Origin of the sequence: Methylonatrum kenyense, from assembly GCF_023195885.1 — a bacterium.
GTDB classification, from domain to species: Bacteria; Pseudomonadota; Gammaproteobacteria; order Nitrococcales; family Aquisalimonadaceae; genus Methylonatrum; species Methylonatrum kenyense.
Genome location: NZ_JALPKO010000001.1, coordinates 396274 through 452566, shown reverse-complemented (window position 1 = coordinate 452566; position 56293 = coordinate 396274). Strand labels below are relative to the sequence as shown.

Sequence of the window (56293 nt, the reverse complement as noted above, 5' to 3'; positions counted from 1 at the left end):
GTGCGCTTCCTCGAAGATGCCGACTCGGATGCCGCCAAGCTGCGCGCGGCGCTTCATCAGCGACTTGTCGCGCATCAGCATGGACTGACCCAGCAGGCGCGGATTGTCCATCAGCACCGAGTTGATCGCTCCGGCCCATTCCACCGTTTCCTCGAACAGCGGGATCGCGACGTCGACGCCCATCTCCTGCAGCGTCTGCGCGATCTCCATGGAACGATCGTTCAACCGTTCGTAGTCCCACGGAATGTAGGGAATGTCGTATTTCTTGCAGTAGTCCTCGGCCCAGTCGGGCGCGACCACGACATAGCGCCGGTCGAACGTTTCCGCCGCTTCGATGGCATTGAGGCTCCAGCCGAGCAGGGCGACATACCCCTTGGATGGGTTTTTCTCCATGTGCCAGCCTCCTGTTGCGGAATGTTTCGCGGTCCATCGACCGCCAGAACCCCGTTCACTATACAGAACAGGCGTCGATGTCTCAGGCGTGGACGCTGCCTGCCGGCCTCGGGCGAAAGATTCGGAGCGCGGTTCCTTAGTTGACACTGGCTCGCCGCCGTCGCTAGATTCCATCCTCCCCCGCGACTGTTCTGTCGGCGACTGCCCGTCGCCCGCGGGCGCTCCAGGGACGGCGGCAGGCGGTATTCGATGCGCCCGCGGCATGGCTCCGCAAATCGCGGACGCCAGTCGTGGTTCTTGCCCGACAGTTCCCTGCCCGTCGTTCGAAAACCGTTCCGATAGTGAGGGTGGAAAAAGAATGAAGATGCGAGGAGTAATGGCTGCAGCCGCGGCCGCGATTTTCTTTGTCGGTGCCGTTGATGCACATGGTCCGACGCGCCAGCGCGCGGATTCCAGCGTCGAGATCAACGCCTCGGTGGAAAAGGTGTGGGCTGCCGTGGGTGACTTCGGCAACATGGACTGGCACCCGCGGGTTAGCGAGACACAAATCGAGGGCGCCGGCACCGACGAAGCGGTGCGCACCCTGGTGCTGGAGAGCGGTGACGCCATCGTCCAGGAAATCCGCCGTTACGACGAAGAGCGGATGACCTATGCCTACCGTGCCACCGAGTTCGATGTCGATGTTCTGCCGGTGAGCAACTACACCGGAACGATCACCGTCACCGAGAACGGCGATGGCACCTCCACGGTGGAATGGCGCGCTGCGTTTACCCGTGCCGAACAGCAGAATGATCCTCCCGAGCACCTGAACGAGGAGGCCGCCCACGCGGCGATCAACGCGCTCTACGAGGAGGGCCTGTCAGGCCTGAAGGAGCTGGTCGAGGGCGGCAGCTGAGCCGACACCGACCGAAATGCAAAACGGCGCCCCGGGCGCCGTTTTTTGTTTCCGGATTGCAACCTTGGGCGAGATCATGCTGTCCGACCAGGGCGGATGGCAGGACATCGGACCGATGGCAGCGCGCATCGGACGCGGCCATCAGGGCGTCGTATCCCTCGGGATGACCGGAACCGGTCTCGGGCGCTGGAATCAGCGTTTCGCTGAAAGGAACACTCACACCATGAATCAGCCCGAGCAACGCACGGCCACCCTGCGCAGCCTGCCGGCACCCGCCATGTGTCTCAGCCGGGCAGAGATCTGGCTGCTACAGCGGTTTGGTGACCATCTCGGCGCGCATCGCAAGGTGCCACGGTTGATTCCCCTGTTGTTGGTGTTGAGTCCCGTGGTGTGGTTCGTGGCCCCGGAACGGTGGGGTGTGGTGCTGACGCCCTGGGTTGGTGCCATCGCATTGTTGCTCGCCGGCCTGTATCTGGGCCGGGTCGTGATCGCCACCGGACGTGCTTGCCTGGAGCATGCGGCCCGCGATGAAACTCTGGATGCAGCGCGTGTGCGCGAGTTGCGCAAGGGGCTGCTCGGTGCCCTGAGTGTTATTCTCTGCACCCTGGTTCTCGGGGTGGTGTTTTTGCTGGCGGCCAAACGGGTGCTTGTCGGTGGCAACGCCGAAGTCGCCGCGCTGCTGTGGGCGCTGTGCCTCGGTGGCTTGTTCCTGTCACTGTTCGTCGGTGAATTGGTGATGCGTCTGATTGACGTGATCTCCGATGACATGGGGCCGTGACCGGCGGTCCGGCGTTGGGGGGTTCGAATCATGCTGCCTCGTTCTGTCTTGCTGCTCTGGCTTCTTGCCCTTGGCGGGCTGGTCCCTTTACCGCTGCTTGCCGATGAGCGTCCGGACGAGGAGGCCGAGGCGATATTCGCTGGCGGCTGCTTCTGGTGCATGGAACCGCCCTTCGATGCGGTGGAGGGCGTGCTGTCCACCACCTCCGGCTACAGCGGTGGTGACACGGAAAGCCCGAGCTACGAAGAGGTGACCGGCGGCGATACCGGGCACTACGAGGTGGTTCGGGTCACCTACGACCCATCACAGGTCAGCTACCAGCGACTGCTGGACGTGTACTGGCGCAATATCGATCCGCTGGATGATGGTGGTCAGTTCTGTGACCGCGGAGATTCCTACCGGGCGGCGATATTCGTCGCCGATGCGAACGAAAGGCGGTTGGCCGAGGCCAGCCGCGAGCGGATTGCCGAGCGTTTCAAGGATCCGGTGGTCACTGAAATCCTGGAGGCGGCCCCGTTCTACCCGGCGGAGGACTATCACCAGAACTATTACCGCGAGAACCCCGTACGTTATCGCTTCTATCGTGCCACCTGCGGTCGCGACGGCCGCCTGCGCGAACTCTGGGGGGACGAGGCGGGCGGTTGAAGGGCGCGGCATCACGCCGCGTCCGCGTTACCGCATGCTCACCTGGTTCAATCGCCGATCGCAGTGCCGTCCAGCCTGGGGTCAGCACCGCCGCGCCAGCCCTCATTGGTTCGTTCAATGCCGTGGATGCCGCTACGCATCGGCACGACACGGACATCATGGCCGAGGGCCCGCAGGGTCTGGGCCACGTCCTCCAGCGGCGTGCCCTGTTCCAGTTCCAGCCCGCGGCCCCGGTAGACCATGTTCGGCAACGAGATGGCCTCCTGCACCGAGAGCTCCCAGTCCAGGACGCCGATCAGGGCCTTGACCACGTAACCGATGATGCGGCTGCCGCCGCGGGAACCGATGATCAGGCGGATCCGGTCATCCTCGTCCAGCACGATGAAGGGTGACATGGAACTGCGCGGCCGCTTTCCCGGGGCGACTGCATTGGCGACCTCGACGCCGTTCTGCACCGCCTGGAAGGTGAAGTCGGTGAGCTGATTGTTGAGCAGAAAGCCGCCCACCATGATGCGGCTGCCGAACGGCGCCTCGATGGAACTGGTCATCGACACGACATTGCCCTTGCTGTCCACCACCGCGAAATGCGAGGTGTCTTCCGCGGTCTCCTCGTCCAACGGATCGGGCACGTCCGGCAGTTCCGGACGCACGCCGGGCAGACCCGGGAGGGGGCGTTCCTTGGCCTTGGCGGGGTCAATCAATTCGGCGCGCTGCCGCAGATAGTCCGGATCAACCAGTGCGGCGGTTGGCACGTCCACGAAATCGGGGTCGCCGACGTAACGAAAGCGGTCGGCGAAAGCCAGGCGGCTGGCCTCGATGATCAGGTGGATCGCGTCACTGGATTCCGGTCCCATAGACGGCAGATCGAAATGTTCCAGCATGCCCAGGATCTGCAGTACGGCGATTCCGCCGGAGGAGGGCGGGGGCGGGCCGCAAAGCCGCCAGCCCCGGTATTCGGCACAGACGGCGTCACGCACCAGCGCCTGGTACTCGGCCAGGTCGTCCGTCGTCAGGTCACCGCGACCTGGCCAGCGCGCCCCGGCAGCCGCCACGATTTCCTCGGCCAGCGGGCCGCGGTAGAAGGCATCCGGCCCGTCATCGGCGATCCGTTGCAGTGTGTCGGCCAGCTCGGCGTTACGCAGTTGCGGCGGGTCCTGGCGCAGCTGACCGCGGAAATAGCGCCGGGTGTCCGCGTACAGGCGCAGGGTCACGTCCCGTTGCGCCTGTTCCTGCAACCGTAACGGCATTTCGATGCCGTCGCGCGCCAGCGCGATGGTGGGCTCGAACAATTCGGCCCAGGGCAGTTCACCATGATCCTGGTGCGCTGCGTGCAGCAGGGCCACGGTGCCCGGCACGCCAACCGCCTTGCCCGAGGGGATCACCGCCCACAGGGGTTGCCGGCGGCCAAGTACCGTGAAGCGGTCCGCGGTGGCCGCAGCGGGTGCCGTCTCGCGGCCGTCGTAGACACCCAGGACCTCGCCATCGCCGGAGCGGTAGAGCATGAAGGCCCCGCCGCCGATGCCGCTTTCCGGTGGCTCGACGAAAGTCAGGGCGATCTGCATTGCGATCGCCGCGTCCACGGCATTGCCGCCCTGGCGCAGGATGTCCCTGCCGATCCGGCTGGCGTGGGGGTTGGCCGACACCACCATGTGGTCAGCGGCGAGCTGTTCATCGGGAGTCTGGTTCGGCGAGGGTGGCCAGGGTTCGATATCGGCGGAGCGGCAGGCGGTCAGGAGCAGGCAGCAAAGAAAGCCGGCAAGGACTCGTGAAGGCAAGAGCGGACCTCGTTCAACGATTTTCCGGGCGGGTCGCGGAACGGCGACAGTTGTGCCCGGGATCAGGGAAACGCTAATTTAGCTCGACGCATGTTGAGGTGTTTCCTGCACCTTGCTTGTAGACTAACACCGCAGTTGGGGGAAGCCGTTCGGTGTGATCGCTGCCGAAGGTCGGGATGCCACCGTGCGGGCCGAGTTCACGGACATTACAAGAATCTGGAGAAGAAACATGCAGACAATGCTTCGTCGTACACGTTTTCTGGCCTATCCCTTCGTGCTTCTGTTTCTGATGATGGGGGTCTTCACGCAGACTGCCGCGGCCGGCATTGTCGGCACCGACACGGTGATCAGCGAGTCTGCAACGGCCGAAAAGCGTGCCCAGGTGATGTCACTGCTGGAACGGGACGATGTCCAGGAACGGCTGGTGGAATACGGCGTATCGCCCGAGGAAGCGAAAGAGCGGGTGGCCAGCATGACCAATGAAGAGCTGGCGCAGATGGCAGAGCGAATTGACGAAATGCCGGCCGGTGCGAGTGCGCTGGTGCTGGCGCTGGTGCTGGTCATCCTGATCATCATCCTGGTTCGCTGATGCGACGTGGCCATGCCGGGATTGTGATCGCGCTCTGCGCCAGCACTCTGCTTGCCGGTTGCGCCGGCACCGGGCCGGCGGAGGGCTTGCATCAGCCCGAGGGGCGCTGGGAGATTATCAGTCACCGCCTGGCGCCGGTCTCCGCAATGAGTGATGCGGAGGCCGAGTCCTGGCATGGCCGTTCGCTGGAGTTTCGTGGTGGCTCGGCGCAGCTACCCGAGAAACGCTGCGATCAGCCCATCTACGAGCATCGGCTGGTCGAGCCGGAATCGTATTTCGGTGAAGCGGATGATGTGCGTGCCGAGGTGGTTTCGGATCTGCGCCGGGGTGATGGGCTGCTGCAGATCACCGAGTTGGTCTGTGAAGGCCGTAGTGCCGGCGCCGCCGGCGGCACCCTGCTCTGGCTCGGCGAGGATCGCGCGCTCATGCCCTGGGATGGCGTGCTGTTCGAAATCCGGCGTCAATAGTATCGGCACGAGGCAATGATGCGGCCGGTGTATCGTCACAAGCAGCGCATCCACGTGCTGCTGCTTCTCGCAGTCGTGCTGCTCGCGGCCTGTGCCCGCACACCACTTCAGATCGACGAGCTCGAAACCGAGCAGTTGGGTGAGCCCAGGGCGGTCGAACTGACCGAAGTCCCGTTCTTTCCGCAGGAAGCCTATCAATGCGGACCGGCGGCAATGGCCACGCTGATGAACCATCGGGGTCTGGACATTGCGCCGGAGGACCTGACCCCCCAGATGTATCTACCCGGCCGGCGTGGCAGTCTGCAGATCGAACTGCTGACATCCGCGCGCCGTCAGGGGTTTCTTGCCTACGTCCACGAACCGGAGCTAACCGACCTGCTGGCGCAGGTTCGGGTCGGCCACCCGGTGCTGATCCTGCAGAATCTGGCGCTGGAACGGGTTCCGGTCTGGCATTACGCGGTGGTGGTCGGTTTTGACCTGGATGCCGGCGAGGTTTTGCTGCGTTCCGGTACCACCAAGCGCGAGCGCATGTCCCTGCGCCGGTTCGAACGGACCTGGCAGCGTGGTGATTACTGGGCGATCACCCTGCACCAACCCGGCGATGTCCCCGAGCGTCCGGATGAAACCCGTTATCTGCGTGCCGTGGCAGCGCTTGAGCAGGTCGAGCGCTGGCCTGACGCCGAGGCGGGTTATCGGGCCGCGATCCAGTACTGGCCGGACAGCGCGACCGCCTGGTTCGGTCTGGGCAACACGCTCTACCAGCAGGACGGTTTCGCCGATGCCGAGGACTACTATCGACAGGCCCTTCGCCGCGACGCGCTGCAGCCGGCCATCCACCACAATCTTGCCTGGGCACTGATTCGTCAGGATCGCCCCGACGAGGCCCGGCCGCACGCAGAGGAGGCGGCACGGCTGGCTGATGAGGGGCAGAGCCATTACCGCACCGCTCTGGACGCCTTGCCCTGACGCCAGGCCCACTGGCCCGCGTCCCGATTGATGCCGGATTTCGACCCTGATCAGGCGCACCTGCGAGTCTTTTGCATTCAACCGTTTGACCGCAAGATGGGGGGCAAGCCGGCAACAAGCTCAAGGATTTGTTAGGCTTGGCCGCTTTATTTTCACTGCAAATTTCTGTCTGACACGAAATAGCCGCTTGCTCCGGTAGCGTTTGCCAGGGCCGGCAAGGATCCTGATACGGAAAGGAGAACGCTTCGTGCTTGCTACACGTCTCAGCCGATTCATCCTCTCGATCTTCCTGCTGCTCGGTCTGCTGGCGTTGGGCGCTCCGGCGGCCACGGCCGAGTCCACCGGGCAGGGCAGCGATTACGCCGTGCTGGCGGATATCCTTGAGGACGATGAGCGCCGCAATCGCCTGATTACCGAGTTGCGGCTGTTGTCCGAGCCTCCCGAAATGCTGGATGAGGAGGCCGCACCCAGCGGACAGGACGAGGACACCGTGTCCTTGCCGCGCCGGATCGCAATGGTGACCCAGGGCTTCGCCGAGCAGGTGGTGGACCAGTTCAACCAGGCCCTGGTCGCGTTGCGCAGCAGTGACGTCTCGATGGACGGGGTCAGCCTCGCCGCGATGAGCTGGGCAGCACTGAATCTCGGTGGCGTGATCCTGATTACCGTGGGCGCGTTCCTCGCCCTGCGGCGCCTTGCCAAGCCGCTGTTCGACAAGGCCAGCCTGTGGGCGGCCGCTGCGGAAGGCAGTGCGGGTCTGCTGCGTCGTGCGGCAGCCATCGTCTACTCGGCGGTGCTGGACATCCTGGTGGTGGTGCTGGCCTGGGTGGCCGGTTACGTCGTTGCGCTGTTCGTGTTCGGCGAGACAGGTGCGATGGACTCGCAGCAGACCCTGTTCCTGAACGCCTTCCTGCTAATCGAGGTGTTCAAGGCGCTGATTCGCGTGATCTTTGCCTCGCGAAACGACACCCTGCGGCTGTTGCCGATGACGGCGGAGAACGCCGCCTACTGGAACGTATGGCTGGCGCGTCTGGCGGGCTTCATCGGCTACGGCCTGATGCTCGTGGTGCCGATCATCAATTTCAACGTTTCACCGGTGGTTGGCCAGGGCGTCAGTCTGCTGATCATGCTGCTGGCGTTCATCTATGCGGTGAGTGTGATCAGCCAGAACCGGCAGGATGTGCGGGACCGGCTCGAGGGCATGGCCGCGGAGGCGGAGTTCTCGGTGACCCGGGTGCTGACCGGCATGCTGGCCAGGTCCTGGCATCTGATTGCGATCGCCTATTTCCTGAGTCTGTTCGTGGTGACCGTGGTCAATCCGGAAGCCGCGCTGCCGTTCATGGCCAAGGCCACCATCCAGACCCTGGTGGCGGTGGGCGTCGGTTTTGCGCTGGAATTGCTGCTGACCAGTCTGGTTGCACGGCCGATGAGGATTCCGGCCGAAACGCATCTGAAGTTCCCGATGCTCGAGGCCCGTCTCAACAGCTACATCCCGAAGGCGGTGAAGGCCGTGCAGGTGCTGGTGCTGGTGACTGTCTTCGCGGTGGTGCTGGATGCCTGGGGTATCTTCAACCTGGCAACCTGGCTGGTGTCCGATGCCGGCCTCACGGCCATCGCCCGCATCATTACAGTCGGCCTCGTGATCGCGGTGGCGACCCTGATCTGGATTGGCGTCGCCAGTTGGATTGAGCACCGGCTCAATCCGGAGACTGGCGGCGGCGAACCGACCTCGCGCGAAAAAACGCTGCTGACCATCTTCCGCAATGCCATCGCGATCGTGATCATCACCATGGCGGTGATGATTTCGCTGGCCGAGCTGGGCATCAACATCGGCCCGTTGATCGCTGGTGCCGGTGTGCTCGGCCTGGCCATTGGCTTCGGTGCGCAGAAGCTGGTGCAGGACATCATCACCGGGGTCTTCATCCAGTTGGAGAATGCGATTAACGCGGGTGACGTGGTGACTGCCGGTGGCATTACCGGTACCGCCGAGAAACTCTCGGTGCGCTCGGTGGGCATCCGTGACCTGTCCGGCACGATGCACATCGTGCCGTTTTCCGCGGTGGACACGGTGTCCAACTACATGCGCGATTTTGGCTACCACGTTGGCGAGTACGGTGTTGCCTATCGCGAGGACACCGACACTGTCATCCAGCACCTGCGGGAGGCCTTCGACGAGCTGGTGGCGAACGAAGAGCACGCCGAGAAGGTCATCGGCGAACTCGAGGTGCACGGCGTGACCGCCTTGGCGGACAGCTCGGTCAATGTGCGTGTCCGGATCAAGACCACGCCGGGTACCCAGTGGGGTATCGGACGGGAGTACAACCGGTTGGTGAAACGCCACTTCGATGCGGCGAACATCGAGATTCCGTTCCCGCACACCACCATCTACTTCGGTCAGGATAAGGACGGATCGGCGCCGCCGTTGCTGCACCGTAAGCTGGATAACGGCAAATCCGGTCAGGATGGCGACTCGGCGAGCGGCGACGCATCGGCTCAGTCGGCCAAGGCCAACCCGAAGTACAAGGGCGATTTCGACGACGCCGACGATTGACCCCGATCCGGAGGGCGGCCCGGCGTCAGCGGTGACGGCTTTGCCGAAGCCCCGGCCGGTTTTGGCCCCTGGCTGTGTTGCGCCACCGGGCCGGTAGCGCCAAGCTACCGAACCGGCACCGCGCCTTGCCAGATGACCAAAACCGGGCCGGGCGGCAGTCGCGGGAATAAATCAGTGTTTTCCTAGGGCTTGCCCTGCGGAGAATGTCGACGGATGATTGGGTTCGTGGTGCTGACGTCATTCCCGCGAGGAACGGCGCGTGCCGGGGCTCCTGGCCAATTCGGGACTCCGGTAGCGTGCGACGACGGCAGCTTTCTCGAGTGGCGAGCAGGCGAAAGGAATCATGCCCTACCGCGTTTTCTATTCGTTTCATGATCGGCAGCAGTTTGTTTCTTCCGACAAACCCGTTTCCATGGAGGTGGCGGATATCCGCCAGGATCTCCTCGCCGCCCTGGAAGGGGATGGTGACTTCCTCGGCCTGATCGACGAGCACGGCAACGTGCTTCAGTTCATCTACGATGAGCTGGGTGATCGATTCTGGGTGGAGATCCCGCATAGCAGCGAGCGCGCCTCGCATGGTCGCTGGCTACCCTACGAGGAATGTACGCTGCTGCTGGCGGAGTTGCCGGAACGATTTCGGCCGGAGGCGTTCGACGGCTTCGAGCATCGGCCCTGGCGAACCGGCCGGGTCCCGGGTCACCGCTAGGGAAACACGGATTTTTTCCCGCGTCTGCGTTCGCGTAGGGTGCATTAAGCGCAGCGAATGCACGCGGTGTGATCCGTCACGATCGTGGCAACGGGCTCCAGGTCACCGCCGCCGCCAATGCGCACCCGCCCTGGTTTGTCCGAACACCTTCCTTGTCCGAAAACCTTTGAGGTCCCGCCAACAGATCACACCGCGTGGGTCCGCTTCGCTTGACCCACCCTACGCCTCTGGGCAGAAGCACGTCGCCTTGGGTCAGGGGAGCCACGGAACCGGCACCGCGCCTTGCCAGATGAGCAAAACCGGTCTCGGGCGCAGGCGCGGGAATAGATCAGCGTTTCCTTAACGCTGCGCAGTGCGTCCGTTGGTGCGCATGGTCAGCGTCTGGCCCGGATGCAGGGTGTGGTTTCGGTCCAGGTCGTTCCAGTTGCGGATCTCCTTGGTGGAGACGCCGAAGCGCTGGGCAATGACGGACAGTGAATCACCGCGTTGCACCGTGTACTGCTCGACACCCTGGGCTTCAGCCACGGGCTGGCTGTCGGCGCCTGCGGGTATCAGCAGCTGTTCGCCTGCGCGGATCACGTCGCCGTTACGCCCATTCGCCTGGCGGATCGCGGCGACCGAGGTGCCGTGACGGCTGGCGATGGCACTCAGGCTGTCACCGCTTCTCACCTCGTAGTGCTGGTAGGCAACCCGCTCATCGCGGGGGATCTGCGCGAGCTGGGCGGCGAAGGTGTCGGCGGCCTCCGCGGGCACGGCAAGCCGATGCGGGCCATTGGGGTCAGTGACCGCCTGGTTCAGCCCGGGGTTGAGCTTGCGCAGTGTCTCGGTATCAGTTCCGGCGATTTCTGCGGCCTTGCTGAGGTTGATCTGCCCACCGTCTGTTTCGACCACGGCCAGCACCGCTTCGTTGGGCAGTGGTTCCAGCGTCAGATTGTGCTGTTGCGGGTTGCGGATCAACTCGGCCACCGCCAGGATGCGCGGGACGTAGCGCTGGGTTTCGGCCGGCAGGGACAGGTTCCAGTAATCGGTTGATCGACCGGCCTGCGCGTTTTGCCGGATGGCGCGCTGGACGGTGCCATGGCCGGCATTGTAGGCAGCCAGCGCCAGGAACCAGTCGTCGAACATGCCATGCAGCATCTCCAGGTAATCCAGCGCGGCCTCGGTCGAGGCGATCACGTCCTTGCGGCCATCGTACAGGGCGGTGGTACGCAGGCCGCGCGCTTCTGCGGTCATCGGCATGAATTGCCAGATGCCGGAGGCCGCCATGCTGGAACGCGCATCCGGCCGGAAGCCGCTTTCGACAGCGGGAATCAGGGCGATCTCCAGTGGCATGTCGCGGGCTTCGACCTGCTCGACGATGTAATGCAGATAGGGCGCCGCACCTTCGGCGATGTTGTCCAGGTAGCCATGCGATCCCGCGTACATGTTGACCGCCGCATCGATGCGTTCATGTTCAACGTCGCCATAGGCGAAACCGCGCCGCACCCGTTCCCACAGGTCGTCGGTTTCCGCGGCCTCTGCCGCCTGCTTGTCCTCATCCTTCCTGCCGGTGTAGAGGGCCGGATGTTCGGCCCGGACCGGACGTTGCTCCGCCTGTTCACCGGGGCGATCCGTGGCGTGCTCGGAATCCAGCGCCGCACAGGCGGATAACGTCAGGGCGGAAACAGCGAATAAAAGCGCATTGCGGGTACCCATGGGGACCCTCCAGTAACATGCTGATAAATCAGGTGCGGGTCAGTCGGCGCTGCAGCAGCCGGACTCCCGCGCGCCGCCTGCCCCTGTCAGGAGCCGGACGGCGGACTTTGTATCAGGCCGCGTCCTTCAGGGCGCGCACCGCGGTAAATACGTCCAGCCTGCTCGGCAGGGAGTGGCCAACCAGGGCCTCGGTTGCCTGCCGCACCTGCGGGTTGTCGGACCGGAGAAACGGATTGGTCTGACGCTCCAGCCCGATGCGGGACGGCAGCGTGCATTGGCCGTTCTGCCGCTGCTGGATGACCTGGCGCAGACGCTCGGCCAGTGCCCGGTTGTGCGGGTCGACACGGTTGGCGAAGCGCAGGTTCGCCTCGGTGTACTCATGGCCGCAGTACACCGCCGTGTTATCCGGCAGATCCGCCAGCTGATCCAGCGAACGCAGCATTTGCTCCGGCGTCCCCTCGAAAAGGCGGCCGCAACCGCCGGCAAACAGCGTATCGCCGGCAAACAGCATCCCCGCGCCGACATAGGCGATGTGGCCCGCCGTGTGTCCGGGCACATGCAGCACCTGGAAATTCACCTCGAGTTCCGGAATCGCAACGCGATCACCGTCGTCGACGGGATGCGAGCAGCCGCCGATGCGTTCCCTCGCCGGACCATAAACCGGAATGTCCCGATTACTGACCAGGGCGTCAACGCCAGCCACGTGATCGCCATGATGGTGCGTCAGCAGGACCGCGCGCAGATGCAGGTTCCTTTCGCGAAGACAGTCCAGTACCGGTCCGGCTTCACCCGGGTCAACCACGACGCAATCGCGTTGCTGCTCGCGATGCAGCAACCAGATATAGTTGTCCGACAGGGCTGGAATAGCTAACACATTGATCATGCTCGCGTATGCTACCTGTCACGCCTGCGTGATTCCAGCTGTCGGCAATGCCCGACGCCGCGCGTGCGCAGAGTTTACCCTGAGAATGACGCGACGCAACAAATTCCTGTCGCGGCCTGAATGGGGGAAGCCGGTCATGCCTGACACCGAGAGTGCCTTGCGCGCCTGGTACGAAACTCCCGCTGGCCAGCGTGTTGCGGCCTGCGAACGTGCCGTGCTTGGACCACTGTTACGCCGCTGCGCCAACGTCCGTCTGCTTCAGGTTGGCAGTCATCCGGACGGCTTTCCGGATTCGGATACGGGGCATGCCGCGCGCTGGCTGGCCACCCAGGGGGGTAGTCCCGACAGTCAGTTGCGGAGTCACGCCGCTGCGCTGCCATTGGTCGATGGCAGCATGCACACCGTGCTGCTTCTGCATGCGCTGGAGTTCGCGGATTCTCCCCATGCGGTATTGCGTGAGGCGGTTCGGGTACTTGCGCCGGAGGGCCATTTGCTGATCGTGGTCTTCAATCCGCTGAGTCTGTTCGGCATGCACCGCGCACTGCTTGGCTGCTGGCGCGCGGATGCGCCCTGGTCAGGTCATTATTACGGTGGTCATCGCCTGCGTGACTGGTGCCGTCTTCTGGAGCTCGAACCGGTTTGCGTACGTGCCACGGCCTTCGCCGCGCCTTCGCGATTGCGTTTGCCCGGCCGCACGGCGGCCCGGCTCGAACAGTTCTGTCAGAGCCGTCTGCGCGGAATCGGCGGAGTGCGTATCATACTGGCGCGTAAACGGCTGCCGCGTCGTCTGCCGCCGCGCGGCCCGGCCATTCCGGTACCGCGGCTGCGCACCGGCACCGCCGGGCTGGCACGCCGTGGTGGTGTCACCGCCGCATTCGAACCGGCCAACGACGAGCAACCGGGGGTGCGGCGCGACGCGCACACCGACGACTGAACAGGAACTATGCATGCAACGGGTGGAGGTCTTCAGTGATGGTGCCTGTCGCGGTAATCCCGGCCCTGGCGGCTGGGGCGCATTGCTGCGATTCGGCGCGGTGGAGAAGGAATTGTGCGGCGGCGAGCCGGAAACCACCAACAACCGGATGGAACTGCTGGCGGCGATTCGAGCGCTGGAGGCCCTGAAACGGCCTTGTCGGGTGGTCATCACCACAGATTCGCAGTACGTGCGCAAGGGCATGACCGAGTGGATGGCGGGCTGGAAGGCGCGCAACTGGAAGACCGCGGCGAAAAAACCGGTGCGCAACCAGGACCTGTGGCAGCGCCTGGATGAGCTTGTCGGGCGGCATGACGTCGAATGGCGCTGGGTGCGCGGCCATGCTGGTCACCCGGAGAATGAACGGGCCGACGCCCTGGCCAATCGCGGCCTGGATGAAATGCTGGAAGCAACCACGGAGGCCGACTGATGCGGCAGATCGTACTCGACACCGAAACCACGGGCCTGGAGACCTCACAGGGGCATCGGATCATCGAGATCGGCGCGGTTGAACTGGTCCATCGTCGGCGCACCGGGCGCACCTTTCATCAGTACATCCAGCCGGACCGCGCAGTGGATCCCGGGGCGGTCGAGGTCCATGGGATCACCGACGAGTTCCTGCGCGACAAACCCCGTTTCACGGACATTGTCGAGGATTTCGTCGCCTTCCTGCGGGACGGCGAACTGGTGATCCACAACGCCCCGTTCGACGTCGGGTTCATTGATCACGAATTCGGCCTGCTGGAAACGTTCGATCAGCGAACCACTGACCTGTGCCGTGTGATCGACACCCTGGTCATGGCGCGCAGCATGCATCCGGGCCAGCGCAACAGCCTGGATGCGCTCTGTCGTCGCTACGAGATCGACAATTCCAGCCGCGAGTACCACGGTGCGCTGCTGGATGCCGAGATCCTGTGTGATGTCTACCTGGCGATGACCGGTGGCCAGGCGGCCCTGTCGCTGGACCACAACGATCCCGCCGCCGCCGGCGCTGGCCGCCGTGCTGCCGCCCGGCGCATTCCGGACGACCGGCCGCCGCTTCGGGTGATCCAGCCCAACACTGCCGAGCAGGAGGCCCATGCGGCCTGGCTGCAACGGCTGGACAAGGCAGCCAAGGGACCATGCCTCTGGCGTCAACTGGAGCGCGACAGTCAATGAGCCGGATTGCCGCGCTGAGTTTCGACCTTGATGACACGTTGTGGGAGTTGGGTCAGGTGATCCGCCGTGCGGAACAGGCCCTGCATGATTACCTGCAGCGCTATCATCCGGCAGTGGCGGAGCGGTACGACATCGAAGCCATGGCGGAATTGCGCCGAAAGCTTGCCGATGAGCGACCCGGCATCGCCCACGATATGACGGCCTTGCGTATCGAAACCCTGCGCCGGGCCGCCAAATCGTGCGGCGAGTCGGAAGAACTGGCCTTGCCGGCGTTCCATGTATTTCTGAAGGCGCGCAACCGGGTGCGGCTGTTCCCCGAGACCCGTCCGGTGCTGGAGCGCCTGGCGCTGCGCTGGCCCTTGCTGGCATTGACCAACGGCAATGCGGATATACAACGGGTCGGCCTTGGTAGCTACTTCAGGCACGCGATTTCGCCGGCCGAGGCGGGTGCGGCGAAACCGGATGCCGCCATGTTTGCGCTGGCCTGCGAACAGGCCGGGGTCGAGCCTGCCGGGCTGATGCACATCGGCGATGATCCGTTGACCGATGTCACCGGTGCCGTGCGTTTCGGTCTTCGCGCAATCTGGTTGAACCGCGATGACACGCCCTGGCCGGAGGGTCTGCCTCAGGTGCCCCACCAGCAGGTCCGCAGTCTGACGGAACTCCAGGCCCTGTTGATGGACTGATTGATCCAGTCCCGTTTCCCGGAAATGGAGTGTCTTGATGCCCGGCTCCTGCCAGCCGACCGGTTTCGGTCTGATTATCATCGGTGATGAACTGCTCTCCGGAAAGCGGCAAGACCGGCATCTGAGCGAGGTCATCCGGCTGCTTGACGAGCGTGGTCTTGAGCTCACCTGGGCCAGGATGGAGGGCGATGATCCGGAACGAATCACCGCCGCGTTGCGCGAGACCATGGCCGGCAAGGACGTGGTGTTCAGCTGCGGCGGCATTGGCGGTACGCCCGATGATCGCACGCGCCAGTGTGCGGCAGTTGCCGCCGGCGTCGAACTCGCCATTCACCCCGACGGCCGGCGTCAGCTGGAGGAACAGTTCGGTGCCGAAGGAGCGTCGCAGCGATTGCGCATGGTGGAGTTTCCGGAGGCTGCAGAATTGATTCCGAACCCGGTCAATCGGGTTCCGGGCTTCACCCTCGGGCGGCATCATTTCGTGCCCGGTTTTCCGAACATGGCCTGGCCGATGATCGCCTGGGTGCTGGACAGCTGTTATCCGCACCTCCACGCGGTGGGGCAACGCATCGAGCGGTCGATCGTGGTTCATGGCGCTCGCGAGAGCCAGCTGACCCCGTTGCTGGAGGAGTTCACGGATCGATACCCGGATCTGCGCCTGTCCTGCCTGCCGCGCTGGACACCACCGGAGTTTGAACTGGAACTCGGGTTGCGCGGCCCCTGCGAGCAAGTTGAACCGGTGATGCGCGAGTTGCAGGGCGCCGTCAGTGGCATGGGGTTTCACTGGCAGCCCAGGTGCTAGTTTTCGCCGGGGGCTTGTAAATGCTGCTCCGCAGCAGCATCTATAGTAACTGGGATAACGTCTGCGGGGGCCGCGGTCCGGTGCCCCGCCAGAGCAAGTCAGCGGTCGGTTGACTGACCCCGATGCGTTGCCGTGCCCATAGGCGGCGCGATCGGCAATGGCCCGGGCCGCTGGAGGGATGAGGTAATGACAAAGCTTGATAGCGCCACCGCGGAACCGGTTCGGTTGTTCCGCGAACAACCGTTCCAGGCGGCCGATCAGCCGTCGGCCACGGAACGCGACGTGCTGATGACGCGAATCAGGGAACAGTTGCGGTCGCAGGACGCGGTACTCGTGGCGCATTACTACACCGATGGCGATCTGCAGATCCTTGCAGACGAAACCGGCGGTTGTGTGTCCGACTCGCTGGAGATGGCTCGATTCGGCTATGAGCATCCGGCCAGTACGGTGGTGGTGGCCGGAGTGCGCTTCATGGGCGAAACCGCCAAGATCCTCAGCCCGGAAAAGCGCGTGCTGATGCCCACGCTGGAAGCCACCTGTTCGCTGGACATCGGTTGTCCGGTTGACGAGTTCAGTGCCTTCTGTGACCAGCATTCCGACCGCACCGTGGTGGTTTACGCCAACACGAGCGCCGCGGTGAAGGCGCGCGCCGACTGGGTTGTGACATCGAGCATCGCTGTCGACGTGATTCGGCATCTTCATGCCCGGGGCGAGAAGATCCTCTGGGGGCCGGACAAGTACCTGGGAGATTACATCCGCCGGGAAACGGGCGCGGATATGGTGCTCTGGGATGGCTCCTGCATCGTGCACGAGGAGTTCAAGGGCGTGGAACTGGAACGCCTGCGGGCTGAATATCCGCAGGCCAGAGTGTTGGTGCATCCGGAATCACCGGCGGCCGTAGTGGATCAGGCAGATGTGGTGGGCTCGACCTCGCAACTGCTGAAGGCCGTCCAGACCCTGGACGCCGATACGTTCATCGTTGCCACCGACAGGGGCATTTTCCACAAGATGCACGAATTGGCAGCGGACAAGACCTTGCTGGAGGCACCTACCGCCGGACGCAGCGCCACCTGCACCAGTTGCGCCCATTGCCCGTGGATGGCGATGAACGGCCTGCGTAGTCTGGCCCATGTGCTGGAAACGGGTGATCAGGAAATTCATGTCGATCCGGCGATTGCCGAACAGGCGCTGGTGTCGCTGAACCGGATGCTGAATTTCGGCCAGCAGCAGAAGCGGAAGGTCCTGGGTGTCGGTGATGCCTGACCGGGCCGGCAGGTGAATTCCTTGCCGGCGTGAGGGGGCCATTGATTTATTCCCGCATCCGAGGCCCGTTCTTGTCATCTTGCAAGCCACGATCTCCAACGCAGGCGTGGGAGTAACCCGCTGTTCCCCGGAGGCGCCCCAGACACAAAAAAGCCACCGCGTTGCGGTGGCTTCGGATGACTCACATCCTTGTGAGTGACGAGACGATTTTACCAGCCGTCGTCATCGTCATAGTCGTCTTCCCAATCGTCATCACCCCACTCTTCTTCCTCTTCTTCGTCCCAATCCCAATCGTCGTCATCGCCGTCATCGTCATCCCATTCGGCGGTTTCCGGCGCATTGGTATCGGTCGGAACATTGGAAGTTTCGGCCTGGGCAACACCCGTGAAGCCGAAGGCGAGGGCGACCAGCAGGGACAGCAGCATATAGCGAAGCTTTGCGATCATGCTCATCGGAGTAACTCCTCTTTCGCGTTTCAAAGTTCACGTCTTCGCTGACGTCATCCCCTCTTTTGCAGCCACCGTGCCAACTTCTGCAGAAGCGGTGAAACAACGACTTACGTAAACACGTTGCATCCATGACGCATCTGACAGGTGAGTCATACTGTCACATGGGCGGATGCGGCAGACTCAGGTGCCGTTCACTCCTATACTGGCCCGTCAGGGCAAACGCGTGCCGATTGACGCGTTTCCTACCACAACAACACAGGGGCATGGCTTATGACGGAATCGCTGCTCGCCTTCAACGACTGGGTCAACGGCATTGTCTGGGGGCCCCCGTTCATGATCCTGCTCATCGGCACCGGTCTCTATCTCACGATCCGCCTCGGTTTCTTCCAGTTCACCCATTTTCTGTTCGCCTGGCGCAGGACCTTCGGCACGCTGTTTCGCAAGGGCGGCACCCGGGAACCCGGCGCAATCAGCCCGTTCCAGGCGGTGAGTTCGGCGATGGCCGCAACCATCGGTGTTGGCAACATCGCCGGGGTGGCAACCGCCATCGCCCTGGGCGGTCCGGGCGCCGTGTTCTGGATGTGGATGGTGGCGCTGGTGGGCATGGCCACCAAGCTGGGCGAGGCGACGCTGGGCGTGAAATACCGCCATACGGACGAACAGGGGCGCATCTCCGGGGGTGTGTTCTGGTACATCGAAAAGGGGCTCGGCAAGAACTGGAAATGGCTGGGCATGCTGTATGCCTTCTTTGCCGGGCTGGCCGCCTTCGGCATCGGCAATATGGTGCAGGCCAACACCATGAGCGATGCGCTCAGTACCGGTTTCAATATTCCCGCCTGGCTGACCGGCCTGGTGGCCCTGTTGCTGGTTGCCGCGGTCACCCTGGGCGGCATCCGTCGTATCGCGATCACCGCCGAACGCATCGTACCGGCCATGGCCCTGATCTACGTGGTGGGCGCGGTTGGTGTGCTGGTGTCGTTCTACGACCAGATCCCGGCCGCATTCGGCCTGATCTTCGAGCATGCCTTCACGCCGATGGGTGCGGTCGGTGGTTTCGCCGGCGCGACCATGGCCGAGGCCATTCGTTACGGCATTGCCCGCGGCATCTTTTCCAATGAGGCTGGCCTGGGGTCGGCATCCATTGTCTATGCGCAGGCCCGTAACAAGCCCATGGGACAGGGCCTGTGGGGCATGTGGGAGGTATTCATCGATACCATCGTGGTCTGCACCATGACCGCGCTGGTGATCCTGGTGACCGGGGTGTTCGCTACCGGGGAGACCGGCGGCACCCTGACCAGCAACGCCTTCAATACCGGCTTGCCGGGGCTTGGTGGCTACATCGTGATCCTGGCCATCGTGCTGTTCTCCTACAGCACGATGCTGACCTGGAATTTCTACGGCGAGAAAAGCTGGGAGTATCTGTTCGGCCCCAAAGTGGTGCTCCCGTATCGCGTGCTGTTCCTGATCTTTCTGTTCATCGGTGCGGTCGGTGGCCTGGAGACGGTGTGGAGCATCGCCGACACGCTGAACGGCCTGATGGCGGCGCCCAACCTGATCGCCCTGCTGTTGCTTGCCGGCGTCCTCGCGCGGGAAAAGGCGAAGTACCTGGCCGACCTGAAGGTCGAGTCGAAACAGCGCGACGACGAGCCGGGCTAAACGGCGCCGCACAGCAAGGTCCTGATTCACCCCCCGCAGTGCGCGCCTGCATCCGCAGGCGCGCACTTTTCGTTTACCTCGTGGTCCACGCGATCAGTCATACCCAGTCACAGGGAAGCCCGTATGCAGAACTTGATGGCCCAGGTGGAAAAGGCTCGTGTGCCTGATGCCCTGATTCGTGCTGGAATCCGGCATCTGCTGCGGCAGCGCCTGCGCGAGGAAGGCGGCGACGTGGAGCAGGTCAACCAGCGCTTGTTCGACCTGATCGACGCCATGGATGCGAGCCCGCTGGCGTTGTCCACCGACACCGCGAACGAGCAGCATTACGAACTGCCCGCCGCGTTCTTCGAGCGGTGTCTCGGCAAGCACCTGAAGTACTCCTGCTGTTACTGGCGGGACGGTGTGTTTGGCCTGGACGCTGCCGAACGGGCGATGCTGGAACTGACCTGTGAACGCGCCGGCCTCGCCGATGGCCAGGCGGTGCTTGAGCTGGGTTGCGGCTGGGGGTCGCTGTCGCTGTGGATGGCCGAGCAGTACCCGGCGAGCCGCATCACCGCGGTATCAAACTCTCAATCGCAGCGCGCCTTCATCGAGGCCCATCGCGACGCTCGTGGACTGAAGAACCTCGAGGTTGTCACCTGTGACATGAACGATTTCGCCACCGACGCCCGGTTCGACCGCGTGGTTTCGGTGGAGATGTTCGAACACATGCGCAACTACCGCGAACTGATGGGTCGGATCGGCGGCTGGCTAAGCCCCGGCGGCCAGTTGTTCGTGCACATCTTCTGTCATCGGGAACTGGCCTATGTGTTCCAGGCCGAGGGCGGTGACAACTGGATGGGCAAGTACTTCTTCACCGACGGACTGATGCCCTCGGACAATCTGCTGCTGCATTTTCAGGATGCCCTGCGCCTGCAGCGGCGCTGGCGGGTCAACGGCCGCCATTACCAGAAGACCTGCAACGCCTGGCTCGAGAATATGGATCGGCACAAGGGTGAATTGATGCCGGTGTTCCGGGATACCTACGGCGCCGATGCACCGGCCTGGTTCGAGCGCTGGCGGGTTTTCCACATGGCCTGTGCCGAGCTGTTCGGCTTTCGTGGCGGCAACGAATGGTATGTCAGCCATTACCTGTTCCAGCGGCCGGAGGAGCAGGGCTGATGGCGGTCGCGGCGCTGGGTCTGCTGGCTGCCCTGGGACTGATGCTGGCGGTCTGGCTCGCGAGTCTTGTCTATCGCGATGCCAGTCTGGTGGATCGCTTCTGGGGCGCGGGTTTCGTGCTCCTGGTCTGGGTCTACTGGCTGGCTGCCGGCGGCCCGTCAACCGGCCTGATACCGGTGCTCGCCGTCACGCTCTGGGGTGGCCGTCTGTCGCTGTATCTCAGCTGGCGGAACTGGGGGCATGGCGAGGACTACCGCTACCAGGAAATGCGCGAGGCGCACGGTGCGCGGTTTCCCCTGGTCAGCCTCGGTACCGTGTTCCTGTTGCAGGCCGTGATCCTGTGGCTGGTTGCGATGCCGTTGTTGCCCGCCAGCGGCGCGGAAAGCCTGACAACAGGCTGGCTGCTGCTTGGGCTGCTGTTGTGGGCAATCGGTTTTCTCTGGGAAGCGATCGGCGACTGGCAGATGGCCCGCTTCAAGGCCGACCCGGCAAACCGTGGTCAGGTCATGGACCAGGGGTTATGGCGTTATTCGCGGCACCCCAATTACTTCGGCGAGATCGTCCTCTGGTGGGGTTTCTATTGCATGGCGCTGGCCGCCGGCGGCTGGTGGACCATCTTCGGTCCGGCACTGATGACCTTCCTGCTGGTCCGCGTCTCCGGTGTTGCACTGCTGGAGAAGAAGCTTAACGAGACCCGCCCGGCCTACCGCGACTACATACAGCGGACCAACGCGTTGCTGCCGGCGCCTCCCTGGCGCGGCTCAGCCTGACAGGTTGTCCAGCACGATGGCAGCCGCCAGGATCATCAGGGCGACGACCCAGAACAGGATGTAGACCCGCATGGACTGGGAGGCCTGGCGCTTCTCCAGCCATGTGCGGGGTTTTACACCCTTGAACAGGAACACCAGTTTCGCCGAAAGGTTCACGCAAACGATATTGACCGCGAGCAGCAGGCCGGCGGTCAGTGCCAGATCCCAGCGGCCGGCGCCCAGCATCATGCCCATGGTTGCCACCGGTGGCATCAGCGCTACCGCAACCATCACGCCGACCAATGCGGTCGGCAGACCGTTGGTCAGCGACAGCACCGCCGCGGCCCCGGATGCCAGCGCAAGGATGATGCTGTCGAGGCCGACGACGGTTCGGGTCATCAGTTCCTTGCTCTCGTAGTCCAGTCCCCAGAACAGGCCAAAGGCGATGCCGATCCCCGTGGCCATGGACAGGCCGGCGGCATTGGTCCTCAGTGAGCGCAGGATCAGTTCCCGGTCGCCCAGCGAAGTGCCCAGGGCTAGACCCAGGTTCGGTCCCAACAGCGGTGCGATCACCATGGCGCCGACCACGATGGCGACGTTGTCCTCCACCAAGCCGATACTGGCCACGATGGCCGAAAGGAACACCAATCCCAGATAGTCTCGGTCCAGGCGCGAACCGCGATCGATCTGGTCGTAGAGTTCCTCCCGCGAGGCGCCGCCGCTGAGAATTTCTTCCTCGTCCTCTTCCCGGGGCAGCGAGGCGTCCACCGGCAGCAGCAGAATCCGGCCCTGTTCGCCCATGGCCGCCTGCAGGCCGTCGAGCACCGGTTGCCGGGTTTTCGGTGTCACCAGAATGCGCAGACTGCGTCGGCTTTCATCATCCTGCGGGCCCGGCCAGACATCCGTCGCGCCCTGGTCGCGGGCAATTGCGGTCAGCTCTCCCAGCCGATGGTGTTCGGTAATCACTTCGATGATGCGCACGCCTCGTATCTCCGTTTAATTGCGGTTTCAACGCCTGATCCATGGCCAACGACAGTACCTCAAGCCTTTGCTTTGCGCCGCTCTCAAATGGCAATGGCGGAGCAGGGCAACGCTGTCATCACAGTGTCATCTGCCGTCCCTATCCTGACAGGCGTCCACCCCATGTCTGGAGGCCACGTTGCGTTGCCTGTTGCTTGTCCTGTCGTTTCTCCTGGTTGCTGCATCTGTGCAGGCCGATGGGTCCCTGCCACGCTGGGATGACCAGGCAGAACAGCGCTTCGATGCCGACCAGCGCGAACGCATCGGGCGATCGTATGTAGAGGACGTGCAGGACCATGCGGAGGCTATGCGCTGGTATCGCTCGGTCGCCGAGGAAGGCGAGTCGCCGACGGCCCTGGCCTATATGGGCTGGTTCCACGAGCACGGGCTGGGTGTCTCGCAGGACGGTGACAAGGCCGTGACCTGGTACGAGCGCGCGGTTGATGCCGGTGCCGAACGCTACATCCTGCATCTCGCCTGGCTGCATATGGACGGCCAGCTGGTGCCGCGGGACCGGGATGTGGCCGAAGGCTGGTTCCGCAAGGGTGTCGAGCGGGATATGCCGGAGGCTCGGCTGGCCTATGGCTCGGTGCTCTATGCCGACCTGCTGGGTAGCGGTGTCGACGATCGCGCCGCCACCGGAGCCCGCGCCGAACGCTTGCTGCTGGCCGCGCTGAAGGATGGCAAGTTCGCTGCAACGCGCTTCCTGGCCCGGATGTACCTGGACGGCACCGGCGTGGAGCAGGATGTCGAGCGTGGACTGAATACCGTGCGCCTCGGCGCCGAGGTCGGTGATGCCGCGATGCAGGGCCTGCTGGCGAACATCCTCGCCGAGGGCCGGCTGCTGGAGCAGGACCTGGTCACGGCCAACATGTGGGCGACGCTGGCCGCCGCCGGCGGTGAGGAACAGGCGGACAGCCTGCGTCGGTCACTGGATTCCCGGCTCGACGAGGAACAGCGTCGGCAAAGCCGCTGCGCCGGCCGGCGCTGGGCCGAAAAACAGCAGTAACCGATTCAGCGTTTCCCTAGAACCGGAGCCGTCCTTCCTGGGTGAATTCCCGGGTGCCGCGGAGAAAGCGGCCGTACTCCACATCACCGCTCAGCCGGTAACCCAGGCTCGGCTGGCTGCCATCCAGCAGTTGCATCAGCCGCGGCAGGCTTTGCACCAGGTGGGTGGTCACGTCCAGGTCCAGGCTGGTGCTGTCCCTGGCGGCGATCGTGAAACCATCGGTCTTGTTGCCGCTGGCAAAATCCATGTCCGCCAGGCTGACCTGGTAGCGCAGTGCCCGCACCGGCAGCGCCACGTTATTCGGGTTGTCGATCCGCAGCGTGAGCCGCCAGGTCTGTTCGCCGAGTCCCAGCGTCATCGGTTGTATATTGGTGACGCGGAAGGTGGGCTCCTCCAGTGCCGGACGTGCGGCGCAGCCGACCAGAATGAACCCGACCAGGCAGAGTAGCGTCCATCGGAGCAGGGTGGTGCGCGGCATGTGTTGTCCTCGGTCGATCGGCGGCGGCATACGGCTTCCCCACTTCGTATAGCATGAATCCTTCCTGCTGGACGTCTGTCGTTGGGAGACTACATGGACGCAAACGTCGTCTCGGAAACCGCCACCACCGTTATTCACGGGCACGGCCTGCGCAAGCAGTATCGACAGCACGAAGCGGTCCGTGGTGTGGATCTGAGCGTACGGCGCGGCGAGTGTTTCGGTCTGCTTGGGCCCAACGGAGCCGGCAAGACCACGCTGCTGCGGATGCTGCTGGGGCTGACCGAACCGACCGCCGGCGAGCTGACCGTGCTCGGCTGTCCGATCCCGGCGCAGGCACGCCGTGCCCGTGAGCGGATCGGTGTGGTGCCGCAGCTGGATAATCTGGACCCCGATTTCACGGTGCGCGAGAACCTCGCCACCTACGCCAGCTATTTCGGTCTCAAGGCGTCGGATATCGCGCCGCGAATCGACGAGCTGCTCGCCTTCGCCCGCTTGCAGGACAAGGCTTCAGCGCCGATTCCGGCCCTGTCCGGTGGCATGAAGCGCCGCCTCAGCCTGGCCCGGGCGCTGATCAATGAACCGGAACTGGTGGTGCTGGATGAACCGACCACCGGTCTCGATCCGCAGGCTCGACAGCACATTTGGCTGCGCCTGTTGCAGCTGCTGGACCAGGGTCGCACGCTGATTCTGACCACCCACTACATGGAAGAGGCGGAACGGCTCTGCGACCGCCTGGCGATCATCGATGCCGGACAGATGGTCGCCTGCGACAGCCCGAGGGCCCTGGTGGCGCAGCACATCGAGCGCCACGTGTTCGAACTGCGTGGCCGCGACGTCGGAATCTGGCGCGAACGCGGTGCCGAACTGGCCAGCCGCCACGAGGAGGTCGGCGACACCCTGCTGCTCTACAGCAACGATGCCGACCGCCTGCACCAGGCCCTGAACGACCACGGCACCCAGCGCTACTGGCACCGCCCCGGCAACCTGGAAGACGTGTTCCTGAAGCTGACGGGGAGGGATTTGAGGGATTAGGCGCGCTGGCAGCGCGCGTTTTACGTTAAACGTTTTAGGTCTTAAGGCACTTAAAACGTTAAACATTAAACGTAAAACAGCCAACGAATCCGACGCTTTATAAGAAAGGTAACGAACCTGACTTCCTTCGCAGCATCAAAAAATGCCGCCCAACGCCCGCTGGCGATCTGGCACCGCAATCTCCGTGTCTGGCGCAAGCTGATGTGGCCTTCGATTCTCGGCAATTTCGGCGAGCCGCTGCTGTACCTGCTTGCCTTCGGCTACGGCTTCGGCCGGTTGGTGGGCGATATCGGCGAATTGCCGTACATGGTCTTTCTGGCCTCCGGCATCGTCTGCTCCAATGCCCTGACAACCGCCAGTTTCGAGTCCATGTACTCGGCGTTCACGCGGATGACCCAGCAGCAGACCTGGGGGTCGATGCTGGACGCGCCGTTGACGGTCGATGACATCGTCATCGGCGAGATCTGCTGGTCGGCGACCAAGGCCCTGATGAGCGGCAGCGCGATCCTGGTGGTGGCGATGCTGCTGGGATTGGTGGGTGGCTGGCAGGCAGTGCTGGCGCTGCCGATGATTCTGCTGCTGGGGCTGTGTTTCGGCGCCTGTGCCATGGTTGTGACCGCGCTCTCGCCCAGCTACGACTTCTTCCTCTATTACTTCACGCTGGTCATGACACCCATGGTGTTGCTCAGCGGTGTGTTCTTCCCGCTGGACCAGTTGCCGTCGCTGGTAGCCCAGGCGGCGTACCTGTTGCCGTTGGCCCATGGTGTCGAGATCGTGCGTCCGCTGATGACCGGCGGCTGGCCATCGACGGTGCTGCCGCACATGCTGGTGATCATCGCCTACGGCGGGGCCGGCTTCTGGCTGTCGCTGTACCTGCTGCGCCGGCGGCTGGCCAGTTAAACAGGGAGCTTAGCCGCTGTTCTCCCTTGCGACTGCGGTCGGGCCGAAGCGGCGCATCAACTCGTCCACCGGCGTCGGGCGCGCAAACAGGTAGCCCTGCAGCCGATGGCAGCCATGCCGGGTCAGGAAATCCCGCTGTTCGGCGGTTTCCACCCCTTCGGCAACGATTTCCAGCCCCAGCGTACGGCCGAGCGTGATGATGGTCTCGACGATCGCGGAATCCCTGTGCCCGGTGGTGACGTCCCTGACGAAGGAGCGGTCGATTTTCAGTTGGGCCAGCGGCAGGTGTTTGAGGTAGCTCAGGGATGAGTAGCCGGTGCCGAAATCGTCCAGCGAGAAGGTGACGCCGTGTCGACGCAGGGCGCGCATCTTGGCTACAACATCACGTTTTTCCAGTTGCAACAGCACGCCTTCGGTGACTTCCAGCGACAGTTTGGCAGGCTCGGCGCCGGCGTGTTTTACGGTCTGCAGCACGCGGTCGACGAAATCCGCCTGGTGAAACTGATGGGCGCTGATGTTGACACTGACTCTGATCCGGCTCCAGAACGGGTCGTGTGACCAGGCGGCCAGTTGGTCGCAGGCCTGGACCAGGACTTGTTCGCCAAGCTCCAGGATCAGGCCGGTATCCTCGGCCAGCGGGATGAATTCGGTCGGCGATACCAAGCCGAATTCGGCGCTGTGCCAGCGTGCCAGGGCCTCTACCGACCGGATCCGGCCGTCCGCATCGCAGAACGGTTGGTAGTGCAATGCGATCTGTTGATGTTCCAGGGCCGTCCTGAGAGATAGTTCCAGGCCTGCCCGGCGTGCCAGCAGCGCCTCGGAACCCGGATCGAAGAAGCGGGTGGTGTCGCGGCCGGCCGCTTTGGCGTCATACATCGCCAGCTCCGCACGGCCCATCAGTTCAGATGCATCCGTGGGGCGCTTGGTTTCGCTGAGCGCAATACCGATGCTCGGCGTGCTGAAAATGCGCCCGTTCTCCAGCAGATAGACCTCGCGCAGGCGCTCGACCAGCCGTCCAGCCGTTTCCTCGGCCTGTTCCCGTGCCGTCTCGACGTCGCCGGCAAGTCCGCCCAGCAACACCATGAAGGCATCACCACCGCAGCGGCCCAGGTAACCCTGCTCGCCGATCACCTCACCGATGCGTTCCGCCGCCGTGCGCAACAGCAAGTCACCCACATGGCGGCCGCGGGTGCTGTTGACTGTCTTGAAATGGTCCAGATCGATCAACAGTACCGATGTGCACTCACGGTCCAGCAAGCGCCTGCGCAGCACCCGCTCCAGCGCCGTACTGTTGGGCAGCCCGGTGAGACGATCCTCGAACGCCAGTCGCCGAATCTCGGCCTCTCGCCGGCGACGCCCGGAAATGTCCTGCACGACGCCAACCATGCGCTCCAGGTCGCCGTTAGGGTTGCGCCGGAACTCCCCCCAGCCGGCGATCCAGACGATCCGTCCATCCGGATGCACCACGCGATGCTCGTGCTGATAGCGTTTGCCGCTACGAAATGCTGCATCGATGGCTTCTTCAAGCGCCGGCATGTCGTCCGGGTGGATGCGACTGGCAAAGCTGGCGAAGTTGCCGTCGAACTCACCCGGCTGATAACCCCAAAGCTTTTCGTGCTGCGGCGACCAGATCAGGCGATCGCGCACCACGTCCCAGTCGAAGGTGCCGAACTGGGCGGCCTCCAGTGCCAGCCGCAGCCGCTCCTCGCTTTCGGTGACCGCCGCCTGCCATTCGGTGCGGTCGGTGACGTCCTGCGCCAGCACCAGCTCGGCGGCGCGTCCGGCGAAATCCACGCTATGGGAACTGATCTCGACCAGTATCGTTCTGCCGTCCTTGAGCAGATGGCGCCAGATGCCGGCCGCATCGAAGCCATCGGTGACGTTGCGGACGTTCTCCAGCAGGGCGGGCACATCCTCGACGGGCCGGATGTCCCTGATCGTCATCGCCAGGAATTCGTCGCGGGAATAGCCGTACCGGGCTACTGCGGCGTTGTTGACGTCCAGAAACTGCAGCGTCTCCAGATCGTAGACAAACATTGGCTGCGGGTTGGCCTTGAACAACCGCTCGTAGCCCTGGCCGGAGGAGTCGTTCATCAGTGCGCCGAGGTGGCCTCTGAGTGTGTCTGGTCAGTCATTGCACGATAATGTCAGCAGAAAGGCAGGTCCAGCCGTGCTGTACGTCACGCAATGACGGTCTGCGGCGCCGGCGGATTGTTCTTGGCGAACAGGTCCTGGGTAATCGCCACCCGCTGTCTCGGGTCCTCCGGGATGTCGTCCAGTGCCTCGACCTGCTCCAGGCGCCTTAGAAGGCTACGTCGGTTCGCCAGCTGAATGCTGAGGCCCGGGCGGGCATTCAGCTCCAGCACCATGGGACCCTGATGCCGGTCCAGCACCACGTCCACGCCGAGGTAGCCGAGATCGGCCAGGTGGTAGCAGCGAGCCGCCAGTTCCAGCAGCGTGCCCCATTCGGGAATCCGCAGGCCGGCGATGGGGTTGCCGGTATCCGGATGCTCGTCGACGAAGCGTTCCTTCCAGACTGCCGTTGTGGTCAGCCCGGTACCCATGTCCAGGCCCACGCCCAGCGCTCCCTGGTGCAGATTGGCCTTGCCGTTGGAGCGCCGCGTCGGCAGTCGGACCATGGCCATGACCGGTACGCCCTTGAACACCACGGTACGGATATCGGGCACCCCCCGATAACTGACTTCCTCGAACATGGGGTCGAACTGCACGCGTTGCTCGATCATCGCGCGGTCGGGCTGGCCGCCAAGACTGTGCATTCCGCTGAGGATGTTGGAGATGTGGTGGCCGACTTCCTCCATGCCCACCAGTACCCCATTGGCCAGGCGGAAATTCCCGCCGTGGCGGTCGGTGATGACCATGATGCCGTTGCCGCCACTGCCATGGGCCGGTTTGACCACGAAATCCTCGATCTCGCCAAGCATCCTCGGCAGCCCGCGAATCTGGTGCTCGATCTCGATGACGCCGTACAGGGTCGGCACATGAATGCCGGCGTCCTGGGCACGTCGCTTGGTGATCAGCTTGTCGTCCACCAGTGGATAGTTGCTGCGCTTGTTGTGCAGCATGACAAAGCGCGCGTTTCGCTCGTTCATGCCGAGGATGCCGGCCTGCCGCAGGGACTTGAACAGCCTGATCATTGTCGGTTTCGGTCCAGTATCAGGTGCCGGAAACGCCAGAGTTCGGTCAGGCGGTAACCGGTGTAGCGGCCCATCAGCAGCACCACCGCCAGCACAACCAGCAGCAGCTCCGGGAACACGAACACCAGGTGCCCGACCTGTGGCTGGAACATCACCAGATAGGCAAGGATGGCAACGATCAGGCTGCCGATGCCCTGACGTATGGCCTGCCCGGCCCCGTGTTCCTCCCAGACCAGTGACATCCGCTCGATGGTCATCGCCAGGATGACCATCGGGAATAGCGCAATGGACAGTCCGCGCTCCAGCCCAAGTTTGTGACTGATGATGCTGAACACCGCCATGACCAGGACCACGACAATCAGCACCGCGGCCAGTCGGGGCACAAGCAACAGCTTCAGGTTCTCCAGGTAGAAGCGAATCGCCAGGCCGATGGCCACAACCGAGGTAAACAGGAAAATGCCCCAGGCAAGCTGCGTTTCGCGAAACGCCAGCGCAATCAGGATGGGCATGAAGGTGCCGAACGTGGCAATGCCGATCACGTTGCGCAGGAACACCATCATCAGCGCGCCGATTGGAACCAGCAGTAGCAGGCGGTAGGTGTTCTGCGCCTGCACCGGCAGGCTGAACAGCGAGAAGTCCATCAGCATTGAGGTGCCGCGCTGCATGGCCCGTTGTTCGGCGACCGCGACGACCTCCCGCACCGTGCGCGCGGCAGCAAACTCGAGATCGCCGGAGGAGCCGCCGCTGACGCTCAGCGGGCGCTCGGATCCCCGCTTCCAGACCAGCACATTGGACGGGTATCCACGCTCCGCGGTCACCGGGTTGAACGGGATCCACTCGCTGCCGTTATGGACCTCAAGGAAGGTATTCATCTCGGCGCGTCGCATCCGGTCGCGGAGCGTCAGCACCTGGACTGCACGGGCCGGGATTCGTGCGCCGGCGAGGATGTCGATCAGGTTGTCGACATGAGCGGTTGCACTGTCGATGTCCCCGCGCAGTACCTGCACGTTTTCGCCGGGGTCGCTGCTGTTGTAGCGCAGCAGCAGGCGCCGGGTGAACGAGGAGATATCCGCCGACTCCTCGCGGACATCCTGCAGGACCGTGAGTGCGGCGGAGCCGAACGGTTCCGGATAGTCCGGCACCTCCGGGTAGCTTGGCGTCGGGCTGGTCATGTCCGTCTCGCCGTTCGCATCCTCGGCCAGTTGTATGCGGTAGTAGAGTGCCTGGTTGCCGCTTGCCCGGCGTGCCGTCCACATGGCGACGCGGTTGTCGCCCTCCCGGTCCCGCGCCAGGCCATACTGACCGGAGACAAAATCCTCGCCCAGCACATTGAAGCCGGGTGGGTTGTGGGGGATGGCCAGGTTGACCTGGCTCGGTCCACCATCGGCTTCGAACGTGATCCTGGCCTCTACCGTCCAGATCTGTGTCGTGCTATCCGGTGTGACCGGAAGCCCGAGGACCGCCATCTTGTACCAGGTGGCACCGCCGCCAATCGCGAGCAGGAGAACGGCCAGCAGCCTGAGATGCAGTTTGTTCACTGAGCGGGTCCATCCCGGCCGGCGCCGGATTCTGAGTCAATGCGAGCGCAGACAAGAAACCACGCTATCGGTTCGCGAGGACCCGACGGCGGACACTCACGCAAAGGGATCCAGCGAGTCATGAGCCGCGCGCGGCGACTGCCGGCAACACGGGTCCGTTGCGGGACTGCCACCGAAAAACCCCGTTTTTCCTCAAGCGACTGTGCCTGTGTTCCGACACCTGCGCCAGGTTACGTCTGCGCCGCACGGCCGCCGCACGGCCGTGACGCAGTGAGCCTTGCCCAGGAAAAGATTCAAACGCAAATCCAGGCGCGGGAATGCACCGGCGCATTCCTTGCGGATAGTAGCAGGTCCGACCACTCAATCAGTCTCTGCCGGCAGCTTGCCATGACCGCTTCGTCGTTCAATATGTCGCGAGACGACAACGTTGTCAGTGCTGCTGTACCCGCGGCGCCGAAGGTGACGGGTGAAATCTCAGTAGGAGAACCGGCGGATTTCACTCTTGGTGACCAGTTCGGCGAGCTCTTCGGCCGAGATCACGCTGGCGTCTTCCACCAGGTCGTCCTCGTCATACTGACCGAAGCGGGTGTTGGGAAGGAACAGATGGCAGACCTGGACGGTGGCACCAAGACTGACGGCTTCCAGCATCATTTCCTTGGGGCTGACATCCCGCGGCCGCAGGCTGGACGGGATGTTTTCCTCCAGCGCCAGTTCGGCGGCGTCACCGCACAGCACAATGCGCACTTCCTTGTCCGCCTGAACCAGTTTGGTGGCAAGTTCCATCGCCATTCCCTGTACCTGACCCTGGTCGGAATTGACATTGATCAGCACGGTTTCCGTCCCATCGTCGGCGAACACCGGCTGGCTGGCCAGCAACGGCAGGGCAATGAGCAGCAAGAACAGAATACGGGTCATCGAGGGTTCCTCGAGTTTGATGGAGCGAAAAGGGATACACAGAAGTGTACCAAACGACGAGGTCCGACTCTCACCTGATCCGTTACCGGTGCGTCCGGATCAAACGGTCGCCTGCCATGTCCATGAAGGAATGGGCTGATATACACTGTTGACCGGTTGGTCAGCTTCACCTTCACCGCAAGGACATTCATGTGACACGTCTCCTGCTGCAACTGGTCGCGGTCATCGCAATTGCCGTCGGCGCCTACTTCGCCTGGCAGTGGTTCGACACATCCGGTGCGGCTAATGGCGCGGCCGAGGAGCCACAGCAGCGGGGCGGAGGCCAGCCGGCGCCAGTCGATGTCGTCCAGGCCTGGCGCGGCACCATTCAGGAATCGGTACAGGCCGTCGGCACCACAGTTGCCCGCGAATCGGTGGACGTGGTGGCCGAGGTGGCCGGGCGGATCACCCGGATCGGTTTCGAAGAAGGCGAGCAGGTTGCCGAAGGTGATGTCCTATTCGAACTGGATCCGGTCCGCGAGGAGAGCGAGTTGCGTGAGGCCCAGGCCAACCTGCGCGACGTGGAACAGCGGCTGCGGCGCGCCCGAGCATTACGCGAGGATGGCAGTGTGCCGCAGGCTCAGGTGGATGAGCTGGACGCCTCTCGCCAGGCTGCCGAGGCCCGCGTGGCGGTTGCCCGCAGCCGGCTGCGCGATCGCCGCCTGCTGGCACCGTTTGATGGCCGGACCGGCCTGCGCGAAGTCAGTCTGGGTGCCTTTGTGGACCCGGGCACCGTGCTGACCACGCTGGACGACCTGAGTGTGGTCCGGGTCGATTTCTCGGTGCCGGAGCGTTTCCTCGGTGCACTGCGTCTTGGCCAGGGTGTGAGTGCCCGCAACGTCGGTTTCCAGGACCGCGAGTTCAGCGGCGAGGTGGCCCGGATCGGAACCCGCATCGATCCGGTCACACGCACCATTCGCGTGCAGTCGGAATTCGACAACGAGGATGGCGACCTGCGCCCCGGCATGTTCATGAACGTGCATCTGGTGCTGCGCGAACAGACCGACGCGGTCATCGTCCCCGAACAGGCGTTGCTCACGGAGGGGCGCGCGCTCTATGCCTACGTGGTCAATGACGACAAGGTGAAGCAGGTCGATGTGGTCATCGGCCAGCGGCGCCGTGGCGAGGTGCAGATCGTCGATGGCATCAAGGCCGGCGACACCGTGGTGGTGGCTGGCCAGCAGCGCCTGCGGGATGGTGCCGAGGTGCAGGTCCGCCGCGAGATCGAGCGCGATGCGCTGGTGGAGAACTGACATGACACAGCCAGCCGTGGTCCTGTCCGTCCCGGTCGGAGTGGCGTGAGATGATTATCTCCGACATTTCCGTCAAGCGGCCGGTGCTGGCCACGGTGCTGAGTTTGCTGATCGTGCTGCTGGGCCTGGCCTCGCTGATGCAGTTGCCGATCCGCGAGTACCCGAACATCGACCCGCCGGTGGTTTCCGTGACCACCGAATACCTAGGCGCCGCGCCCGAGGTCATGAACAACGAAGTCACCGAGATCATTGAGGGTGCGATCAGCAGCGTCGATGGCATTCGCTCGGTGAGTTCCGCCAGCCGCGACGGCCAGGCCGAGACCACCATCGAATTCAATCTGGACCGCGATATCGATGCCGCCGCCAACGATGTGCGCGACGCGGTCAGCCGCGTGACGGCGGATCTGCCGGAGGACGCCGATCCGCCGGTGGTGGAGAAAACCGATGCCGACGCCCGGCCGATGATGTGGCTGACCCTGTCCTCGGACACCATGTCGCCGGAGGAACTCACCGACTACGCCGAGCGCAATCTGGTCGACCGCATGTCGGTGATCGACGGCGTCGCCCGTATCCGGATCGGTGGCGAGCGACGCTATGCCATGCGCGTGTGGCTTAACCGCGAGGACATGGCGGCGCGCAACGTCACTGTCGCCGACATCGAGGCGGCACTGCGGCGCAACAATCTGGAACTACCCGCCGGCCGGGTGGAATCGGACCAGCGTGAACTGACCATCCGTACCGATACCCGGCTCAAGGATGCCGAGGAGTTCGCCAACCTGGTGATTCGCCGCGATGACGGCTATCAGCTTCGGCTGGGCGAGGTGGCGCAGGTCGAGCGCGGCGTCGAGGATGATCGAACGTCGCTGCGCACCAACGGCGAGCAGGCGGTGGGCCTCGGCATCGTCCGTCAGTCCCAGTCCAATGTGATTGCCGTCTCCGACGGCATCCGCGCCGAGATGGAGGCCATCGAACCCGGCCTGCCCAGCGGCATGCGCATGGAGGTCGGCTACGACGAGTCGATCTTCATCCGCGAGTCCATCCGCGAGGTGCTGATCACCCTCAGTATCGCGGTGACCATGGTGGTGCTGGTGATCTTCGTGTTCCTGCGCTCGATCCGGGCCACGCTGATACCGGCGGTGACGATTCCGGTGGCGGTGATCGGCGCCTTTACGGTCATGGGGCCGCTCGGTTTCTCGATCAATGTGCTGACGCTGCTGGCCCTGATCCTGGCCATCGGCCTGGTGGTGGACGATGCCATCGTCATGCTGGAGAACGTGCAGCGGCGCATCGACGATGGCGAACCGCCGCTGCTGGCGGCGTACCGTGGCGCCCGGCAGGTGGGCTTCGCAATCGTTGCCACCACCTTGACGCTGGTGGCCGTGTTCGTACCCATCGCCTTCATGCAGGGCAATGTCGGCCGGCTATTCACCGAATTCGGCCTGGTGCTGGCGGCGGCGGTGATCTTCTCCAGTATCGTTGCCCTGACCCTGGCGCCGATGCTGTGCAGCAAATGGCTGCGGCCGCCGGAGGGGGCGGGCTTCCTCTACCGGATCACCGAACGCGGCTTCCGCGGCCTGACCAGTGGCTACCGCTGGCTGCTGGTCAAGGCGCTGAATGTCCCGCTGGTAATTCTCGCGGTCTGCGGGGTGGTGGGGCTGGCTGCCGTGCAGCTGATCAATGTGCTGCCAGAGGAACTCGCGCCCACCGAGGACCGTGGTGTCTTTATCATTCCCAGCTCGGCGCCGCAGGGCTCGTCGCCGGCCTATGTCGACGCGCAGTTACGTGAAATGGAGGAGGTGCTGAGTCCGCTGGTGGAGCAGGGCGATGCCTTCCGCGTGCTCACCATCTCCGGTTTCCGTGGCCAGATCGACCGGCCGATTACCATTGTCGGCCTGCGTCACTGGGACGAACGCGAACGCTCGCAACAACAGATTGTCGGCTCGATTTTTCCGCAGTTGCTGGGTCTGCCTGGCATGCAGTCGTTCGCGGTCAACCCGCCTGGACTGGGCCAGAGCGGTTTCGAGGCCCCGGTGCAGTTCGTCATCGGCGGTTCGGAATACAGCCAGGTTGATGAATGGGCGCAACGCGTTATGGCCCGGGCGCGGGACGAGAATCCGCGGCTGCTGAACATCGACAGCGACTACGAGGAAACCCGGCCGCAGCTCAATGTGGTCATGGACCGGCAGAAGGCGGCGGATCTGGATATCGCCGTCGATGACGTGGGTGGCGCGCTGCAGACCATGTTCGCCTCGCGCCAGGTCACCACTTATCTGGACCGTGGCCGCGAGTATGACGTGATGCTGCAGGCCGGGGATGCCGACCGGGGCACGCCATCGGACCTGGAAAACATCTTCGTTCGCTCTGGCAACAACGCCGCGTTGGTGCCCCTGTCCAGCGTTATCCGCACCGAGGAACTGGGTTCGGCACCGGTTCTGAGCCGGGTCAACCGCCTGCCGTCGGTGACCATCACCGCCTCGCTGGCCGAGGGCTACGACCTGGGCAGCGCACTGAATTACCTGGAGCGCATCGCCGCCGAAGAACTCCCGGACGAGGCCCAGATCAGCTACCTGGGGCTGTCACAGGAGTTCATGGAAACCTCCGGCGCCATCTACCTGACCTTCGCCATGGCCATGGTGGTGGTGTTCCTGGTGCTGGCCGCGCAGTTCGAAAGCTTCGTTCACCCCGGGATCATCATGTTCTCGGTGCCGCTGGCGATCACCGGCGCGCTGGCCGCCCTGTTTTTCACCGGCATATCACTGAACATCTACAGCCAGATCGGCATGATCCTGCTGATCGGCCTGATGGCCAAGAACGGCATCCTGATCGTGGAATTCGCCAACCAGTTGCGCGATCAGGGCCGCAGCGTGCGTGAGGCCATTGTTGAAGGCACCGTGCTGCGCTTCCGGCCGATCCTGATGACCGCCATTTCCACGGTGTTCGGTGCGCTGCCGCTGGTGTTGTCCACTGGTGCCGGCGCCGAGAGCCGCACCGCCATCGGTATCGTGATCATCGGCGGGTTGGCGCTGGCGACCATGCTGACCCTGTTCCTGACCCCGGTGCTGTACGATCTGCTGGCCCGCTTTACCCGCTCCAGCAATGCCGTGGCCGCGGACCTGCGGGAGCTGGAAGCCCGCGAACGCCAGGCCGGACCGGCCTGATCAGTCGTCCGAACACTTAAGGAAACACTGATGTATTCGCACGTCGGCGTTGGAGTCCGCATTTTTCTCCGAGGCAAGGCGCGCTGCGCAGCACCGCAGTCATTCTGCGGTCAAGCAGCGCAACACAGCATTCGGGAAAAATGCGGCCCAACCCGAAGGGCCCGGCCGGTTTTGGCCCCTGGCTGTGTTGCGCCACCGGGCCGGTAGCGACGGCTACCGAACCGGCACCGCGCCTTGCCAGCTGACCAAAACCGGTCTCGGGCGCAGACGCGGGAATACATCAGTGTTTCCTTAAACCTGACCACTCAAGTCTTTGGTAAATGGAGACCTCATGGATCGCATTGCCCTGATCACCGGCGCTACCTCCGGTTTCGGCGCCGCCACGGCCCGTCGTTTTGCCGCCGACGGCTGGAAGCTCATTCTCACCGGCCGCCGTGAGGAACGGTTGCAGGAAATGGTCGACGAGCTCGGTGGCCCCGACCGGGTGCTGGCGCGGCCGATGGACATGCGTGACCGGAAGGCGGTGGAGCAGGGCCTGGGGGATCTGCCGGAGGCCTTCGCTTCGGTCGAGCTGCTGGTCAACAACGCCGGCCTCGCCAGAGGTCTGGAGCCGGCCTGGGAATACGATGTCGACGACTGGGAAGTCATGATCGACACCAACATCAAGGGCCTGCTCTACGCCACCCACACCGTGCTGCCGGGCATGGTGGAGCGAAACCGTGGCCACATCGTGAACCTGGGCTCGACCGCCGCCAGTTGGCCCTATGTGGGCGGCAATACCTACGGCGGAACCAAGGCCTTCGTCCAGCAGTTCACCCGCAACCTGCGGGCCGACCTCACCGGCCGCCCGATCCGCGCCACGCTGATCGAGCCGGGTCTGTGCGAAACCGAGTTCTCCATCGTCCGCTTCGGCGGCGATGCCGAGAAGGCGAAATCCCTCTACGCAGGCAAGGGCCCGATCCGCCCCGAGGACATCGCAGAGACCATCTGGTGGGTCGTCAACATGCCCGCCCACGTCAACATCAACCGCATCGAGATGATGCCGGTCAGTCAGTCATGGGCCCCGCTGTCGGTGACGGAAGTGAAGAAATAGCCGCTCCCGCGCGGCGGTTTTCGGACGAGGAAGGTGTTCGGTTTACGGACGAAAAGGCTCCTCGGGTTTCCGTGTGCCGCGCGTCTTCTGCCGCCGTAGGGTGGGATTAAGCGCAGCGAATCCACGCGTGCTCTGAGGCCTTGAGGATTCGCCGGGTGTTACGTAGATAGGCCGCGCCGGATTCCGTTCTCTTTCCGGTGTGTCGGCCCCGACGCATGTCTGGGGTAAGCCATGTCCCGCTCCGCGACGCCGCGAACCTAGTGCCGTTTATCCGTTGGCCGATGAGTGAAAAACTGACCGAGGCGCCGGGGGCGCCTCAGTGACGCGATTTAGACCTGCTGCGGCTGTCATGACGGTCTACGGTCGGCATTGCCCCGAGAGGACATAGGTATCCACATCTCCGTGGATCGCTTCCTCGTCGTAAGGTCCGCCCTTCGGCCCGTAGGCGCTGTCCTTGGCGTGGGCTTCTGCGATCTTTGAGATCACGCAGCCGCGGAAGCGCCCGTTCGTCCCCTTGTATTCCTGATTGAAGTACGCATTGGCAACCGCGGGCGGTGCCGGGTATTCCACGTCGATGACTTCGAACAGGTCGAACTCGAACGGCTCGAAGTCAAAGGCTTCGGTTGTGCTGCCGCTGCGCAGGCTGATGAGCAGGCCGTAGGATCCTGGAGCGGCGACTGTCCAGTCAAATGTATAGCTGTCCGGACAACCGCTCAGACCCGCGGAGCCTGTTCCGGAATTATGGATTTCCAGGTTGTCACCATCTGGCAGTGGTGTGGCCGAAACGACGATTCGTTGTACGTTGCTGTTGACGCAGTTCCCCTGCGAGTTTCTCGCGTCGATCTCAAGCTCCACCGCAACGTTGGCGGGAAAGCTCTCCACAAACATGGTCCCGCTTGGTTTCAGCACCTGGACGTCGATATCTGACGCCGACGCAGCCTGGCTTGCGAGCAGACCGGCAAGAAGCAGCCCCCCGAACCCCACCAATTGACGTTTTTGCATTGTTCGTTTTCTCCGTTCAATCGCTTGGCGCGAAAGAGCCCGTTCGACAAGGTGTACGGCGTCGTCGCCCAGCGTGTCGTTATCGTCCAAGTCCTCGCCACGACGGCGATTCCCCATTGCCCATGGCCAGCACTGGTCATCGGTTCGATTTATATGGCACGTTACCCAAGGCTTGTCGACAAAAATTTGTCGCGTTATTAAAACTGTCGTGATTTAGCAACGAATCGATTGTCGGTATGCCAGGCCGGCGCTTCGCGCCGGCCCCCAACATCTTGTGTCTCTTGCCCTTCTTGAACCCCATCACAAAAAGCCGTTCCGGGCCGTTGACTTCAATCCACTGCGGTCTATCATGAGGGAAAACACCCCAACATATTGGGTGTAACAAGAACAGCACGTTTATATATTGTGTTTTTCCAGTGCATCGCCTGTGGGCACCCTGTGGATAAGCAGGGCAAGTCACTGACCTATCGCCATTCCGACCGAGGGAGACGCCCGGACATGACCACCGCCACTGCAAAGACGCTGCCGGCCAACGCTGCGGAGATAGAAATCCAGAGTGCCTCGATGGACATCTGGGACAAGAAATACCGGCTCAAGGCCAAGGACGGTCGCGTCATCGACGAGACCGTCGACCACACCTGGCGACGGGTGGCCGAGGCGCTGGCCGAGGTGGAAACCACCGAGGAACTGCGCCGCGAGTGGTACGGCAAGTTCCTCTGGGCGCTGCGTCACGGCGCGATTCCGGCCGGCCGCATCACGTCCAATGCCGGCGCTCAGGAACACAAGCCTGCGACCAGCACCATCAACTGCACGGTCTCCGGCACCATCGGCGACTCGATGGACGACATCCTGCAGAAGGTCCACGAGGCGGGGCTGACGCTGAAGGCGGGTTGTGTGGCCCCCGAGACCACGGTTGTTACCGAACACGGTGCCGTGACCGCCGAGCGGGCGGTTAGGGAGCGGCACGGCATGATGCTCTGCTATGACCGCGATAGTGGTGCCTTCGAGATGCGTCGCATCGAAAAGCACATGGTGACGCGTGTGCCCCGCAGCGAAAATATCGCCATTCGGTCTGCCGGTACCGTGCTGAAGACCTCGGTCAAGCATCCGGTTCTGGTCTACCGTAACGAACGGCTGGCCTACGTTCGGGCCGACGAAGTCGCCGAGACGGACGGGCTCGTCCATCACGCGTTTGCCTGGGCGGCAGATAATGCGTCTGCTGGCCAGGCATGGTTTGCCGGTGCGCACCTTGGCGACGGCAGTGCCTATGCCAAGCAGTTCACCTACAAGCCGAGTCGCACGGCCTGGGCTCGCCGGGCCAGCGCCGCTGGTCAGCGCCTGATTTTCAAGATCCGTGCGGCAGAACGGGAAGTGGTGGAACGGTATGCCGCGTTTTTCCGCGGATTCTGCGGTTCCACGGCGCAGGTTGTGGAATCGGCGACACCGAACGGCACCGCTGTCTGGGATTACACGGTATCGAGTTTCGAAGCCAGCCGGGCGGCGGAGTTGATCGATGATCAGGTCGGTTGCAAGACCGCGACCCTGCACGTACCCCGTTGGGTGGCCGAACGGCCGGATCAGTATTTCCTGCCGTTCCTGGCGGGGCTGATTGATACCGATGGCACGGTCAGTCGGGAGCGGGGCAGCGTCACGATCGCGACCCAGAATTCGGCATTTGCCGAGGAGTTGAAGCACCTCTTGGGCCTGTTCGGAGTGCATGGCGGGGTGACGCATCGGAAGCCGCGCAGCCACGTCTACAACGGCAACACCATCCGTGACAGCGGTGGCGTCTCACTGAAGATCTCGGATTCCTCGTTCCTGCGAGTGATTTCGTCGTTCATGGCCGATAGCGGCAAGCGGAATCGCATTCGTGAACATGCGAGCCAGGCCGGACAGTACGATATGTACTGTTTACCCGGCGTCCTGACCCAGGCCCTGGAGGGCGAGGTCAAGGGCCTCGGTCACGCCGAGCGGCAGCGCCTTGGTTTCTATCATGGCTACCATCGCAAGACTGTCATCAGCCGGGTCTGGCTGGACCGTTGGCTCGAACGTTTTCCGCACCTGGCTGGACAAATCTCTCTCGCGCGGACGTTGCGACCGGTGGAATCGGTAGAGAAAGGCCTCGATATCGGCGAGACCTTCTACGACTTCACCGTCGAAAGGCACAACAACTACCTCGCCGGTGAGGGTGGCCTGATGGTCATCCACAATTGCGGCATTGGCTATGAATTTTCGACCCTGCGGCATCGCGGCGCCTATGTCTCCGGCGCCGGCGCTTACACCTCGGGCTCGCTGTCGTTCATGGATATCTACGACAAGATGTGCTTTACGGTGTCTTCGGCCGGCGGCCGCCGTGGCGCGCAGATGGCGACCTTCGACGTCGGCCATCCGGACGTCATGGACTTCATCCGCGCCAAGCGAGAGGACGGCCGCCTGCGGCAGTTCAACCTGAGCCTGCTGATCACCGACGAGTTCATGAAGGCGGTGGACCAGGACGCGGACTGGCCGCTGGTGTTCCCGCTGTCGCCGAAGGAAGTGGAAACCGACGGCATCGATCTGGATGACACCAGCCTGGTGCAGTGGCGGGAATGGCCGAGCCGCGACGGTTATGTCAGCAACGAGGAAGGCCTGGTTGCCTGTCGCATCCAGCGCACCGTCAAGGCGCGCCGGCTGTGGGACATGATCATGACCTCCACCTACGACTTCGCCGAACCCGGGTTCATCCTCATCGACCGCGTCAACGAGATGAACAACAACTGGTTCTGCGAAAACATCCGCGCCACCAACCCCTGCGGCGAACAGCCATTGCCGCCCTACGGCGCCTGCCTGCTCGGTTCGGTCAACCTGACCAAGTTCGTGCGCGACCCGTTCACGCCCAAGGCCTGGTTCGACTGGGACGAGTACCGGGAAGTGGTCTCGGTGTTTACCCGCATGCTGGACAACGTGGTGGAGATCAACGGCCTGCCGCTGCCGCAGCAGCGCGCCGAAATCGAACGCAAGCGCCGCCACGGCATGGGCTTCCTGGGCCTGGGCAGCACCGTCACGATGATGGGCATGCAGTACGGCGACGAGCGTTCGGTGGCCTTCACCGAGGAAGTCGCCAAGCAGATGGCCCTGGTGGGCTGGCAGACTGGCGTGCAACTGGCCGAGGAAAAGGGCCCGGCGCCGATCATGGACGAGGACTACACGGTCACCAAGGAAATGCTGGCCCAGCGCCCGGAAATGGCGAAGGACGGCTACAAGGAAGGCGACACGATCAAGGGACGGGTGCTGCTGGCGAAATACAGCCGCTACATGCAGCGCGTCGCCGAGGTGGATTCGGCTGTCATCGATGCAATCGCCGAGAAGGGCTGCCGCTTCACCCACCACAGCTCCATCGCGCCCACCGGCACGATCTCGCTGTCGCTGGCCAATAACGCCAGCAACGGCATCGAGCCGAGCTTTGCGCATCACTATTTCCGCAACGTGATCCGCGAGGGCAAGAAGTCGAAGGAAAAGGTGGACGTGTTCTCCTTCGAGCTGCTGGCCTACCGCACCTTCATTGATGCCGATGCCAAGCCGTACCCGGAGGAGGGCGAGAGCGCGCTGCCGGACTACTTCATCACCGCCGATGACATCACGCCCAAGCAGCATGTGGACATCCAGGCGGCGGCGCAGAAGTGGGTGGATTCCTCGATCTCGAAGACGGCCAACGTGCCCACCGAGTATCCCTACGAGGACTTCAAGGACATCTACCGCTACGCCTACGAGAAGGGCCTGAAGGGCTGCACCACGTTCCGCTTCAACCCGGAGGCCTTCCAGGGCGTGCTGGTCAAGGAAAGTGACCTGGACAACACCACCTACCGCTTCGAATTGTCCGACGGCACCAAGGTGGAGGCCAAGGGCGGCGACGAGATCGAGTACGACGGCGAGATTCACACCGCCGCCAACCTGTTCGACGCCCTGAAAGAAGGCTACTACGGCAAATTCTGATTCCGCACGAGGTAAATGACATGGCCATCAAGATAGACAGCAAGATCGTCGGCTACGAAGTGGTCAAGGACGTGGCGGAACAGACCGGTTCCGCCGAAGCGGTCCCCACCGAGGCCGCCAACGCCCCCGACATCGAGCACATGAGTGAGCTGCTGCAGCGCCCGGAATACCTGGAGGGCAGCACCTACAAGGTGAAGACGCCGCTCTCCGAGCATGCGCTGTACGTCACCATCAACGACATGGTGCTGAACGAGGGCACCGACCACGAGCTGCGCCGGCCCTTCGAGATCTTCATCAACTCGAAGAACATGGACCACTTCCAGTGGATCGTCGCACTCACCCGCATCGTCTCGGCGGTGTTCCGCAAGGGCGGCGACTGCACCTTCCTGGCCGAAGAGCTGAAGGCGGTGTTCGACCCCCGCGGCGGCTACTTCAAGAAGGGCGGCAAGTTCATGCCCTCGCTGGTGGCCGAAATCGGTGATGTCATCGAACGCCACCTGCGCAAGATCGGCATGATCGACGACGAGCTGGACCACCACCAGAAGACCTTCATCGAACAGAAAAAGGCCGAACTGCGTGGCGAGGTCGAATTCGCCGAGGAAGGCAACGCCGCCAGCGACACCGCCACCGAATTCCCCGAAAGCGCCACTCTCTGCGCCAAGTGCAACACCAAGGCCGCGGTGATGATGGATGGCTGCATGACCTGTTTGAATTGTGGGGACAGCAAGTGCGGCTAGACTGAGGCAGAAACCAGGAGCGATGCCGGAACAGGGAGGTGCTGGCATCCAATGAAAGTGACACGTTATTTTGAAGCCATGCGTGCTCGCCCTGACCGGTCCAGCATCAAGCTGGGCTGGATCGAGCGAGTGGTTAGTAAGCCTGATCGCGAGCGTATTCAGGCTGATGGCCGGATCCGTCGATGGGGACAAATCCCTGAAGCGGATAATCGTTGGCTTCGCGTCGTGCTCCTGGCCGATGGTGAAACAGTCCATAACGCTTTTTTTGACCGACGAGGTGGGCAGGGATGAAGGTCCAATACTTTCAGGATACGGACACGCTCTATATCGAGCTGCGAGCGAGCGAAATCGTGGAAACGCGAGACCTCGACCCAAACACCCTGCTGGACGTTGACAAGGACGGAAACATTTGCGCTATCACGCTTGAGCATGCCAGTGAGCGGACGGATATACCGCATTTCACGTTTGAGCAGGTGGCGGCCTGAATGACGCGGCATGGCAGTGATGCAGTGTCTGGTTGATGACGGGAGCGGCCGCCGCCGCAGAGTGATTCAGAGAGCCCCGACACCGGGAGGTGGGGCGGGGTAGAACCCCTCGATCGGACGAAGTCATGATGTTCCCTTCTGCGCGTTTGACGCTTTGACGTCATGATGCCAGGCTCCTTGCTGTTCTCGGATTCTGGACCTGGCCATGAGCGAACCCTCTAAGCGTTCCACGGTTTACTTCGATCCGCAGTTACATGCGGCGTTAAGGCTTAAGGCCGCCCACACGCACCGCTCGATCTCTGACCTTGTCAACGACGCTGTTCGTGCCGCCTTGGCCGAGGATCAGGAAGACCTCGCGGCATTCGACGAACGGGTGTCCGAGCCGACGATGAGCTATGAAGCGCTGCTCGAGGACCTGAAGGTGCATGGCAAGCTATGAGCTCGTCTTCAGGAAATCGGTCGCGAAGGATCTTCGGCCGATTCCCAACATGGACGTCGCCCGCATCCTTCGGCGCATCGAGGAACTGCGGGAAAATCCCCGTCCGGCTGGCAGCGAAAAGCTCTCCGGGCAGGAGCGCTATCGGATTCGGCAGGGCGTGTACCGGATCATCTATGAGGTAAGGGATCCGTTGCCGGTCGTGACGGTCGTGAAGGTTGCTCACCGAAAGCACGCGTACGAGCGCAGGTGATCATGCCGATTCTGGACGAACCAATGCTGGTGGACCTTGCCGGAGAGGCGGCCATTGAGCGCGGCGTCGGCTATTTCCGCGACGGGCTGGTGACCTTGTCGGAACGGTCGAATACCGGTTTCGTTGCGGACGCTCGGGGCACGGCCCGCTATCGGCTCTGGTACCGGGAGGATGAGGGCGAGCCGCAGTGGAATTGCAGTTGTCCGGCCGCCGCCGATGGCAGTTTCTGCAAGCACCTGGTGGCAGCCAGCCTGATCTGGCTGGACGGGGATGGTTCGACGCCTGCGGATGCCCCGAAAGATGATCTGTTGTCCTTGCTGCGCCGCCAACCGGCGGCGCAGTTGGCCAACTGGTTGCACGAGGCGGCGATGGACGACCCCGGACTAGCCAGGAGCCTGCGGCTGCGACTCGCCAGTGACCCCGCTGAGCTCAAGCAGGCACTGGCGGCGATGCTGCGCGTCAGAGGGTTCCTGGATTACCGCCGCAGCCTGGATTTCGGTGAGCGCTTGCACGAGCCGCTGACCATGCTCGACGGCCTGCTTGGTCGGAATCCGCAGCAATGTTTCCACCTTGCTGCATACGCGGTGGAGCGCCTGCTACGGATTTACCGCAATGCCGATGATTCGGCTGGCACCATCGGCGAGGGCATTTTCGCGTTCGCGACGCTCCATGCCCGCGCTGCCGAGGCCGCTCGCCCGGATGGGTTGAAGCTGGCCAGGGCGCTGCATGGGCTGAAGCGGCACGACGACTGGGGGCTGTTCCCGCTGGACGCCTACTGGCCTGTGCTGGGCGAGCGGGGCCAGGCGGATTACGCCAGGCGTGTCGAACGCGAGTACAAGTCCCTGGCGCAACCAGCAGAGCGCGGGGTGACCGCCAGTGCCCGCGATGGCAGCGAGTTTTCGGTGGTGAGCCGGTACGAGGAACTGAGCCGGGTCCGCGGAGATTTCGATGCCTTGCTAGCGGTGCTCAGTCGCGACCTGTCCTCGGGTTACGCCTTCGAGCGGATCGTGGCGGCCTGTCGGGACTTCGGGCATGATGCGCTGGCACTGCAATGGGCCGAGCGCGGCCTGAAAGCCCATCCGGACCGGTCGGGTATGCGCGTTCTTGCCGCCGAGGAGTTCCAGCGGGCGGGCTTGACGGACGAGGCTCGGCGACTGCTGTGGGACGATTTCGTCGGCCACCCCGACGGTATGTCCTGGAGCCGCTTGAAGGATAGTGCGGGCGAAAACTGGCCGGCCTTGCGTGGCGAGGCGTTGGATGTGGTGGCCGGCCGGGAACGTCGCCTGGAAGATGGGCGCCATGATGCCAGCCTGCGGCTGACCTTGCTGATGCTGGATGAGGATTTCGACGCGGCCCGGCAACTCGCAGCCGCGCAAGCGGCAAGCCCCGATGTGCTCGTCTCGCTCGCGCGCCGAATCCGTCGGACGCATCCCGTTGATGCCGCCGGCATGCTACGGTGTGCGGCGGACTTGAAGCTGCCTGATGCCAACGCCAACACCTATGCGAAATTGGTGCCGCTGATGCGTGATGCGGTCTCCCTCGCGCCGGGTGAAACCACGGACACCTGGATCAGCGGCATACGAGACCGTTACCGCGCCCGTCGCAAACTGATGCGGCTGATGGATGAAGCAGGCCTGGCCTGATAGCGAAATCTTGGCGAAATCCGATCTGCGAAATCTGGGACGAAATCTGGGACACCCACAGATTTTTCTTTCGGTTGCGCCAGTGACGTTCGGTATTCATCGAGATGCCCAGATCTTTGGCGAGCTCCCGGATGCTCTTATCGGACGACTGGAATGTAGGCCCGGATCTTCGGTGTTGGCGTCGCGTTAGTGTACAGGCGAATGTTCAACGTCGGACCTCCCCGTCGCCTCTGAATAACCTATAAAAGTCTGATAAAGCTACGATAATCGTTGATTTTTGGGGCGCCAGATCGCCAGTTTTGGCAAAGTAAGGAAGTTCAAAGACGTTCAGGACACTCATAAGTTTTCCGCCAAGTCAGGCTTCGGCGGAAATCTATGGATGTCTCAGCCCTCACCGCAGGACGAACTGGTTGAAGTTAATGAAGAATCTCTTGGCCACAGGGGTTGCGCAGCCGTGTCGCGAGTAAAATAAACGAGCATCGTTTTGACCTGAGCCCTCGGCTTCCATGCCAGCCACCATGCCCTGCTCTCCAGCTCTCGCGCCGTCGACGAATGCTTGATCGCGTCCTCGGCTACCTCGTCGGTGCGCCTCAAGCATAGGCCCCATTAGGATGCTCAGCGCATCAGTTGTGCCCAACGTTGTTAGCGTCGTCAACGCAGGTGCCGAGACTGCAATGTTGCAAGCGTGATCGCCTTCTGCGTGGTAAAACATCGTTGCAAAGCTAAGTAAATATAGGCCGTGGTCGGCGGGGATGAACCGTTGTGTATTTCCGGAGTAGATGGCTTCGATCAGTTGTGACCTCGCGTATCCGTCGCTACGGAAGGCTGCCGGAGTATCGCGCTGGCGCGTTTGGTCATTGCGCTCCTGCTTCGTACTATCGCCTTCTTCGCTCGCCTGAGTCTCTGCAGCCTGTTTTTTCTCCTCGGCCTGTTTTTCCTGCGCGCCTTGCTCCCAAAAAGCACGGATCTCACTCATCACTGCATCGACGTTCCCTTCGGGAACAGATTCGAATCCTGCCCAGTTTTTAACCTCGCCTCCGGAAATTGATGCATTTATTAATTCCGCCATTTCTGATTTTCCGGAAACCGGTCTGCCCGCTCCAAAGTGGAAATAAAATGAGTTTGATGTTGCAACGAAAGGCCAGTATTCTTTTAGTTCTGATAGCCCCCTGTCAACTATTGCGATATGAAAAAGCTGGTCGTTAGATTCGATTTTTTTAACATCCTCGATCGTGCTCCACTCTTTTCCGCTCTGGTTAGCATAGGCAACTCGTGTAGAGTCCGATGAGACTTCTATAATCAAAAGGATAATTTCATCATTTCTATTAATGAATACATGACGTCCGTTTTGGAATATTTCGTTTATTTCGACGCTTGGTTCTGCGTCAAGTAATGAGGAATCGCCTAGCCAGCAACCGGAAAACGCGAACGGCATCGTGACCAACAGGGAGGCCCGGGCAGATTTCTTTAAAACAGATAGAATTGACATGGCTTTTCTTCCTTCTCAATAGACGCAACCCAAATAATTGCCCTTTCCACTGTGTTCTGATGCGCGCAGCCATACAGAGGGCATGGTTAAACTGCAAAAAAAATGCCGTCAATAAAAAGGTTTGAAAATACAGTATTCTGCGTTTCGTGATTGGTCGCCTTCCTGAGTGTTTACGAAGTCCTGAGGTGGTTTTGTAAAGAGTGTCGACACGAAAAATCGGGGACACCCACAGATTTGCGGGCAGCGCTGCATCTGCTGGCTGAGAGCCCGCCCGGAGCCCAAGGACACCCTCAGATTGTTCTAATGCGGCTGATGGATGAGGCGGCTCTGGGCCGATGGTCCTGCCGCCTTGCGCGGACTGCTCATTAAGGAAACACTGATTTATTCCCGCGCCCGCGTTGGAGTCCGCATTTTTTTCCGAGGCAAGACGTGCTGTGCAGCGCCGCAGCGGTTCTGCGGTCACGCAGCGCAACACAGCAATCGGGAAAATGCGGCCCAACCCGAAGGGCCCGGCCGGTTTTGGCCCCTGGCGGCGTTGCGCCACCGGCCCGGTAGCTCTGGCTACCGAACCGGCACCGCGCCTTGCCAGATGACCAAAACCGGTCTCGGGCGCAGGCGCGCGAATTAATCAGTGTTTCCCTAGCGCCAGCCCGGTTACCAGTGCGGCGGCACCTGGAAAGGCGCAAGGCACTGATACCGGGCCGGAAAATCTGTGTGTGGTGGCCGGATCTGCACGCTTTCGGGCGAGGATGAACCGGGTGATCCATTCCCGCCCCAAAGAGATCATCAGCTCTCCCGGACGGTCAGGCGTTGCATGCGTTCGTATCCGGATCGGGTGACCAGTACCAGATGCGTCGTGCCCCGGTAGATGCGGCCGTCTGTCTTCAGCGATTCGATCAGCGCAGGATGGGAGGCGGCGGGCAGGTAGAAATAATCCTGCCCTTCACGCAATTCGGCGCGGCATCGCTTGAAAAGCCGGAAGGCCGTGCCCTTGGCGAAGCCGTTCAGGCCGTCGATCTGACGGAAGCTGAGCGTCTGCACACCGTCGTGTTCGATGGGGTCTGTCGCCTTCACATTTTTCCCTAGGACGAGCAACTCATCTGTGAGATCCCGCCGGCGTTGAAATATTCCGGCGGTTTCAGCCTGTAATAGCGCTCTTCCACCGCTTTCGATTGCTCGGCGTACGGTTGGGTCATGATGTCCTGCAGTTCGCGAATCAGCGAATAGTCGCCGGCGGCGGCCTGCTCGTAGGCGGGCGCGAGCAACCATTCCCGCAGCGTGTACTTCGGGTTGACGCGTTTCATCGCGGCCGAGATATCGGCCTGTGTCCTGCCCGGTTCGGCGGCGATTCCATTCGTGGTGCCGAGTCCCAGTCGTGAGCGCCATGCCTCAAGCCATACCGACCAGAGCTGATCACGGACCCCGGCGTCCATCGACTGGCCCCCGCGCGCCTGCCGGGGCAGGTCGTCATAGAAGCTCTTTTTCAGCGGTTCGATATCCGCGGGCAGGTTGGATAGTTCACGGAAGAACACGGTGTAGTCCACCGGCGTTCGGATCATGAGCGCCATGAGCGTTTCGAAAAGCTCCGGATCGAAGGCTGGCAGCCCGAGTTTTGCGGCCCACATGCGTTCCATCTTTTCCCGCATGACGTCGGGGAAGCCCTCCTCGATCTCGTCCAGTGCGGCCGATTGTTTGGTATCCGTTCCGATCAGGGGCCGCAGTGTTGAACAGAACGTGCGGAAGTTGTGCTCTGCGGCGATGGGTTGGGCGAAGAACGAGAAATGCCTCCCGCCGCCGGTCCAGGGTTGGTAGTACGGATCGAACATGTCGCAGAAGCCGAACGGCCCGTAATCCAGCGTGAAGCCGCCGACGGCGCAGTTGTCGCTGTTGAAGTTGCCCTGGCAATAGCCGACGCGGATCCAGTTGGCCACCAGCGATGCGAACCGCTCGCGGAAGGCGCGGGCAAAGGCGATCAGCTGGTCTTCAGAGTTCAGGGACGCGTCGATGGTGTCGGCGTATTCCCGTTCGGTGGCATGCGAGAGGAGTTTGCGCAGTTCCTCTGCGGAGCGCGCATGGGACTGATTCCGTGCACGACGACTGAACAGTTCGAGGGTTCCGATACGCAGGAATGAGGGCGCGACGCGTGTCGTGATCGCCACGGGTTCCGACACCAGTTGATCCGGATCGACGGAGGTGCTCCCAGGGGCATACCAGGGGCGTTCGGCCCGTTCCGTTCTGGAGACATACAGGCAGAGGGACCGCGATGTTGGAACACCGAGGGCGTGCATGTGCTCCTGTGCCAGAAATTCGCGCACACTGGATCGCAACACGGCACGGCCGTCTGCGCCGCGGCAGTAGGGTGTCCGGCCCGCCCCCTTGAGCTGCATTTCCCAACGGTTCCCGCGAATGACCGCTTCCAGCACGGAAATGGCGCGGCCGTCGCCATAGCCGTTGCCGGTCTGAAACGGGCACTGCCTGGTGTATTCGGTGCCGAAGATGGACAGCGCGTAGCCGCAGGCCCAGCCGGTCTTTCGCATGCCCTCCGGCACCGCCGCCAGATCGCCAGAAAACAGGCGCATGAACGGGCCGGAACGCGCGAGCTTGTCGCTCAAGCCCAGCTCCTGGAACAGGCCGTGACCGTGGGCCACGTAATCCGGGTCGCCAAGCGGGGTCGGTCTCACGGGCACATAGTGTCCGGAGAACACCTGCCTCGGGGCGTGATCGACGCCGTCCGACCTGGCGTCGGGATCGCAGTCCAGTGAACGCAACAGCGAGAAGTCGGCAAGTCTTGCCAGGTCTTCCAGCGTCTCGATGTCTGACCGCTTTACGGTCGAAGCGCTTGTTGCCATGGCGGCTCCCTGATGTCTTCTGCCTGATCCGGTGTTGGTGATCGGCTGATTACGGTGATGGCGCCCGAGGCCGAACAGGGCAGGGCCGAAGTCCGGTTTCCTGGTTGCTTGAGTAGGCCGTAATTTCCCGCAGGAGCATTGTGAACGGGCCGGCTCGCCGGTTCGAGATGAACAGGCTCGGTGAGGCGATGCGGCTCCTGTCGAGGGGCGCTGCTTCGGGCGGGACTCGACCGCGCTGGGTGGCCACGAACTCGTCGAACGGAAGATCGGTGATCTGCCAGTCGCCGGCCTGCTGATCGACGGCTTCAAGGTCACCGCGGGATCGACCAACCATGACCGGGTCGGCGATGGATTGCCAATGCAGGTCGCTGTGCGTGCCGAAGGTGGCAACGCGTGCCATTGTTGGGGTCATGGTCAGGGCCTGCCTCAGTCGGGACTGATTGCGTGCCGCTCCAGCGCGGAGCGTTCGATCACGGCCAGTGTCTCTTCATGGGTGGCGGCGAGATCAACCGGTGGCGCCACGCCGGCCCGATAGGCTTCCAGCCAGCGGGCCGCGCACAGACACCAGCGATCGCCGGGCTTGAGGCCGGGAAAGTCAGCCTCTGGAAACGGCGTCGTGAGATCGTTGCCTCGACTGCGGGAGAAGGCCAGGAACTCGGCGGTGACCATTGCGCAAACGGTGTGCACGCCGTGGTCGGCGTAACCGCTATTGCAGCATCCATCCCGGAAAAAGCCGGTCACAGGATTCAGACCGCAGGGTTTTAGCGGGTCGCCCAGCACATTGGTGGATGCGAATTTCTGCATGCGAGATCTGATCCCGTTGCTTGCAAACTAGTATCGAATCGATACTATACCGGATATGGCCAACGACAAAACACAGCGCGTTCAATTCATGGCTGCGGCATTGCGGCACATTGTTCGGCGGAACGAGGCAGCCTTTCCGGCGGACGACCTCACACCGCTCCAATGGGCTGCATTGCAGTTTTTCGGCATGGCCAACAGCTTGTCACGCACGGTCTCCGGGTTCGCCTCTTACAACGCCACCTCCCGCGGTACGGCGTCACAAGTCATCAAGCAGTTGGAGTCGCGGGGCTACATCCGTCGGCTGCAATCTCCCGACGACGGGCGCAGCGCCGAAATTCGGTTGACTGTGGCCGGGGAGCGAATGCTGGATCAGATTCGTGGCGGCGGCCTGACCGATGCCATTGCCAAGCTCGCCGAGGCGGACCGGCAGGTGCTTGGTCGAGTGGTCCAGCACTTGCTCGATCAGGGTGCGGATGGCTGGGATGGAGTGAGCGTCGGTACGTGTCGGGATTGTCGTTGTCTCGAGCAGGGCGGCAACTCCGCTCCGCTTTGTCGGCGCATGGATCGGCCGCTGGGGCGTGATGAGCTTGATGCGGTCTGCGTGATTCACGAACCCTCGGTGCCCTGATTGAGCGACGCGGCGATCGTGCGTCAGAAGCTGGTTTGTCCTATATAGTTTCGAATCGAAAATAAATTGCCGGTAATGGGGCGGACGACGAAACGGGGTAACCGTTGTGCACCCCGGGAAGGAGGTCAGATTATGCGAGCCTTGCCAGCTTCTGTTTTCTCCGGTTTTCCGAATGAGATTACTGTCGATGCTTCGTTTGTCGCCGAGCGGCTTGGCTTTTCCGAAAACGAGCTAAGGCAGGCGATGCGTACCGGTCGGGTTACCGCGACCGTTGAGCATGGTGTGGCAGATGACGACGGCAGAGCGCGAGTCAGTTTTCGTGCGGGCACGAAGCTATGGTCTGGTGTCATTGAACCGGATGGTAGCGCCTATGAACTGGAGACGGATCTGGTGTTGGATCGCGTCCCGCGCCACTCACCGCGGCCGGGATTGCGGCGGGAAACCAGATTATCGGAGACCGCCTTGACCCTGAATCGGATGCGATTGCTGGTTCGCTCCATCCTGCTCCAGCATGTTGGGGAAACCGGGTATGTCAGCGAATCCGAGCTACAGGATCAACTCGCCACGGTCATGTCGGCGGTCGAACCGAAGTTGCCACGTCGCGCACTGGCAATCCTGATGCATGAGGATCAACGGGCAGGGCGGCCGTTTCTGGCCTCGCTGGTAAAAGCCGATTCCGAAGAGGGGCCCTGGGAAGGGTTCATGGAGGCCGCGAGGCGCTGCAGGCCGGGCGGGAAACGCTGCCCGACCGGTGACGATGGGGGTGCGTTCTGGCGTGCGGAGGCCGAAAAAGCGCGCGAATTTTACGGATTGGTGGGCGAAACCGCGGGCGCAGTGCGTTCGTATCGGCCGCGGCACTCTCGCGGCCAGTATGCGGCGACGTCCCGGCGTGGGGCTTCGATGGATAATCAAGGACAGCAATAGATTGGCGATGATGCGCGGTGCTCTGGGTTCGTTGATTGAACCGGGTCACGATCTGCCGTGACTCGCCAAATAACGGGGCGATCGGTACCGGGTACTCGCGGAAATTTGATTACACCCGGTTCCCGGCGATGAAGCGGTTGGCTCGCGGGCACAGTAGTATTCCGCGAGCTACTTCGATCTGGTCGAGCTACCGTGTTGTACGACCTCCAGCGGTGCGTAGTGACCGAGGGTCATCGTAACGTCCACGTCGTCTCCGGCTATCTCCTTCAGTTCCCGCTCCAACCCCAGCAGTTTGGAGAGTGGTGCCGTTGCATAGAATACACGGCGCATGCCGCGGAAACTGCGGCCTACAAGCGGAACGGAGCGCCATACCAACGCGCGTCGGATGGGCCGATCCGCCTGCACCGGCGCCAATATACAAACGCGCATGACAGGCTCTGAAAGCTCCGGCGTTGCCCGGAAACGGATAGCCATTTCCCCGGCAACGAATTGGCCGGGTAGATAGGCGTGGATTTTTTCCACCGCCTTGTTCATTGATGACTCGCACTCCGCAAGAACCCGAATTCCGGAATTGGTTTCCTCAATCCTGACACCAGGAAGCCCGCGGAAAAGGACTGGAACGAGACCGTGGGTAACATGCTCGATACCTCCGCGCCCCTTATTCATGTTTCGCTCAAGGACATATGCCATATCAAGTCACCAAAAACCGAAATTAATCGGATTCCAAATGCCACTCGAAAAGTAAGAATGTGTTTTCTAATCCCCTGTCTTTTAGTTGAAGGCGTGACACGACTAAAAAACCCGCCCCTGGACGGTGGTGCGTACTTGCTCCGGTGGCAAAGTGCAGGCACCTCACTCCAGTGTACGCTCAATCCCTAATCGGGCGGGGACCGCGGTCCCCGCCCCCGTTTTCCTAGGATTTCTCCTCAGAGCCCCGGCGCTCCCGCTTCTCTGCGCGCTTCTGCTTCAAAGTACTCTTCGGCTGCTTCTTCGGTTTTTCCTTGCTCATGATCATCCTCGCACTTTGGCCACCGGAAATTCGGCTGCCGCGGATCCGCTTCTTTTGTGGCCGAAAATCGACAATACGCTTGTGCGGCAGGAAAATACTCCAAGGGAAAATCCTCCTTACACAAAAACTGGATGGTCGCTATCAAAAACGAAAAGAAAGCCACTTCAGTCACTTGGTTCCGCAAAAAAGGCAGCACCCAAACATTCGGAGCGCTGCCTTTTTTATTTCATTAATGGCCCAACCATAACTCAGAAGAATAAATAAGCAAGCCTCTGAGTCCGGATGTGGTTTGCGGTGTCAGCAAATGGCTGGGGACCGCGGTCCAAAACGGCACCTGGAACTCGACTCGTCCGGCCCGTGCGACGTTTCGGGCAACTCAATCTCCCGAAGGTGACGGTTCGGACCTTGTTCCGGGCACGTGGCCTCGTGAAGGTGCTCGCCGGGTTCAGTGCCGGACGGTCAGGCCGCTCCTGCACCTCGTTGGTTTTTGACGCCCAGATCAGGTCTGTGTCCTCAGATGGGCCTCCACCAGCCACAGTTGCTGGTCGATGTCACGGCTGATCTCTGTAAAAAGATCTGATGTTCCCATGTCTCCCGCATCTTCGGCGCGAGGGATTGCTTCGCGCACCGAACGCCCGAATGAGGCGAGGGCGCTGGATAACGCCTCGACATGCGTGGTTCCGCCAACGGCATCCGCGGGGTAGCTGGGAAGCCGGGAATGCTTCGCTGCGGCAGCTGCTGTTCCAACAGCTATGCCACCGAGGGCCGTTACGCGTTCCGCGAGAGTGTCGACGTGGCTCTGGATTTGCTGGAAGACCTTATCAAATAGCGCGTGAAGCGCTATGAAGTTCGGCCCGCTCACGTTCCAGTGTGCCTGGCGTGCCTGCGTTTCCAGGTCCACGGCGTCGGCCAGACATTGGTTGAGCAGGTCGATCATCGGCCTGCGCACATTCACGGCCAGGCTGTTGTGCGTGAAGAGTTCCCTAGGAGGAACCTGTCGCGTGCTGGTGCGTTTTTCAGGTGCCATATCTGTCAGTCTCCAATCAAGGTCAGGCGCTTCAATAGCGGGCGACCGCGTCGCTCGCCGGAAAGGTATCGAGGAGACGGCGATCCCAGGTGTCCCACTCGCGCGAGCGCGGGTGGTTCTCCCGGGTCGTCGACCCGCGGAGGGCGGCCGGTTTCGCGGCAAATTTTTCGGCAGACCGCGTCGGTTCCACCAGATTGGAATCCCCGAATTCATTCAGTAATTGCATAAACCTACACCTCTTCCCAGGAAATCTCCTGCGTGCCTGAGCCAGCAAGGCAGCCTTTCGGCTGCCCCATAAAGCTGGCAGAAAAGCTATCTAGAAAGCAATAATAGCCAACTTATCCCTTGCAAGCAAGCTTTCTTGTGTTTTATATTGCTTGCATCATACTTGGCAGTGATTGACTTGCCTTATGCCGACTGCTCGCTACCACGTAGAAGACATGCTCTTGCGCACCGCTCGCCACTGGCCAGAAGCGGACACGAGTGTCACCAAGCTGGTTAATCGACTGTTCAGACTGCGTGACTTGATTCTGGAAGAGTCGGCTAGGGAGATGGCCCGTTTTGAGCTGTCGCCGGTGGAGTTCGCTGTCCTATCATCCTTGCGTAAGCTCGCCCCGCCTCGCGAGATGCGCCCATCGGAGTTATACAACGCGATGGTCGTCACCTCTGGCGGAATGACCAAGATCCTCAAGAACCTGGAGACCCGACAACTGGTCAAGCGCCTTCCGGATCCTACGGATGGCAGGAGTGTTCGAATCCGTCTGTCCGAGTCAGGCGCGACTCTTATTGAAGAGGCCTTGGCAACTGTTCAGGCGTCCCAAGCCGCAATGCTGGCCAAGGCAGCCGACTCGTCGGCGGTCGCCAGGCTGGCGGACAGCCTGGCCGCGTTTACCTCGACATTGGACCGGTGAAAACGGAGGGTTAAGGAAACACGGATTTATTCGCACGCCGGCGTTGGAGTCCGCTTTTTTTCCGAGGCAAGGCGCGCTGCGCAGTGCCGCAGTCGTTCTGTGGTCAAGCAGGCGTCGGCCAGTTTGCTTCCCGGGCTTCGCACTGGGTAATGCCGCGTCCCGACAGGGCCACGCGCCACCGCTGTGCCCTGGCTACCGGATCGCCGGGATTGGAGCACACAAGCAACAATGTACATCCGTGCTGCCGCTCGATCTCATGCACTCGAATTTCGGTGTCCGCAGTCCCCTCGTTTACCTGCGCAAATAGCCGATTCTGGCCACCTTCGATCAGTTCGCACAGGGGCTCCAGATCCAGTTTTAGAACCTCCTGGACATGGTCCTGCCCCAATACCTCCGGGTTCAGGGTCAACCGTGTCTTGTAGAGTATGGCCTGCATACCCTCGCTGGTCTGTCCCCTGCCAGCATTGCGTTGGACATCGATAGGAAGGCGTGTCGGCGGCGGGTAGTCGAACCATGTCAATTGCGTAGCCACCTCGTCACCCGTCAGTGGCTTCAAGATGCGCGTCCTCGCGGTAGGCCTACCCTTGCGTATCCAACCGGTGATGCGGCTTATCATGTCGTAGTTCAGATAGTCCTGAACCGCGTGCATTAGTGCGATCACGAGCAGCACGGTAATCGTCAACCTGTCCACCGCCCTGATTGTGTGAAATATGAGCAAAGTGAACAGTGTCGTGATCACCATCGCATAGAGCCCCCTTACCGTTTTGTATGTGGTGTCCCATATCGCGGTGGTTTGAGCTTTCATGACGACGGGGGTTTGCAGCAAACCGTTATACATCGCCATCCGGTTCCAGATCTGGCTCGGCGAGCCCTGGAAATCTGGCAGATATCCTTGGCGCTCTCTGTGCTGGCGCTCCGCATCCAGAAAGGCCCGCACCTGTTCATTGTCAAGTTTCCTGCCATCGCCATCCTTCACTTTTGTCGCACATTCCAGGAAGAACTGTTCCGAATACCAGGAAAAATAGATGTCCATTCGTCTGAAGTACGCCAGCTGCGCATTGCTCTCCGGGGGCGACTGCCGCAGCCTGCGCGCGAGGTTTTCGCTGAGTTTCAGTGCGCGCCTGATGATCTCCTCGGGATTCTCGCAGTGCTCGAATCGCCGACGAAGTTGATCCATGGAGGCTTGGTAACGGGACAGCCATGTCCCGCACAGCACCTCGTAATAGGGTGAAAGAAGGGAAATCGAGGCATTTTCCAGCGTCGTCTTGTCCTCGGCTGGCAAGCCGAGTAGACGAAA

At 62.4% G+C, this 56293-nt stretch carries 55 protein-coding genes (2 of these 55 running past the window's edge); 33 read left to right on the top strand and 22 right to left on the bottom strand.

Annotated features, from left to right (window positions below):
• On the bottom strand, positions 1–393 hold the start of the coding sequence (locus M0534_RS02105) for an ATP-grasp domain-containing protein (protein WP_248566750.1). It extends 831 nt beyond the left edge of the window; 393 of the gene's 1224 nt are visible here — the first part of the coding sequence; it begins with the start codon at positions 391–393; its stop codon lies beyond the left edge, outside the window.
• A 358-nt stretch (positions 394–751) separates the two neighbouring features.
• Between M0534_RS02105 and M0534_RS02100 the strand changes: the two genes are divergently transcribed.
• The 3 genes from M0534_RS02100 to msrA all read left to right on the top strand — a co-directional run bounded on the left by M0534_RS02100 (position 752) and on the right by msrA (position 2711).
• Positions 752–1288, top strand: coding sequence for an SRPBCC family protein (locus tag M0534_RS02100; protein ID WP_248566749.1), 537 nt, complete (start codon positions 752–754; stop codon positions 1286–1288).
• A 223-nt stretch (positions 1289–1511) separates the two neighbouring features.
• A complete protein-coding gene (locus M0534_RS02095) occupies positions 1512–2066 on the top strand; it encodes a hypothetical protein (RefSeq protein WP_248566748.1) in 555 nt (184 codons plus the stop codon).
• Positions 2067–2096: 30 nt separating this feature from the next.
• Positions 2097–2711: a peptide-methionine (S)-S-oxide reductase MsrA gene (msrA, locus tag M0534_RS02090; RefSeq protein ID WP_248566747.1), complete on the top strand. Its 615-nt coding sequence runs from the start codon at positions 2097–2099 to the stop codon at positions 2709–2711.
• A gap of 47 nt (positions 2712–2758) precedes the next feature.
• Here the strand turns inward: msrA and ggt are convergent, their stop codons facing one another.
• Positions 2759–4486, bottom strand: coding sequence for a gamma-glutamyltransferase (ggt, locus tag M0534_RS02085; RefSeq protein ID WP_248566746.1), 1728 nt, complete (start codon positions 4484–4486; stop codon positions 2759–2761).
• Positions 4487–4715: 229 nt separating this feature from the next.
• Between ggt and M0534_RS02080 the strand changes: the two genes are divergently transcribed.
• The 5 genes from M0534_RS02080 to M0534_RS02060 all read left to right on the top strand — a co-directional run bounded on the left by M0534_RS02080 (position 4716) and on the right by M0534_RS02060 (position 9762).
• Positions 4716–5075 carry a PA2779 family protein gene (locus tag M0534_RS02080; RefSeq protein ID WP_248566745.1) on the top strand — a complete coding sequence of 120 codons (360 nt, stop codon included), beginning with the start codon at positions 4716–4718 and terminating at the stop codon, positions 5073–5075.
• A complete protein-coding gene (locus M0534_RS02075) occupies positions 5075–5542 on the top strand; it encodes a hypothetical protein (RefSeq protein ID WP_248566744.1) in 468 nt (155 codons plus the stop codon). The genes M0534_RS02080 and M0534_RS02075 overlap by 1 nt, the downstream gene beginning before the upstream one ends.
• Before the next feature lie 27 nt (positions 5543–5569).
• A complete protein-coding gene (locus M0534_RS02070; RefSeq protein ID WP_248566743.1) occupies positions 5570–6508 on the top strand; it encodes a PA2778 family cysteine peptidase in 939 nt (312 codons plus the stop codon).
• 247 nt (positions 6509–6755) lie between these two features.
• Complete coding sequence (locus tag M0534_RS02065; RefSeq protein WP_248566742.1) at positions 6756–9056, top strand: mechanosensitive ion channel domain-containing protein; 2301 nt, start codon at positions 6756–6758, stop codon at positions 9054–9056.
• Positions 9057–9399: 343 nt separating this feature from the next.
• The gene (locus M0534_RS02060; RefSeq protein WP_248566741.1) at positions 9400–9762 is read left to right on the top strand and encodes a hypothetical protein; all 363 of its coding nucleotides are present in this window, start codon (positions 9400–9402) and stop codon (positions 9760–9762) included.
• A gap of 339 nt (positions 9763–10101) precedes the next feature.
• Here M0534_RS02060 and M0534_RS02055 read toward each other — a convergent pair whose 3' ends face one another.
• Positions 10102–11457 (bottom strand): LysM peptidoglycan-binding domain-containing protein, encoded by a 1356-nt coding sequence (locus M0534_RS02055; RefSeq protein ID WP_248566740.1) that lies wholly within the window; start codon positions 11455–11457, stop codon positions 10102–10104.
• A 112-nt stretch (positions 11458–11569) separates the two neighbouring features.
• On the bottom strand, positions 11570–12340 hold the full coding sequence (gene gloB / locus M0534_RS02050) for a hydroxyacylglutathione hydrolase (protein ID WP_248566739.1): 771 nt from the start codon (positions 12338–12340) through the stop codon (positions 11570–11572).
• 136 nt (positions 12341–12476) lie between these two features.
• On the opposite strand from gloB, the gene M0534_RS02045 reads away from it, so the two are divergent.
• The 6 genes from M0534_RS02045 (at position 12477) to nadA (ending at position 17222) form a co-directional block, all read left to right on the top strand.
• Positions 12477–13274: a class I SAM-dependent methyltransferase gene (locus M0534_RS02045; protein ID WP_248566738.1), complete on the top strand. Its 798-nt coding sequence runs from the start codon at positions 12477–12479 to the stop codon at positions 13272–13274.
• 13 nt (positions 13275–13287) lie between these two features.
• Complete coding sequence (rnhA, locus tag M0534_RS02040; protein WP_248566737.1) at positions 13288–13743, top strand: ribonuclease HI; 456 nt, start codon at positions 13288–13290, stop codon at positions 13741–13743.
• The gene (gene dnaQ / locus M0534_RS02035; RefSeq protein ID WP_248566736.1) at positions 13743–14471 is read left to right on the top strand and encodes a DNA polymerase III subunit epsilon; all 729 of its coding nucleotides are present in this window, start codon (positions 13743–13745) and stop codon (positions 14469–14471) included. Before rnhA ends, dnaQ begins: the two co-directional genes overlap by 1 nt.
• Positions 14468–15157 (top strand): HAD-IA family hydrolase, encoded by a 690-nt coding sequence (locus M0534_RS02030; protein WP_248566735.1) that lies wholly within the window; start codon positions 14468–14470, stop codon positions 15155–15157. The genes dnaQ and M0534_RS02030 overlap by 4 nt, the downstream gene beginning before the upstream one ends.
• Positions 15158–15194: 37 nt before the next feature.
• Complete coding sequence (locus M0534_RS02025) at positions 15195–15959, top strand: competence/damage-inducible protein A (RefSeq protein WP_248566734.1); 765 nt, start codon at positions 15195–15197, stop codon at positions 15957–15959.
• A 186-nt stretch (positions 15960–16145) separates the two neighbouring features.
• Positions 16146–17222: a quinolinate synthase NadA gene (gene nadA, locus M0534_RS02020; protein WP_248566733.1), complete on the top strand. Its 1077-nt coding sequence runs from the start codon at positions 16146–16148 to the stop codon at positions 17220–17222.
• Between the two features lie 209 nt (positions 17223–17431).
• Here nadA and M0534_RS02015 read toward each other — a convergent pair whose 3' ends face one another.
• On the bottom strand, positions 17432–17674 hold the full coding sequence (locus M0534_RS02015) for a hypothetical protein (protein WP_248566732.1): 243 nt from the start codon (positions 17672–17674) through the stop codon (positions 17432–17434).
• A gap of 267 nt (positions 17675–17941) precedes the next feature.
• Between M0534_RS02015 and M0534_RS02010 the strand changes: the two genes are divergently transcribed.
• From M0534_RS02010 to M0534_RS02000, 3 genes are all read left to right on the top strand, one after another.
• Positions 17942–19327 carry an alanine/glycine:cation symporter family protein gene (locus tag M0534_RS02010; protein WP_248566731.1) on the top strand — a complete coding sequence of 462 codons (1386 nt, stop codon included), beginning with the start codon at positions 17942–17944 and terminating at the stop codon, positions 19325–19327.
• A gap of 123 nt (positions 19328–19450) precedes the next feature.
• Entirely contained in the window at positions 19451–20488 is a 1038-nt protein-coding gene (locus M0534_RS02005; RefSeq protein ID WP_248566730.1) for an SAM-dependent methyltransferase, read from the top strand.
• Positions 20488–21258 carry a DUF1295 domain-containing protein gene (locus tag M0534_RS02000; protein WP_248566729.1) on the top strand — a complete coding sequence of 257 codons (771 nt, stop codon included), beginning with the start codon at positions 20488–20490 and terminating at the stop codon, positions 21256–21258. Before M0534_RS02005 ends, M0534_RS02000 begins: the two co-directional genes overlap by 1 nt.
• Here the strand turns inward: M0534_RS02000 and M0534_RS01995 are convergent.
• A complete protein-coding gene (locus M0534_RS01995) occupies positions 21250–22218 on the bottom strand; it encodes a TIGR00341 family protein (protein WP_248566728.1) in 969 nt (322 codons plus the stop codon). The two genes, M0534_RS02000 and M0534_RS01995, sit on opposite strands and share 9 nt — an antisense overlap.
• A gap of 178 nt (positions 22219–22396) precedes the next feature.
• Between M0534_RS01995 and M0534_RS01990 the strand changes: the two genes are divergently transcribed.
• Positions 22397–23266: a tetratricopeptide repeat protein gene (locus M0534_RS01990; protein ID WP_248566727.1), complete on the top strand. Its 870-nt coding sequence runs from the start codon at positions 22397–22399 to the stop codon at positions 23264–23266.
• Between the two features lie 16 nt (positions 23267–23282).
• Here the strand turns inward: M0534_RS01990 and M0534_RS01985 are convergent, their stop codons facing one another.
• Positions 23283–23744 carry an LEA/WHy family protein gene (locus M0534_RS01985; protein ID WP_248566726.1) on the bottom strand — a complete coding sequence of 154 codons (462 nt, stop codon included), beginning with the start codon at positions 23742–23744 and terminating at the stop codon, positions 23283–23285.
• Between the two features lie 93 nt (positions 23745–23837).
• Here M0534_RS01985 and M0534_RS01980 point away from each other — a divergent pair, with 93 nt between their 5' ends.
• Together M0534_RS01980 and M0534_RS01975 are read left to right on the top strand one after the other, a co-directional pair.
• On the top strand, positions 23838–24776 hold the full coding sequence (locus M0534_RS01980) for an ATP-binding cassette domain-containing protein (RefSeq protein WP_248566725.1): 939 nt from the start codon (positions 23838–23840) through the stop codon (positions 24774–24776).
• Between the two features lie 117 nt (positions 24777–24893).
• Positions 24894–25676, top strand: coding sequence for an ABC transporter permease (locus M0534_RS01975; protein WP_248566777.1), 783 nt, complete (start codon positions 24894–24896; stop codon positions 25674–25676).
• A gap of 9 nt (positions 25677–25685) precedes the next feature.
• Here the strand turns inward: M0534_RS01975 and M0534_RS01970 are convergent, their stop codons facing one another.
• The 4 genes from M0534_RS01970 to M0534_RS01955 form a co-directional block, all read right to left on the bottom strand.
• On the bottom strand, positions 25686–27770 hold the full coding sequence (locus M0534_RS01970; protein WP_248566724.1) for a putative bifunctional diguanylate cyclase/phosphodiesterase: 2085 nt from the start codon (positions 27768–27770) through the stop codon (positions 25686–25688).
• A gap of 86 nt (positions 27771–27856) precedes the next feature.
• On the bottom strand, positions 27857–28831 hold the full coding sequence (locus tag M0534_RS01965) for an alpha-L-glutamate ligase-like protein (protein ID WP_248566723.1): 975 nt from the start codon (positions 28829–28831) through the stop codon (positions 27857–27859).
• Entirely contained in the window at positions 28828–30369 is a 1542-nt protein-coding gene (locus M0534_RS01960; protein ID WP_248566722.1) for an inactive transglutaminase family protein, read from the bottom strand. The genes M0534_RS01965 and M0534_RS01960 overlap by 4 nt, the downstream gene beginning before the upstream one ends.
• 474 nt (positions 30370–30843) lie before the next feature.
• The gene (locus tag M0534_RS01955) at positions 30844–31284 is read right to left on the bottom strand and encodes a DsrE family protein (protein WP_248566721.1); all 441 of its coding nucleotides are present in this window, start codon (positions 31282–31284) and stop codon (positions 30844–30846) included.
• A 191-nt stretch (positions 31285–31475) separates the two neighbouring features.
• Between M0534_RS01955 and M0534_RS01950 the strand changes: the two genes are divergently transcribed.
• From M0534_RS01950 to M0534_RS01940, 3 genes are all read left to right on the top strand, one after another.
• Positions 31476–32576, top strand: a complete 1101-nt coding sequence (locus M0534_RS01950; protein ID WP_248566720.1) for an efflux RND transporter periplasmic adaptor subunit — start codon at positions 31476–31478, stop codon at positions 32574–32576.
• A gap of 50 nt (positions 32577–32626) precedes the next feature.
• Complete coding sequence (locus M0534_RS01945) at positions 32627–35734, top strand: efflux RND transporter permease subunit (RefSeq protein ID WP_248566719.1); 3108 nt, start codon at positions 32627–32629, stop codon at positions 35732–35734.
• Between the two features lie 331 nt (positions 35735–36065).
• Entirely contained in the window at positions 36066–36827 is a 762-nt protein-coding gene (locus M0534_RS01940; RefSeq protein ID WP_248566718.1) for an SDR family oxidoreductase, read from the top strand.
• Between the two features lie 357 nt (positions 36828–37184).
• Here the strand turns inward: M0534_RS01940 and M0534_RS01935 are convergent, their stop codons facing one another.
• Complete coding sequence (locus M0534_RS01935) at positions 37185–37919, bottom strand: hypothetical protein (RefSeq protein WP_248566717.1); 735 nt, start codon at positions 37917–37919, stop codon at positions 37185–37187.
• 408 nt (positions 37920–38327) lie between these two features.
• Between M0534_RS01935 and M0534_RS01930 the strand changes: the two genes are divergently transcribed.
• The 7 genes from M0534_RS01930 to M0534_RS01900 all read left to right on the top strand — a co-directional run bounded on the left by M0534_RS01930 (position 38328) and on the right by M0534_RS01900 (position 45355).
• Entirely contained in the window at positions 38328–41801 is a 3474-nt protein-coding gene (locus M0534_RS01930; protein WP_248566716.1) for an adenosylcobalamin-dependent ribonucleoside-diphosphate reductase, read from the top strand.
• Positions 41802–41821: 20 nt separating this feature from the next.
• Positions 41822–42538, top strand: coding sequence for a TSCPD domain-containing protein (locus tag M0534_RS01925; protein ID WP_248566715.1), 717 nt, complete (start codon positions 41822–41824; stop codon positions 42536–42538).
• A gap of 51 nt (positions 42539–42589) precedes the next feature.
• Positions 42590–42829: a hypothetical protein gene (locus M0534_RS01920; protein ID WP_248566714.1), complete on the top strand. Its 240-nt coding sequence runs from the start codon at positions 42590–42592 to the stop codon at positions 42827–42829.
• Positions 42826–43023 carry a DUF2283 domain-containing protein gene (locus tag M0534_RS01915; RefSeq protein WP_248566713.1) on the top strand — a complete coding sequence of 66 codons (198 nt, stop codon included), beginning with the start codon at positions 42826–42828 and terminating at the stop codon, positions 43021–43023. The genes M0534_RS01920 and M0534_RS01915 overlap by 4 nt, the downstream gene beginning before the upstream one ends.
• Positions 43024–43228: 205 nt before the next feature.
• Positions 43229–43462, top strand: a complete 234-nt coding sequence (locus tag M0534_RS01910; protein ID WP_248566712.1) for a CopG family transcriptional regulator — start codon at positions 43229–43231, stop codon at positions 43460–43462.
• A complete protein-coding gene (locus M0534_RS01905) occupies positions 43449–43712 on the top strand; it encodes a type II toxin-antitoxin system RelE family toxin (protein ID WP_248566711.1) in 264 nt (87 codons plus the stop codon). The genes M0534_RS01910 and M0534_RS01905 overlap by 14 nt, the downstream gene beginning before the upstream one ends.
• A gap of 2 nt (positions 43713–43714) precedes the next feature.
• The gene (locus M0534_RS01900) at positions 43715–45355 is read left to right on the top strand and encodes an SWIM zinc finger family protein (RefSeq protein ID WP_248566710.1); all 1641 of its coding nucleotides are present in this window, start codon (positions 43715–43717) and stop codon (positions 45353–45355) included.
• A gap of 391 nt (positions 45356–45746) precedes the next feature.
• Here the strand turns inward: M0534_RS01900 and M0534_RS01895 are convergent, their stop codons facing one another.
• The 5 genes from M0534_RS01895 to M0534_RS01875 form a co-directional block, all read right to left on the bottom strand.
• Positions 45747–46844 carry a hypothetical protein gene (locus tag M0534_RS01895; protein WP_248566709.1) on the bottom strand — a complete coding sequence of 366 codons (1098 nt, stop codon included), beginning with the start codon at positions 46842–46844 and terminating at the stop codon, positions 45747–45749.
• 786 nt (positions 46845–47630) lie between these two features.
• Entirely contained in the window at positions 47631–47918 is a 288-nt protein-coding gene (locus M0534_RS01890; RefSeq protein WP_248566708.1) for a hypothetical protein, read from the bottom strand.
• A gap of 8 nt (positions 47919–47926) precedes the next feature.
• On the bottom strand, positions 47927–49693 hold the full coding sequence (locus M0534_RS01885) for a protein adenylyltransferase SelO (protein ID WP_248566707.1): 1767 nt from the start codon (positions 49691–49693) through the stop codon (positions 47927–47929).
• 49 nt (positions 49694–49742) lie between these two features.
• Positions 49743–50105, bottom strand: coding sequence for a CIA30 family protein (locus M0534_RS01880; RefSeq protein ID WP_248566706.1), 363 nt, complete (start codon positions 50103–50105; stop codon positions 49743–49745).
• Positions 50106–50119: 14 nt separating this feature from the next.
• Positions 50120–50497, bottom strand: a complete 378-nt coding sequence (locus M0534_RS01875; RefSeq protein ID WP_248566705.1) for a DUF2237 family protein — start codon at positions 50495–50497, stop codon at positions 50120–50122.
• 55 nt (positions 50498–50552) lie between these two features.
• Between M0534_RS01875 and M0534_RS01870 the strand changes: the two genes are divergently transcribed.
• The gene (locus M0534_RS01870; protein ID WP_248566704.1) at positions 50553–51125 is read left to right on the top strand and encodes a MarR family winged helix-turn-helix transcriptional regulator; all 573 of its coding nucleotides are present in this window, start codon (positions 50553–50555) and stop codon (positions 51123–51125) included.
• A gap of 132 nt (positions 51126–51257) precedes the next feature.
• Positions 51258–52049 carry a DUF6522 family protein gene (locus M0534_RS01865; protein ID WP_248566703.1) on the top strand — a complete coding sequence of 264 codons (792 nt, stop codon included), beginning with the start codon at positions 51258–51260 and terminating at the stop codon, positions 52047–52049.
• 168 nt (positions 52050–52217) lie between these two features.
• Here the strand turns inward: M0534_RS01865 and M0534_RS01860 are convergent, their stop codons facing one another.
• From M0534_RS01860 to M0534_RS01845, 4 genes are all read right to left on the bottom strand, one after another.
• Positions 52218–52583: a hypothetical protein gene (locus M0534_RS01860; protein WP_248566702.1), complete on the bottom strand. Its 366-nt coding sequence runs from the start codon at positions 52581–52583 to the stop codon at positions 52218–52220.
• A 392-nt stretch (positions 52584–52975) separates the two neighbouring features.
• Positions 52976–53230, bottom strand: coding sequence for a hypothetical protein (locus tag M0534_RS01855; RefSeq protein ID WP_248566701.1), 255 nt, complete (start codon positions 53228–53230; stop codon positions 52976–52978).
• Positions 53231–53557: 327 nt separating this feature from the next.
• Positions 53558–54085, bottom strand: coding sequence for a DNA starvation/stationary phase protection protein Dps (gene dps / locus M0534_RS01850; RefSeq protein ID WP_248566700.1), 528 nt, complete (start codon positions 54083–54085; stop codon positions 53558–53560).
• Positions 54086–54116: 31 nt separating this feature from the next.
• Complete coding sequence (locus tag M0534_RS01845) at positions 54117–54311, bottom strand: hypothetical protein (protein WP_248566699.1); 195 nt, start codon at positions 54309–54311, stop codon at positions 54117–54119.
• 214 nt (positions 54312–54525) lie between these two features.
• Between M0534_RS01845 and M0534_RS01840 the strand changes: the two genes are divergently transcribed.
• The gene (locus M0534_RS01840) at positions 54526–54996 is read left to right on the top strand and encodes a MarR family winged helix-turn-helix transcriptional regulator (protein ID WP_248566698.1); all 471 of its coding nucleotides are present in this window, start codon (positions 54526–54528) and stop codon (positions 54994–54996) included.
• 103 nt (positions 54997–55099) lie between these two features.
• On the opposite strand, the gene M0534_RS01835 is transcribed toward M0534_RS01840, so the two are convergent.
• Positions 55100–56293 carry the 3' portion of a hypothetical protein gene (locus M0534_RS01835; protein WP_248566697.1) on the bottom strand. The gene runs 168 nt beyond the window's last position, so 1194 of the gene's 1362 nt are visible here — the last part of the coding sequence; its start codon lies off the right edge, out of view — the gene reads right to left on this strand; the stop codon is at positions 55100–55102.

What these genes read in the sequence shown, in the direction of transcription:
- M0534_RS02100 (WP_248566749.1), top strand. Translation starts at nt 752, where the DNA reads ATGAAGATGCGAGGAGTAATGGCTGCAGCCGCGGCCGCGATTTTCTTT.
- M0534_RS02095 (WP_248566748.1), top strand. Translation starts at nt 1,512, where the DNA reads ATGAATCAGCCCGAGCAACGCACGGCCACCCTGCGCAGCCTGCCGGCA.
- msrA (WP_248566747.1), top strand. Translation starts at nt 2,097, where the DNA reads ATGCTGCCTCGTTCTGTCTTGCTGCTCTGGCTTCTTGCCCTTGGCGGG.
- M0534_RS02080 (WP_248566745.1), top strand. Translation starts at nt 4,716, where the DNA reads ATGCAGACAATGCTTCGTCGTACACGTTTTCTGGCCTATCCCTTCGTG.
- M0534_RS02075 (WP_248566744.1), top strand. Translation starts at nt 5,075, where the DNA reads ATGCGACGTGGCCATGCCGGGATTGTGATCGCGCTCTGCGCCAGCACT.
- M0534_RS02060 (WP_248566741.1), top strand. Translation starts at nt 9,400, where the DNA reads ATGCCCTACCGCGTTTTCTATTCGTTTCATGATCGGCAGCAGTTTGTT.
- M0534_RS02055 (WP_248566740.1), bottom strand. Translation starts at nt 11,457, where the DNA reads ATGGGTACCCGCAATGCGCTTTTATTCGCTGTTTCCGCCCTGACGTTA.
- gloB (WP_248566739.1), bottom strand. Translation starts at nt 12,340, where the DNA reads ATGATCAATGTGTTAGCTATTCCAGCCCTGTCGGACAACTATATCTGG.
- M0534_RS02045 (WP_248566738.1), top strand. Translation starts at nt 12,477, where the DNA reads ATGCCTGACACCGAGAGTGCCTTGCGCGCCTGGTACGAAACTCCCGCT.
- rnhA (WP_248566737.1), top strand. Translation starts at nt 13,288, where the DNA reads ATGCAACGGGTGGAGGTCTTCAGTGATGGTGCCTGTCGCGGTAATCCC.
- dnaQ (WP_248566736.1), top strand. Translation starts at nt 13,743, where the DNA reads ATGCGGCAGATCGTACTCGACACCGAAACCACGGGCCTGGAGACCTCA.
- M0534_RS02030 (WP_248566735.1), top strand. Translation starts at nt 14,468, where the DNA reads ATGAGCCGGATTGCCGCGCTGAGTTTCGACCTTGATGACACGTTGTGG.
- M0534_RS02025 (WP_248566734.1), top strand. Translation starts at nt 15,195, where the DNA reads ATGCCCGGCTCCTGCCAGCCGACCGGTTTCGGTCTGATTATCATCGGT.
- nadA (WP_248566733.1), top strand. Translation starts at nt 16,146, where the DNA reads ATGACAAAGCTTGATAGCGCCACCGCGGAACCGGTTCGGTTGTTCCGC.
- M0534_RS02015 (WP_248566732.1), bottom strand. Translation starts at nt 17,674, where the DNA reads ATGAGCATGATCGCAAAGCTTCGCTATATGCTGCTGTCCCTGCTGGTC.
- M0534_RS02010 (WP_248566731.1), top strand. Translation starts at nt 17,942, where the DNA reads ATGACGGAATCGCTGCTCGCCTTCAACGACTGGGTCAACGGCATTGTC.
- M0534_RS02005 (WP_248566730.1), top strand. Translation starts at nt 19,451, where the DNA reads ATGCAGAACTTGATGGCCCAGGTGGAAAAGGCTCGTGTGCCTGATGCC.
- M0534_RS02000 (WP_248566729.1), top strand. Translation starts at nt 20,488, where the DNA reads ATGGCGGTCGCGGCGCTGGGTCTGCTGGCTGCCCTGGGACTGATGCTG.
- M0534_RS01985 (WP_248566726.1), bottom strand. Translation starts at nt 23,744, where the DNA reads ATGCCGCGCACCACCCTGCTCCGATGGACGCTACTCTGCCTGGTCGGG.
- M0534_RS01980 (WP_248566725.1), top strand. Translation starts at nt 23,838, where the DNA reads ATGGACGCAAACGTCGTCTCGGAAACCGCCACCACCGTTATTCACGGG.
- M0534_RS01970 (WP_248566724.1), bottom strand. Translation starts at nt 27,770, where the DNA reads ATGAACGACTCCTCCGGCCAGGGCTACGAGCGGTTGTTCAAGGCCAAC.
- M0534_RS01965 (WP_248566723.1), bottom strand. Translation starts at nt 28,831, where the DNA reads ATGATCAGGCTGTTCAAGTCCCTGCGGCAGGCCGGCATCCTCGGCATG.
- M0534_RS01955 (WP_248566721.1), bottom strand. Translation starts at nt 31,284, where the DNA reads ATGACCCGTATTCTGTTCTTGCTGCTCATTGCCCTGCCGTTGCTGGCC.
- M0534_RS01945 (WP_248566719.1), top strand. Translation starts at nt 32,627, where the DNA reads ATGATTATCTCCGACATTTCCGTCAAGCGGCCGGTGCTGGCCACGGTG.
- M0534_RS01940 (WP_248566718.1), top strand. Translation starts at nt 36,066, where the DNA reads ATGGATCGCATTGCCCTGATCACCGGCGCTACCTCCGGTTTCGGCGCC.
- M0534_RS01930 (WP_248566716.1), top strand. Translation starts at nt 38,328, where the DNA reads ATGACCACCGCCACTGCAAAGACGCTGCCGGCCAACGCTGCGGAGATA.
- M0534_RS01925 (WP_248566715.1), top strand. Translation starts at nt 41,822, where the DNA reads ATGGCCATCAAGATAGACAGCAAGATCGTCGGCTACGAAGTGGTCAAG.
- M0534_RS01920 (WP_248566714.1), top strand. Translation starts at nt 42,590, where the DNA reads ATGAAAGTGACACGTTATTTTGAAGCCATGCGTGCTCGCCCTGACCGG.
- M0534_RS01915 (WP_248566713.1), top strand. Translation starts at nt 42,826, where the DNA reads ATGAAGGTCCAATACTTTCAGGATACGGACACGCTCTATATCGAGCTG.
- M0534_RS01910 (WP_248566712.1), top strand. Translation starts at nt 43,229, where the DNA reads ATGAGCGAACCCTCTAAGCGTTCCACGGTTTACTTCGATCCGCAGTTA.
- M0534_RS01905 (WP_248566711.1), top strand. Translation starts at nt 43,449, where the DNA reads ATGGCAAGCTATGAGCTCGTCTTCAGGAAATCGGTCGCGAAGGATCTT.
- M0534_RS01900 (WP_248566710.1), top strand. Translation starts at nt 43,715, where the DNA reads ATGCCGATTCTGGACGAACCAATGCTGGTGGACCTTGCCGGAGAGGCG.
- M0534_RS01895 (WP_248566709.1), bottom strand. Translation starts at nt 46,844, where the DNA reads ATGTCAATTCTATCTGTTTTAAAGAAATCTGCCCGGGCCTCCCTGTTG.
- M0534_RS01885 (WP_248566707.1), bottom strand. Translation starts at nt 49,693, where the DNA reads ATGGCAACAAGCGCTTCGACCGTAAAGCGGTCAGACATCGAGACGCTG.
- M0534_RS01880 (WP_248566706.1), bottom strand. Translation starts at nt 50,105, where the DNA reads ATGACCCCAACAATGGCACGCGTTGCCACCTTCGGCACGCACAGCGAC.
- M0534_RS01875 (WP_248566705.1), bottom strand. Translation starts at nt 50,497, where the DNA reads ATGCAGAAATTCGCATCCACCAATGTGCTGGGCGACCCGCTAAAACCC.
- M0534_RS01870 (WP_248566704.1), top strand. Translation starts at nt 50,553, where the DNA reads ATGGCCAACGACAAAACACAGCGCGTTCAATTCATGGCTGCGGCATTG.
- M0534_RS01865 (WP_248566703.1), top strand. Translation starts at nt 51,258, where the DNA reads ATGCGAGCCTTGCCAGCTTCTGTTTTCTCCGGTTTTCCGAATGAGATT.
- M0534_RS01860 (WP_248566702.1), bottom strand. Translation starts at nt 52,583, where the DNA reads ATGAACAAGGCGGTGGAAAAAATCCACGCCTATCTACCCGGCCAATTC.
- dps (WP_248566700.1), bottom strand. Translation starts at nt 54,085, where the DNA reads ATGGCACCTGAAAAACGCACCAGCACGCGACAGGTTCCTCCTAGGGAA.
- M0534_RS01845 (WP_248566699.1), bottom strand. Translation starts at nt 54,311, where the DNA reads ATGCAATTACTGAATGAATTCGGGGATTCCAATCTGGTGGAACCGACG.
- M0534_RS01840 (WP_248566698.1), top strand. Translation starts at nt 54,526, where the DNA reads ATGCTCTTGCGCACCGCTCGCCACTGGCCAGAAGCGGACACGAGTGTC.